This window comes from Mesorhizobium sp. M1423 (assembly GCF_040317575.1).
In the GTDB taxonomy this organism is placed as follows: Bacteria; Pseudomonadota; Alphaproteobacteria; order Rhizobiales; family Rhizobiaceae; genus Mesorhizobium.
In genome coordinates this window covers 224650-276200 of record NZ_JAMYKU010000006.1, presented here as the reverse complement: position 1 = coordinate 276200, position 51551 = coordinate 224650, and the positions used below count along the sequence as shown (strand labels likewise).

Genomic DNA, 51551 nt, shown 5'->3' with positions numbered 1-51551 from the left:
GCGAGGAGGTCGCGTCGACCTTAATCAAGACGCTTCGGTGCGAGTGGATCCACGGCTTCATCGCCGACTTCTTCAACACTATCGGTCGAATTCGGTCGTTCAGAGTGTTTGGTTTTTGACCCTAGAGCATTCAGCCCAATGGTGTTACTTGGCACCGCAGAAATGCGGCTAAACAACAGATAGAGCAGGATGCCTCGTCATTTGAACGCATCCTGGGCTGTCGCTTCATGCGTTGATAGGATCAAGATCAGCACGGCGCGAAAAAGGCGGGAATTTCCCGCCTTTTTCATGTTCCATTGTCGTCTGATCAATGCAAGCGGCCGCTGGCGTGGGCCAGCATGGTGTAGACCTTGCCGGTATCCGACGTCAGGTAGGTCTGCGCCATGATGTTGTCGCGGTCGTTGCGCGACACGTCTTTGAGCAGCTTTTCGAAATCGTCGCAGTAACGATCGACAGCAGCGCGGAACTCCGCCTCCGACTGATATTTGCGGCGGATCTCGTCGAACGTCTGCTGGCCCTTCAGCGTGTAAAGACGGCGCGTGAAGACGTCGCGCTCGCCGCGCCGGTATCGGTTCCACAGCTCGATCGAGGCATCGTGATCGATGGCTCGGGCGATATCGACGGAGAGCGAGTTCAGCGATTCCACGACATGAAGCGGCGAACGCGGAGCGGGAGCCGGGCGCGGCGCTTCGGCAGGCGCCGCCGGCTTGGCGTCGTCTTCGCGCGATGCACCGGTCAGGAGGTCGCGCACCCAGCCGCCTTGCGGCGTGCGGCCGTTGGGGTCGCGCTGGCGCAGCGCTGTGTCTGCGGGACGTTCGAGGTCGAGCGTGCCGCGCAGCGCCGTCTCGCCCGAAGGCGCCTGCGGTGCACGGCGCTGTTCCGGAGCCGGAGCCGGGCGGCGTGGCGGCTCGGCGGCGCGTGCGGCAGGCGCTTGCGGCGCCGGACGCAGGTTGCGCTGTTCCGAACTGTCGGCGCTGCGGCCAGATTTGGCAACGATTTCAGAAAGTTCCTTCAGCGCGTTGATCTGCTCGGAAACGGCACGGCGGATAGCCGTGGTTGATTCCTTTGCCTCTTCCGGCATCTCGATGACGCCTTTCTTGAGCTCGGCTCGGGTGAGGTCGAGCTCGCTCTTGATCGAGCCGGCGGTGCGCCGCATTTCCTCGGTCGCATCGGCAAAGCGCTTGGTAGCCGAATCGACCACTTCGGAAATCGCGGCACGGATCTTGTCGGCGGATTCCAGCGTCTTGCCTTCGGCGTTCTGCAGCGTCTGGCCGACCAGATTCTCGAACGAGCGCATGACCCTTTCGAGATCTTCCGACTTCTTAACAAGGCCGACGGCGAGGTCCTCCAGCGACGATTGCCTTTCGAGCGTGTGCTCGAGGTTGCTCTGGGCCGAGCTCAGCAGATCCGAGGCGCTGGACAGCAACCGGCTGTGCTCGTCGAACTTGGTGGCGATAGAGGCAACCTCGCGCAAGGTCGAGGACGACAGCTCGGTGAGCCGCGTCGTGTTCGAATCGACAAGGCGCGCCGAGCTGGCGAAAGTCTGGGCGGTCTTTTCCGTGGTCGCCGCGAAGCTTTGCGTGCTCCCAGTCAGGCGTTCGTCGACCTGGCCGAGATTGGTCGCCGCCTGCTCGATCAATTGACCGAGCTGCGAGCTGGAGGTGGTCATGCGGCCGATGAGGTCGGCAACGCTGTCGGCAAGCGTCGAGCGCGCGCCTTCGACGGCCGACAGAGTTTCGGCCGTGCGGCTGGCGAGGGCGTCGACGAGGGCGGCGTTTTGAGTGCGCAGCTTCTCTGTCGCACGTTCGGTGACCTCTTCCATGCTCTTTTGCAGCTCGGAGCCGCCCTGGGCGAAGCGCTCGACCAGAGGCCGTGCCGTCTCGTCCAGGATTTTCGATATTTCGGCCGAACGTGCCGCAAGCATCGTACTGAGCTCGCGAGTATTGGCACCGATGGTCTTTGCAGCGTCGTTGGTGCTCTGGCCGATATGCTGGCCGACCGCGGTGAAGGTTTCGGCGATCGTGTTGGCACGCGAGACTAATTGCGCCTCGGCGTTCGAGACCTGTTCGTTGAGCTTTTGGCCCATTGTCTCGGCAGTGTAGGCGAGGCGGTTCTCGACGCTGGCGACCTGCTCCTCGACGCGGGCCGCTGTGGCGGCAGCACTCGATGCCAGGCGTTCGTCGGCACCGGCAAGCAGCTGCTCGATTTCACGGGCATGGACGGCGAGTTCCTGGCCAGTCTGCCTGGCGCGTTCGGCAACCCGCTGCTCGGTGCTGGTGAAGGCACCGACAATGTTGTCGGCATGTTCGCCGATTGCGGTGCTGCTGTCGGCGATACGGGACACCAGGCGATGATCGGCCTCCTCGAAGATGCGGCCGATCTCGGACGCACGTGCCGAAAGTGCTTCGGAGCCTTCGGCAATGCGCGAAATAAGTTGCTGGTCGGCGGCATCGAAAATGCGGCCGAGATCCGACGCACGTGCCGCGAGAGCTTCGGCGGATTCGCCGATGCGCACGCCCAGCCGCTCGTCAGCTGTTTCGAAATTGCGCAAGATGTCGCCGGCACGTGCAGCCAGCGACTGGGCCGTTTCGATGGCGCGAGAGACCAGCCTGTGGTCCGCCGCGTCGAAGGTACCGGCAATCTCACTTGCTCGGGTTGCCAGCTGATCGGCCGTCTCCTGGGCGCGCGCGAGCAAGGTGTTCGACGTGTCGTCGGCGCGGGCAATCAGTGCGCTCGACGTATCCTCGGCGCGGGCGGCGAGGCGACGATCCGCCTCCTCGAAGGTGCGGGCGATGTCCTCCGCCCTGGCGAGCAGAGCGGCCGAGGTCTGCTCGGCGCGCTCGGCGATCTTGCGGTCGGCATCGCTGAATGCAGCGCCCGCCTGCTCATGCAGAGCGCTGGTGACTTCCATGACCTTCTCGCGCAGCGCCCCGGCGACGAAGACCGCGCTTCTTTCGAGCACACTGCGAACGTTGTCGACACCCGTCGACAGCGCCCGCTCCATGGTGCTGGCGCGCTCCTCGATGATGCCTGTCTGCCGGCTGAACGCCTGCTCGATCTTTTCCACGTCGGCAGCGATGGCATCGGAGATGTCGGTGCTCCTGGCGGCGATCTGGTCGATATGGCCGGACAGCGAACGGTCGACATCCTTGCGCGTGTCGGCGAGCCTGGAGAGATCGTCCTGCAATGCGCGGGTCAGCATGTCGCGGCCCTCGGTCAGCTTGCCGACATGACCGGCGACAATCTCGTCGACCTCGCTGCGGCTCAATGCAAGCCTCTCCAGATCGGCTTCCAGAGCGCGCCTGAGGATGTCGCGGCCTTCGGCAAGCTTCTCGACCTGGCCGGCAACCAGCCCATCGATGCTCGAGCGGCTTTCGGCCAGCTTGGCGAGATCGTCCTCGAGCGCCTTCGACAGGGTCGAGCGGTCCTGGACGAGCTTCTCCGCGTGGGTAGCGACAAGGCTGTTGACGTTGCCGAGATCGGCTTCTAGGGCGCGCGAAAACTGTGCGCGATTGTCGGTTAATAGCTGCGACTGGTCGGCGATGGCGCCCCTGATCGTGTTGAGATCGGCCTCCAAAGCGCGTTTGAGGATGTCGCGGCCTTCGGCCAGTTTCTCGACCTGGCCGGAAACCAGCCCGTCGATGCTCGAGCGGCTTTCGGCCAGCTTGGCGAGATCGTCTTCCAGCGCGCGCTTGAGGATGTCGCGGCCCTCGGCCAGCTTCTCGACCTGACCGGAAACCAGCCCGTCGATGCTCGACCGGCTTTCTGCCAGCCTGGCGAGATCGTCCTCGAGCGCCTTCGACAGGGCCGAACGGTCCTCGGCGAGCTTGTTCATGTGTTCGGAGACGACGCCCCGCACGGTCTCGAGATCGGTCTCCAGTGCGCGCGACAGCTGACCGCGATCCTCCGCCAGCTTCTCGGATTGACTGGCGATGACGCCCTTGACGGTGCTCAGATCGGCTTCCAGAGCGCGTTTGAGGATGTCGCGGCCCTCTGCCAGTTTTTCGACCTGGCCGGCAACCATCACATCGATGCTCGAGCGGCTTTCGGCCAACTTGGCGAGATCGTCTTCGAGCGCCTTCGACAGCGTCGAACGGTCTTCTGCGAGCTTGTTCATGTGATCGGAGACAACGCCGCGCACAGCCTCCAAGTCGCTCTCCAGTGCCCGTGACAGCTGGCCACGGTCTTCCGCCAGCTTTTCGGACTGGCCAGCGATGACGCCCTTGATCGCGTTCAGGTCCGATTCCAGCGCGCGCTTGAGGATATCGCGGCCTTCGGCAAGCTTCTCGACCTGGCCGGCAACCAGCCCGTCGATGCTCGACCGGCTTTCGGCCAGCTTGGCAAGATCGTCTTCAAGCGTCTTCGAAAGCAGGCTGCGATCATCGGCGAGCCTGCCCGAATGATCGGCGATCAGACCTCTGATGTCGGACAGGTCGTTCTCGAGCGACTGGGAAAGACCGCTGCGGTCTTGCGCCAATTTCGCCGAATGGGCCTCGATGAGGCCATTGATGCCGGCGATGTCGGATTCCAGCGCACTGGCGAGTATGGCGCGACCCTCGGCGATCTTTTCGACTTGACCGGCGACAAGGCCGTCGATGCTGGCGCGACTGTCTGCCAGCTTGCCGAGGTCGGCCTCGAGCGCGCGCGAAAGAATGCTGCGGCCTTCGGCGAGCTTTCCGACGTGCCCGGCAACCATTTCATCAATGATCGTGCGGGCTTGTACGAGTTTTCCAGAGTCTTCGTTCAAGGCCTGGGCGAGCCGGTTGCGGCCCTCTTCAAGGCTTTCTAGATGGCTGCCCAGCGAAGCGTCGATCGCTGCACGCGATTCGTTGACCTTGCGCAGATCCTCTTCAAGGGCGCGCGAGATCAGGCCGCGGCCTTCGGCAAGCTTCTGCACCTGGTTGGTCACCGCCGCATCGATTTCGGCGCGGCCCTCGGCGAACTTCGCCAGATCGGCCTGCATTGCCGCCGCCATCCGGTCGCGGCTTTCGGAAAGTTTGCGGCTGTGGTTTTCGACGGCTTCCTCGATGCCGGCGCGAGCATCCGCAAGCCGCTGGATGTCCGTATCGAACGATCGCGATACGACATGGCGCGCCGCTTCCATGCGCCCGGCGAAATCGCCGGCGCGGGCTTCGAGCATGGTCGAGGTCGATGAGATGATGTCGGCCATGTCGGCGCCGATCTGGGTCTTGCCCTGATCGATCATCGCCGACAGCGTCTCCTTGCTATCCTGGAAGGTGTGGGCGATTTCGCGCGCGCGCTCGACCAGCGTCTCGTTGATCTGGCGTGCGCGAGCCTCCAGCGCGGCGTTGAGCTTCTGCGTACCGGTGTCGAGCGCCTCGGCGCGGGTCTGGAACTCGCTGATCAGCGCCTGGCCACGTTCGGCAAGCGTCCGCTCGATGCCGTTGAGGCTGGCTTCGAATTCGGAATTGAGTGTGCGCGCGGCACCGCCGAGCAGCGACACCATGCCGGTCGTGCGGTCGTCGAGCAGGTCGGTCAGCGACCGCGTCAGGCCATCGGTGGTGTCCGTCAGCTTGGCGATGCGGGTGTCGAGCAGGCTGGCGAAGGCCTCGCCCGACGTCGACAGCCGGTCGGTGATCGATTCGAGCCGGCCTTCCACCGAATCGAAGATCGACATCGAGCTCCCGTTGATCCTGTCGATCAGCGTGTCGCCGGATTCGTTGATCGTCATCGACAGCTTGGTCGAGGCGTTGAGAATGCTGTCGCGAATGATATCGCTGGCGGCGTTGATCTCGTCCTTCAGCGTCTCGTGGGCACCGGTGATCGAGGCGCGCACACGCTCGGCATGGGTGACGACCGCTTCGCGCTCGCTGCCCAGCCCGTCGACCAGCGAGCGGATGCGGGACTCGTTCTCCGAATAGGAGCGCTCGATCTGGTTCACCTCGCTGTGAACCAGCGTTTCGAGCTCGACGGCGCGCGCAAGCGTGCGTTCGATGCCTTCGCCCATGGCCGCCACCTCGCGGCGAACCGCTTGGCCGATCATCATGACGCGATCCTGGGCAAGATTTTCCGGCTCGGCCAGACGGAAGGCCACCTCGGTCATCGACTGCGCGGCAAGGCGCATCTCCTGAGCGCGGCGAATCATCACTGCGAATGCCCAGAACAGGATGACGGGCACGATTGCCGCGACCGCCAGGCCGATCAGCTCGGGACGGGCGAAAAACTGATCGAAGGTGCGGATGTTCCAGATGCCAGGTCCGAACAACAGGTTCGCGAGGCCACCGGCGCCGGCGATCCAGGCCAGCGAAACAAAAGCCACGACCCAATAGATCGTGTTCGAGGCGCGCCGGTTGAGGGTGTGCAGGAGCGTCTTATAGTCTTTTTGACGATCGTCGTTGGCCGGCGAGAAAGCTGGCGGCTGCGAGCCATTGCGCGTTGCGACAGGACGCAACTCAGCCGGCTTGGCTTTTGGCGCGGGATTTAGGTTCTGGCTTTGATTGGCGGCGGGTGCTGCATTCTGGGCCTGGTCGGGGGCAGGCGCCTCGTTCTGGCTGCGGCCTTCGCGCGCCAGTTCGTCGGCGGCTTGCGATATCTGCGCTTCCAGATCTTCCATGGATGCCGCGATGTCGAAGTCGCCGCCGGCATCGCCGCTCAGATCGATATCAAGTGCCTTTTCGAGTTCCCTGGCTACGTCGCTGTCGAGCGTTTTTGTCGTCGTTGGTTTCTTCGCCATGCCTTCGCTACCCTGTACAAGCTGCCGCGGGACTTATGGTTGTGCTTATTGATTCTGCCTAGCGTGTCCCGCGCAGGAGGCTGAAAATGGACCTGTCGTATCGTAATGACACAGCGGGGTAAAGAAAACATGCATTCCGTCCGATACGTAAAACTTTAAATATAAGGTTAACACAGCCGTGATTCCGGCGCCGTTATCGCGACATTTTTCCGGGTCAATCATTAACCCGTTGTCCACCGGATACGCCTATTTTTTGCGGCGGTCGAAGAACGGAGTCTCAAAGTGATACGTGGCGAAAACGGCATTGCCTTCTCGATGCCCGGCGGTGACGTGTCAGGGACAGCTGGGGCGCGGCCGATCGATCTGGCGCATCTTGCGCGCCAGACGATGGGCGATCGGAGCCTCGAGCAAGAGGTGCTGGCACTGTTCGTGCAGCAGGCGCTATCGGTGCGCGACAAGATCGTCGATGCGGATGTCAGGCAGCGGCTGCTACTGGCGCACGGGCTCAAAGGCTCGGCGCGCGGGGTCGGCGCCTTCGCCATTGCCGATTGCGCCAGTGCGATCGAATGCCGGCCCGACGACGCCAGCACGCTGAAGCGCCTTGGCTCACTGATCGAAGAAGTGCGCGACTTCGTCGCCGCCATCAGCCGATAGAACTTATTCCCAAAACGCCACGCAGCGGCGCTTTCGCGCCGCAGTTGACTTGCCTGGCAGAGTGATTATGTCGGCTCAGACTCCCTTCAGGTGACAAATGACCAAGTTGACCTTCATCGCCCATGACGGCACGCATTTTGACGTGGATGCCGAAAACGGCTCGACCGTCATGGAAAATGCGATCCGCAATGCGGTGCCGGGAATAGAAGCGGAATGCGGCGGCGCCTGCGCCTGCGCGACCTGCCATGTCTATGTCGACGAAGCCTGGACGGCGGAGGTCGGCGAGCCGGAAGCCATGGAAGAAGACATGCTGGACTTCGCCTACGACGTCCAGCCGAATTCGCGGCTGTCATGCCAGATCAAGGTGCGCGACGCCCTCGATGGGCTGGTCGTGCGCGTGCCGGCCCGCCAAGGCTGAAGCCGATTTTTGCCGCTGCCGCTTGGCAGCGGACCAATGGTCATGCAGTGTCGCGCCGTTTTCCCATTAAGGCGCATGCTTCATGACCGCTATCACCAAGACGGACGTACTCATTGTCGGGGCAGGGCCTGTCGGCCTGTTTGCCGTATTCGAGCTCGGCCTCTTCGACATGAAGTGCCATCTGATCGACATACTCGACCGGCCCGGCGGGCAGTGCGCCGAACTCTACCCGGAAAAGCCGATCTACGACATTCCGGGTTGGCCCTCGATCTCGGCGCAAGGTCTGGTCGACAAGCTGCTTGAGCAGATCGCGCCGTTCAAGCCCGAATTCACCTATAACCGCATGGTTTCGAGCCTGGAAAGGCTGGAGGACGGCAGCTTCCGCGTCACTACCGACGAAAACGAGGTGTTCGAAGCCAAAATTGTGGTGATTGCCGCCGGCGGCGGCTCTTTCCAGCCGAAGCGGCCGCCGATTCCAGGCATCGAACCCTATGAAGGCAAGAGCGTGTTCTACTCGGTGCGCCGGATGGAGGACTTTCGCGGCCATGACCTCGTCATCGTCGGCGGCGGCGATTCGGCGCTCGACTGGACGCTGAACCTGCAGCCGGTGGCCAAGAGCGTGACGCTGGTGCATCGGCGGCCCGAATTCCGGGCAGCGCCCGACAGCGTCAACAAGATGTATGCCATGCAAGAGATGAAGCAGCTGGAATTCCAAGTCGGACAGGTGACGGGCCTGACCGGCAGCGACGGCCAGCTAGCCTCCGCCACGATCAAGGGGCCGGAGGGCGATGTCGAAGTGCCGTGCACGCGGATGCTGCCATTTTTCGGCCTGACGATGAAGCTCGGCCCAATCGCCGAATGGGGCCTCAATCTCCACGAAAACCTGATCCCGGTCGACACCGAAAAATTCCAGACGTCGGTGCCCGGCATCTTCGCCGTCGGCGACATCAACTGGTACCCCGGCAAGCTGAAGCTGATCCTGTCGGGCTTCCATGAGGTCGCTCTAATGGCACAGGCAGCCAAGCGCATCATCAGCCCCGGCGAGCGCATCGTGTTCCAGTATACGACTTCGTCGACCAGCCTGCAGAAGAAGCTCGGCGTGGTCGACTGAAGCTCGCCGGATTTCACCAGGCCGGTCTACTCCGCCAGGGCTGGGGCCGAAGCCTCGGCATGGCCGCGAAGCGTTTTCTCCGGCATCAGCCAGAGCGTGATGAACGACAGCAGCAAGGTCGCGGCGGCGGCAAGAAAGATCATCACGAACGGCGTGGCTGAGGCGATATGGCCGGCCGTCTGCGTGCCTTCGCTGGCCAGCGGCAGCCCGTAACCAAGGGCGACGGCACCAAGCATGGCGACGCCAAGCGCACTACCCAGCGAGCGGAGGAAGGTGAGAACGCCGGTCGCCACGCCAAGGTGCATGCGATCGACGGCGTTCTGGACTGAGACAGTGGCAACCGGAAAGGTCGTGCCTGTGCCCAGGCCTATGCAGGTCGTCAACACCTCGACAAGCAATAGCGAGGCATGCCCGGCGACCAGGCTGAGCACGCCGAGGCACAGGATCGAGAAAACAGTTCCGACCATGGCAATGCGCTTGTAGTGGAAAAAGCGTGGGATCATTCGCGCGCTGAATGTCGCACCGGCCACCGTGCCGAGCATCAGCCCAAGCAACGCGGTGCCAGATTCGCTGACTGACAGGCCGACGACCGATTGCAGGTAGACCGGCAGATAGACCGACAAGCCGACATTGGCGGCCTGCAGCAGGAACATCGACAACGTGCCGGCGAGAACGATCGGATTGCCGAGCACTTCCAGCGAGATCAGCGGTTCGGCCGCGCGCATCAGCCGCAGCGCGAACGCGCTCCAGAACACCGCTGAGCAGGCGAGCAGTCCAAGGATTTCACGCGACAGCCACGGATACTCGCTGCCGCCCCAGTTCAAGGCAAGCAGCAGCAGCGAGGTGGCCGCGACCAGAAGCAGCGCGCCGAGGCCGTCGATGCGGTGATGTTTTGCAGCGATCGGCAGCTTCTTGAGCGGATTGTTAATGATCGCCATCGCCAGCAGGCCGAGCGGAATGTTGATCCAGAAGATCAGCGACCAATGCAGATGTTCGGCGAAGGTGCCGCCGAGCAGCGGCCCGGCGATGCTGGCGACGGCCCAGGTGCCCGAAATCCAGGCGGCGTAGCGAGCCCGCTCGCGCGGCGGCACGAGGTCGCCGATCACGGTCTGCGTCAGGGCGAACAGCCCGCCGCCGCCGGCGCCCTGGATCGCCCGGCCGACAACCAGGACCAGCATGTTGGGGGCCGTGGCGCTGACCAGCGACCCGGCGAGAAAGATCAGGATTGCCGCATAGACGGTCGGCCGGCGGCCATAGATATCGGAGATCTTGCCGTAGAGCGGCGCCACTGCGGTCGCGGTCAGAAGATAGCCGGTTACGATCCACGGCAGATATTCGGCATGCCCGAGCAGACGTGCCATCGTCGGCATCGCCGGCGCGACGATGGTCTGGTCGAGCGCCGCCAGCAGCATTGACAAAAGCACGCCGCCGATGATGGCGTTTTTCTCGGTTTCGGTCAGCGGCGTGCTGGTTTCCACCATCGCTTGCTTGTCGATAGCCTGGTCCATATCCGTTCATCCATTATGCCTGCGTGCACTTCCGCGACGGGCTGGGAAGCATCTAGTACGCCGATTGGCGTTTGCCGGAGGCTGATCCCTGCGAACCTGGCATATGTCGTTCGCTATAGGCCGATTTCGACAGCGGCTCGAAAGTTTTTCGAAGCTGGCACTATGCTTCGCCAAATTGGCTTTGTTCCAAATTTGGCTTTGTCCGACGCGGAGTTCAGCCGGGAGCGAGCCGTCCATTCTCAATGCGCTCGATGCGATAGTGCAAAAGCCGCAGGATGCGGCTTTGGAAATTGACGCTTTCCACACGATCGAAGCGCATCTGGTCCTGGTCGTGCTTGGCAAGCATGGCCGCTGTAATTTTCGCGGCCTTGGCCTTGGCCAATTCGCAGGTCTTTTCAGGGTAGCTCGCCTTCAAGGCGTCTTCTAGTTCGCGGCCATGGTTCTTGGCAATCTCGACGTGGCGTTCCTCATGGCGCTTGATGTCGGCGGACAAAGTCTCCCAGAACAGCTTGACGCCTGCATCGGCTTTGCGCGGGCGGCGCCATTCGGGAAGGATAACCTTGACCTTGACGGTAACGGCAGCGTCGGCAATCCAGCACGAGCCCGGCTTTTGCGCATAACTGACGCGGGTGGTGAACGCCATCTGGGTGGCGCCGGGATGCCGCGACCCGGTGCTTTTCACCTGAGGCCCGAGTTTCGACAGCTGGGTCCCGATGTCGTCGAGCGTCCTGCCGCCGATCGGGAAATAACTATATGTCTTGACGAGAGTCGTAGCGCCGGCCGGGAATGCGGTCAGAGCGAGCATCAGGGCGCAGAGGAGGGATCGTTTCATCGTGTTGCCTCTTTGCCCACCTTGCTTTACCGCCGTCTCCGGCGCAACGGAATTGATCCCCGGTCATGACGTGGGATCGAACATGGTTGATGGGCAATGATGACAGGGCGATGGCAGCTGGCGCATGGGCGCCATCTTGACCTTGGCGGCAAGGCCATCGTCGTCGGCATCCTCAACGTCACGCCGGACAGTTTTTCCGACGGCGGGCTGTTCGATGCCCCGGAAAAAGCGGTGGACCAGGCGCGCCGTATGGTGGAGGAGGGAGCCTCCGTCATCGACATCGGCGGAGAATCGACGCGTCCCGGTGCCTCTCCGGTGTCTGCAAAGGAAGAGCAGGCCCGCATAGTGCCCATCATCGAGGCGCTCGCGACGTCTGGCGGAACGCTGATCTCGGTCGATACCTATCGCCAGGATACGGCGCGGCTTGCCGTCCAAGCCGGTGCACATATCGTCAACGACGTCTGGGGCCTGCAGCGCGAGCCGGGCATTGCCAGCGTCGCTGCCGAAACCGGCGCCGGCCTTGTCATCATGCACACGGGACGGGACCGGCAGAAACTGCCCGACGTGATTGCCGATCAGCTCTTCTTCCTCAGGAAGTCGCTGGAAATCGCGCAACGGAGCGGTGTTGCCGACGACCACATCGTGCTCGATCCGGGCTTCGGCTTCGCCAAGGAGACAGCCGCGGAAAACCTTGACCTGATGGCACGGTTTTCCGAGCTTCGTGCGCTGGGCTTTCCGCTGATGGCCGGCACATCGCGAAAGCGCTTTATCGGCACCGTCACCGGCCGCGACGCAGCGGCAAGGGGCGCCGGAACCGCCGCCACAAGCGTCATCCTGAGGCTCAAAGGCGCGCATCTTTTTCGCGTCCACGATGTCGCAATCAACGTGGATGCGTTGGCTATTGCCGATGCTATGCTGGCACGTGAGATCGGGGAAAGCTGAGCCATGTATGTCATCCGCATGAAGAACTGCGCCTTCTTCGCCCGGCACGGTGTGCTGGACGAAGAGGAGACGCTCGGCCAGCGCTTTTATGTCGATGCGGCACTCACGGTAGACCCCGGGCGGGCGCTGGTCGACGATTCTATCGAGGACACCGTCAATTACGGCATCGCCTTTGCGGTCATCGAAAAGATCATTACCGGCGAGCGGCGCTTTCTGATCGAAGCGCTGGCGCTCGAAGTGGCGAGGGCGCTGACGGCGCGGTTTCCGCAGATCAAAAAGGCCGAGATCACCGTGCGCAAGCCGAACGCCCCGGTGCCGGGTGTGCTCGATCATGTCGAGGTGACCGTTGTCTGGCCAGAATAGTAACAACAACACCGTCTATCTCAGCCTTGGCGGCAATCTCGGTGATCCGGCGAAGTCGATGGCTGCGGCACTGGGCATTCTGGATGCCGACGAGAGCACGCGCGTCGTTGCCGTTTCGTCGCTCTACCGAACGCCGCCCTGGGGCAAGCTCGATCAGCCGGATTTCCTCAATGCGGCGGCCGAGATCTCGACCGCGCTTGCGCCGCGGGCTTTGCTCGACCTTTGCCTCGACGCCGAGCGAAAACTGAAGCGGGTGCGGGAGGAGCGCTGGGGTCCGCGCCTGATCGACATCGACATTCTGGTGTTCGGTGACCGCATCATCCACGAGACCGGACTGGAGGTGCCGCATCCGCGCATGCTGGAGCGCGCCTTCGTGCTGGCACCGCTGGCAGAAATTGCACCGAAGCTTGTGGTCGACGGCAAGAGCGTGTCGGAGCGACTGGCCGCCGTCGACACGTCGGGTATTGAACGGCTGCCGTCAGGCCGGAAATGGTGGAAGACCTGACGCTGCCGCCATCGGTGGCCGAAAATCAGCCGGAAAACCCACCACCGTTGAGGAATATTTGTTCGTCCGGTGTCGTCTCCCGGCCAAGCATCCTGTTTCGGTGTGGAAAGCGGCCGAAGCGCTGGATGATGTCGCGGTGTTCTACGGCATATTTCAGATAGGACGGGGCTTTGGCGGCGGTAAGCTCCATCGATTTGAGCTGATCGGCGAGATCCTCCGAATGCTCATAGGGCAGATAAAGAAAGACGCGGAGCTCTTCGTCGAGCGCCAAGTCATGGCCGGCAGCGATCGCCTTCCCGGCAAAATGCCGCGCCAGCGGGTCCGTGGCGTACATGTGGCCAGTGCCGCGAAAGCAGTTTCGCGGAAACTGGTCGAGCAGGATCATCAGTGCCAGCGACCCTTCGGCGTGTTCGGACCAGCCGTCGCATTCGCGGCGGGCGGCGGCGAAGTGCAGATCGAGAAACCGGGTGCGGAAGTCGGCATCAAAAGCGTCGTTCTTCTCGAACCATGCGTCCTCCCCGGCGTGGCGCCAGAATCTGGTGACGGAGAGCGCGCGTTCGTCCAGTTCATCCATCATTCGCATCTTCCCAAGGATTAATCGGCCGGCTCGGATTTCTGCAGCACGCCGGCGGTTTCCTCATTGAGCGCCTGACCCGCGCGGCGTGGTGTGCTGAGCGGTGTCGGGATGGGGGTGCCAATATTGCCTTTGAGGAAGCGCCGTCCGGCGCGGATGCCTTCGGCCTGTTGAAGCTCGAAACGGGCAGCGTCGCGGCGGCGGACGTCCTCGAGTACCTCGGCGACCTCTTCCGGGTCGACGCCGAGGGCTTCCAGCGTCGAGCCGCCGAAGACAAGCGCCGATTCGAACGTCTCGCGGAGCTGATAGTCAACGCCGGCACGAATGAGCTGCAACGCGGTGCCGCGGTCGAACGCCCGTGCCAGCACTGTCAGCAAGGGAAACTCCGCCTTGATCAGTTCCGCGATGCGCACGGCGGCATCGGGCTTGTCAACGCAGATCAGCACGGCGCGTGCCCGCCCGGCTCCCGCGGCTCGCAGGATGTCCAGCCGCGTGCCGTCGCCGTAATAGACCTTGAAGCCGAAATCGGCCGCTGCTTGGATCATTTCGACCTCGTTGTCGATGATCGACACGTCGATGCCGCGCAACAAAAGCGGCTGGCTGGCGATCTGGCCGAACCGGCCAAAGCCTATGATCAGCACGCTGCCGGTCAGGCCGTTGGCGACATCGACGCCTTCAAGCGACTGCTCGTCGCGCGGCGTCAGATACCGCAGTGCAATGATCGCCAACGGCGTCAGCACCATGGAAATGATGACAATGGCGGTCAGCATCGCATTGGCTTGGCCGTCGATAATGCCCACCGCAGCCGCCGCGGAATAGAGGACGAAGGCGAATTCGCCGCCTTGCGCCATGAAGACGGCGCGCTCGAGCGTTTCCCGATGGTCGGTTTTGAGGACGCGGGCAACGATATAGATGCCGATCGCCTTCATCACCATGTAGGCGACGACATAGATGGCAATGAGCTGCCAGTTGACGACGACGACATGCAGGTCGAGCGACATGCCGACGGCGAGGAAGAACAGCCCGAGCAGAATGCCGCGGAACGGTTCGATGTCGGCCTCCAGCTGGTGGCGGAAGGTCGATTCCGACAAAAGCACGCCGGCCAGGAAGGCGCCCATGGCCATCGACAGGCCGGAAAGCTGCATGGCGAGCGCTGACCCGAGAACGACCAGAAGGGCAGCTGCGGTCATCACCTCACGGGCGCGCGCATCCGCCAGGATACGGAAGAACGGATTGAGCAGATAGCGCCCGGCAACCACCAGCCCGACGATCGCGGCAAGGCCGATGCCGACCTCCGTCAACCTATCCGACAGGCTCATATCGGCGCCGCCCGGCGCGAGGAAGGCGATCAGCGCCAGCAGCGGCACGATGGCCAGATCTTCCAAAAGCAGGACCGAGACGATGCGCTGGCCCTTGGGCGTTGCCAGGTCGCCGCGTTCTTCCAGCAATTGCATGACGATTGCCGTCGAGGTGAGTACGAAACCGGCGCCAGCGACGAAGGATTGCGCGATCGGGAAACCTCCCGCCAGGCCGACGCCGGTCAGCAGAACCGCGCAGACGCCGACCTGCAGCGCACCAAGCCCGAAAATCTCGCGGCGCAGGCCCCATAGGCGTGACGGCTGCATCTCCAGCCCGATGATGAACAGGAACATGACGACGCCGAGTTCGGCGACATGAAGAATGGCTTCCGATTCGGAAAAGACGCGCAGCCCGAATGGGCCGATCACGACGCCGGCCGCCAAATAGCCGAGGATGGAGCCAAGTCCCATGCGCCTGAAGATCGGCACCGCAACGACGCCGGCGGCAAGCAGCGCCACCACCTGGATCAGATCGCTGTTCGATGCCTCTGCCGCCATGCCTGCCCTTCCGCTCGCCTGGGAGTCAAGCGGCCAAGATAGGGGCTTCGGAGCGGATCGAACAGTGTGAATCCGGCGCATTGTGCAGGCGTTATTGCAGGCGCACTGCACAGGATAATGGGCCTCCGGGCGTTGCTTGTTTTCGCAATCCGGCGCTAAGGACGCCCGGCTTCGGCCAGTGGAGGGTGAGCGACGATCAAGTCGCGGCCCTTTTTGAGGAGATGACTGACATGAAGAAGTTCTTGCTGGTTGCCGTTGGCATCGCGGCACTTGCCGGCTCTGCCTGTTCGAAGGCACCCGAGTGCACGACCGAGATGCTGACCAAGAAGGCTCAGGACATGACTGCGGCACTTCAGGCTGCGATTACCAAGGATCCGGCCAAGGCAGCCGACCTCACAGCCAAGGTCCAGGCGGTCACAACCAAGTATCAGGGCGGCACGACAGCAGCCGAGGCCTGCAAGGCCTATGACGAGCTGATTGCAGCGATCAAGGGCTGAGCACCCATCTGCATGTCAAGGAGGGCGGCGGCGTTTGGTTGCCGCCTTTTCACGCCGAAAGCTCAGTTCGGAGTTATGGAGCCGACCTCGACTGCATCGATCCGCTTCAACTTCATGCCGATGACCGGGACCAGCTGCTGGTCGACGCGCACGGCAACGGTCACCGTCATCGAATTGTCGTCGGGGACAAGCGCCTGCATCACGCCGCGCAACTGATTGCGATTAATGGTGAAAACCACCTTGTGCGCATCGATGACATTGCCACCGATAATGTCGAGGCCGGAGCCAGCGGCCCCGCCCATGAAGCTGCCCTTGTAGCCCTGCCGGCCCTTGTGTTCGATCGTTGCCGACATCTGCTGGGTGAACATACCGACCCGGCAGCCGCCGTCGAGCGACATGCCGACCTTGCCGTCAGGCGTCGAGCCAATGAAGCTGCAGGTGAATTTCGTGCCCTTGTATTTGCCGGCAACGATTTCTCCGGGGCCGACCCATTTGCCCTCGACCGATCGAAAGAACTGCTTGTCCGGTTCCGCCGCCGAAGCCTTTCCGGCAATGCCGATGGTTGCGACAAGGGCGAGCGCCACGGGCAGCACGCTGGACAAAATAACGCTTTTCATCGACGACACCCGGCAACAAAGAGACTGGTTTGGACGCTTCCGACCATGAACAAGATTGGTTAATGCTTTGTCACCCCAAGGCGATAGTCACGTCTCGGAAGCGGATGTTTCTTTTTCTTTCTTTGCCGCAAAGGAGGTCAGCGCGGAAAGGAAATCGCCCAATCCTGGACGCCTGACGGCGTTAAAGGGCAGGGGCCTTGCCGTTTCCATCGCTGCAATGCCGATGCGCGCCGTCATCATGCCGTTGACGACGCCTTCGCCGAGCTTGGCCGAGAGCCGAGCCGCAAGGCCATGGCCGACGATCTGCTGGACGAAACTGTCGCCGACGGCGATCGACCCAGTGACCGCGAGATGGGCGAGAACGCTGCGCGCCAGGCGAAAAAAGCCAAGCGTGCCGGGGCGGCCGCCATAGAGCTCCGACAGACGGCGAATCAGCCGGCCGGCTTCGAACACGACATAAGCGACGTCGACCAGGGCGCGCGGACTGACCGCGGTCACCAGGGACACGCGCTTCGCCGCTTCGAGGATCATCATCTTGGCGCGGGCATCGAGCGGGCCGAGGATCTCGGTCTCGGCCAGCCGCACCAGATGGCCGCCATCGATGATCTCGCCGCGCAATTCGGCCAGCGAGCGCCTGCCGGCCGCGGTTTCGGGCTTGGCCGCGACAAATGCCGACAACTCGTCGACCACGGCGCGGGCGGCCTTCGGATCATCGCGGGCAATCGCATCGAGCGCCCGCTTCTGCAACTTTTCGACCTCGGCGAGGCGAGCAATCGCCACGAATTCGCGGATAAGGATGACCACAAGCGCCAGGATGGCGATCAATGCCATTCCGGCCGCCAGCCAGCCCAGCCACTCGGCGCGCTCGAACAGGTCGCGAATCAGCTGGTCGGTCCAGAGGCCAAGGGCGAGCGAAACCAGAACGCCCAGCGCGCCGAAGAACAGGCTGCCAAGCAGCGAACGTTTTCGCGGCGCAATCGCCGGCGGCGGTTCGGCAGCGACGATATCAGGCTCGTCGAAGACGTCGATCTCCGCCGGTGTGACCACGGCAAGATCCGCCTTCACGTTACGCGGCTTTCGCGCCGGCGCGGCCTCGGCCCCGGAATGGCGAGCCGTCGGATCTACCTTCGGCTGGGGCTCCGGCTCGATGCGAAAGGCCGCCGGTCTGCGGGGCGCGCTCATGCGAGATGATCTCCGATCAGGAACTGCACCGCGCGGTCGAGCCTGATATGCGGCAGCGACAGCGTCACGCCCTCGGCCGTGCGCTCGAGTTTCGGCGGGCGAAAGCGCACGAAGCGGATCGCCGGGTCGTCATCGTTCTGCTGGTGCTTCGATTCGAAACCATCGAACACCGCATCAACTTTCTCCGGCAAATCACCGGGAAATATGGCTGTTTCGGTCTTTCCGTCAAAGGTTTCGCCATTGATTTTTTCGCCACGCAATGGCGTGCCGATAATGACCGGCAAAGTCTCACGGCCCAGCTTGACCGTGCCTTCCCGAGTCGCGCGCATGGCCGCCATGGCGACGACGTCGACGTCGGCACCAGTGAAATTCGCCCGCGCCACGGCGCGGTCGGCAAGCCGCCGCACGATCGCCTGCAGCCGGTCGTGGCTTTCGTGGTGCAGATGGTCGGCCTTGGTCGCGGCCACCAATATGCGGTCGATGCGTCTTGAAAACAGGTCGGTCAGGAAGTTGCCCCGGCCGGGCCGGAAACAGGACAGGATTTCGGTGACCGCGCGTTCCAGATCGGCCATCGCACCGGGGCCGGCGTTCAATGCCTGTAAGGCGTCGATGAGCACGATCTGCCGGTCGAGGCGCGTGATGTGTTCGCGAAAGAACGGTTTGACGACATACGTCTTGTAAGCCTCGTAGCGCCGCTCCATCATCGCCTGCAGCGATCCGTAGCGGGCGCGCCCGAGGCCGAGTTTCGGCAGCGGCGCAAAGGTCAGCGCCGGCGATCCTTCAAGATCGCCGGGCATCAGGAAGCGGCCGGGCGGTAGGGTCGAAAGCGCCCGCTCGTCAAGCTTGCAGGCCTTGAGGTAGGCGGCGAAGCTCTCGGCGAGACGGCGCGCCGTCATCTCGTCGGCGTCGGCGTTGGGGTCGACGGAGGCAGAGAGCGCCTGCCATTCCCGCGAAAGATCGACACGCACCGGCAACACGGCCATCTCGAAGGCCTCACGCGAAAAATCGGCGTAAGACTTGCCGAGCAGCGGCAGGTCGAGCAGCCATTCGCCGGGATAATCGACGACGTCGACGGACAATTTGCCGGCGGAAAACATGCGGCTCCAACCGGAGGCCGATTCGTATTCGATGGTGAGCCTCAGTTCGGAAATCGCACGCGTCGAGTCCGGCCAGACACGGTCGTCGACAAGAGCCGCGATGTGATCCTCGTACTGGAAGCGTGGTACGGCGTCGTCCGGCTGCTCTTCGAGAAAGGCCCTGGCGATGCGCCCCGATTTTTGTGCCTCAAACAGCGGCAAGCGTCCGCCATGGACCAGATTGTGCACAAGGGCCGAGATGAACACCGTCTTGCCGGCGCGGGACAGCCCGGTCACGCCAAGACGCAGCGACGGAGCGAAAAGCCCGGCAGCGCGGCCTGACAACGTATCCAAGGCGATCTTCGCCTCGTCGGTGAAAGTCGTCAGCGATGATGCCAAAATCTGTTCTCGCGGGGCCGGTCAGCCACCGATATAGGCTTTGAGGCGCGGCTTTGAAATGGCCTCAGATATCGGCAGGCGTCAGGAAGGCTTCGAGATAGCCGGCGCCAGGCGCAGCCTCCGCAAGACTGCCGTTGAACCGGACCACCGCAAGTGCGGAGGTCGGGAAGCCGTGGTTCAGCATGGCCCGCGCGGTCTCGTTGCCGTCGCCTGAGAGCGCCATGGCGAGATCCTCAATCATCGGATTGTGGCCAATGACGAGCAGGGCGTCCAGCCCGCCATTCTGCCGGACGGCAGCGAGGTACGCGGCGGCATCGTCGTTGTAGAGCGCGTCAAAGAACAGCACCCGGCCCGTGTCCGTATGGCCAGCTAAGCTTTCCAGCGTCTGGCGGGCACGCCTGGCGCTTGAGCACAGGGTGAGGCCCGGTACGTATTTGCGAGAACGCATCAGCACGCCCATCGCTTCGGCATCGGCGAAGCCAGATGTATCGAGCGGGCGGTCGAAGTCGGCGACGCCGGGCAGCGCCCAGCCGGCCTTCGCATGCCTCAGCAGGTAAAGTCTGGTCACCGGATCCCCGTTGTGCCGGGCACCGAACCCGTCAATACGCCGCAGGATTTGCCATCAGAAGAGCTCCGTGCGCAATGGCAAGCGTCCTTCAAGCATAGCGAATCATGTATGAATTCGGTCGTATTCTTCGCAAAAAGGGCATCGCGGATGCCGTTTGTCCGGGACTAACAATTGCGTGAAACAGTCGTCGATTGACCTTGTGCAGTTTTCGGTCCGCGAATATATAGGCGCCAAATTTGGGGTTTGTTGGGTGAGTCGAATGAACGACATCGTTACCGCCGATTACGTACCCTCCGAAGACGAGCCGTTCATGAACGAGCGGCAGAAATCCTATTTTCGCCTGAAGCTCGTCACCTGGAAGAACGACATCTTGCGCGAAGCGCGCGAAACTCTCGAAATCCTGCAGCAGGAAAACGCCAACCATCCCGATCTCGCCGATCGGGCTTCCTCAGAAACCGACCGCGCCATCGAACTTCGCGCCCGCGATCGCCAGCGAAAACTCATCTCGAAGATCGATTCCGCCCTCCAGCGCCTTGACGAAGGCACCTACGGCTATTGCGAGGAAACAGGCGAGCCGATCGCGCTGAAGCGGCTCGACGCGCGCCCGATCGCGACCTTGTCGATCGAGGCACAGGAGCGCCATGAGCGGCGCGAGAAGGTGTACCGCGACGACTGAGTCGGCGGGAAAAACAGAGCGGCATCGGTAAAGCGTTCAAAATGGCCGGTTTTCCGGCCATTTTCATTGGCCGTTCGCTATCAGCCTATCTTTTCTGATTGGACAACTCGCCGAGGAGCTTCGTCATCTCGTCGTCGAGAGAGGGCGATGCCTTCGCCACTGGCTTGCTCGGCGTTTGGCTGAAGCGTGGCTCGTCGAGGGAAACCTCCAGCTCCTTCATCAGCGCATCGTCGATCGACTCGTGCTGTGCCGGCGGCTCGTATCTTGCCGGGGAGTCCTGTCTTGCCGGCGGCGGCGTATGCCGTGAAGCATTGGCGTTGACGGATCCATAATTTGGCAACGGTGTGACGTTCGATGCCGGTTTCGGCGCCGGTGCCGGCATTGTTGCCGGCATTGTCGCCGGCTGGCGGGCTCGGACAGGGGTTGCGGCTACGCTTGCCGCCTGCGGCGGCGCTTGCCTCACCGGCGCGGCTGTGGTCTGAGCCGATCTTGCTGCCGGCTGGTGGCTGTTATCTCCGGTCAATGCCGGGCGGCGCAGCGCCGAGAGCCTGATGTCGCGCTCGACGACGACGTCGGTCGGACCACCGATCAAGAGCAGGTGCTCGATATCGTCGCGGCGCACCAGCACCAGCCGCCGGTGACTGTCGACCGCTGTGGCATCCATGACCGCCAGCCGCGTCTTGCGGTTCCTGCCGCCGGCGACGAATGTTCCGAAGGTCAGGCTGCGGACCAGCCTGATGATGAGAAGAATGATAAGCAGAAGGACAAGTACTGCAAACGTCCACAGGATTGCCGCGGCATAACCAGGACCCGCCACGCCATCCAGCCATTGCAGCATTGGTTCCCCCAAAATCAGCTTTCGAAGAGAGGCGACACTAGACTGTTGCGGCAGGCCACCGCAAGTTGCCTTTCACGCTTCGTGAACAGCTTGAAACACCGGAAGCGGAACGGCGTCTTTTTAGCGGACATTTGCCGCCGGGCCTTTTCCCGACCCTGAGAATATGATTCAACCGACACCGGAATTCACGAGCAGGGGGAACATGGCCAAGGAAGCGCGCGGCGATTTCTATCCGGTACCTATCGTCGACCAGAACACGCGACCGGGAGCGGTCACCCGGCTCATCGTCTTCATCGTCGTCCTGACGGGGGCAGCGATCGTCTTCGGCCTTTTCCGCGAGCGACTTGGCGACCCATTCCTGCTCGGCATGCTTGGCGTGTTGGCGATGATCGGCGTCGGCTTTCTGTTCGCCACTGCGATCGGCTTCGTGCACGTCACGCCGCGCTCGACAAGCGACGAACTGTCGAAAGCTTTCGTCGATTCGATGTCGCAAGGCCTCCTGGTCACCGATACCAAAGGCCGGATCATCTACGCCAACCGGACCTATGCCGACATGACGGGTGCCGAGTCGGCCGCCGACCTCAAGACGGTCGAAGGTTTGCTTTCAGACGTTCCCGAGGCCTCGGTGACCATATACCGGCTGGCGTCAGGCCTGCGCGACGGCCAGCCGGGCGACGGCGAGTTTCGGCTCGCGCAGTCCATTCGGCCAGGCGCCGAACCGGGCGCGCGCTGGTACCGCGTCCGGGCCCGCGCGTTCAGCGTTCCAGGCCAGCGGCTGCCCATGCTTGCTTGGCAGCTTGCTGATATCTCGCGGGAACGGGCCGAGCAGGAGCGGTTCTTTCTCGACCTGCAAAAGGCCATCGATCACCTCGACCACGCGCCGGCCGGTTTCTTTTCGGCCGACCAGGAAGGCCGCGTCACCTATATCAACGCGACCCTTGCGGAGTGGCTGGGCATCGACCTGGCCAGCTTCACCCCCGGCGCCATCACGCTGCCGGAGATCGTCGCCGGAGACGGCATGGCGCTGGTCCGTTCGGTCAAGGCCGACGCGGGTACCACGCGCAATGCCGTTATCGATCTCGATCTGACGACGATGACCGGTGAGGCGCTCCCGGTGCGCTTCATGCATCGTGTTTCGGCCAGCCGAGAGGGGCTCAACGGCCCGACTCGCACCATCGTGCTCAACCGGACGCAAGGCGAGGACGCTTCGGCCGACCTTCGCGCCTCGGAAATACGCTTCACGCGGTTCTTCAACTCGACGCCGATGGCGATAGCCGGCGTCGACCACGCCGGCCGCATCCTGCGCACTAATGCGCCGTTCCTGTCGCTGTTTTCCTCGGTCGTCGACCGCGACGCGGTCGATCGGCGTGTGCGGCTGGATACGGTGATCCACGAGCGCGACCGGCCGGTTTTCGCCGCGGCGTTCGAAAAGGCACGCCAGCAACAGGCTGATATCGAGCCGATCGATACGGTGCTGCCCGGCAATGAGGAGCGCCACATACGCTTCTACGTCAATGCGGTCGCAGACGGCACCGGCGGCGAGGGCGCCGAGGAATCGGCCATCGTCTATGCCGTCGAGACCACCGAGCAAAAGGCCCTCGAGGGCCAGATGGCGCAAAGCCAGAAGATGCAGGCGGTCGGCCAGCTCGCCGGCGGCATCGCGCATGATTTCAACAATGTGCTGACCGCCATCATCATGGCTTCGGACCTGCTTTTGACCAACCACCGGCCGTCCGATCCGTCGTTCCCGGACATCATGAACATCAAGCAGAATGCCAACCGGGCGGCCTCGCTGGTGCGGCAGTTGCTGGCCTTCTCGCGCAAGCAGACGTTGCGGCCGGAAGTGCTCAACCTGACCGACGTGCTCGCCGACCTAAGAATGCTGCTTGCCCGTCTGGTCGGCAACGATATCAAGCTCAGGATCGACCATGGCCGCGACCTGTGGCCGGTCAGGGTCGATATCGGGCAGTTCGAGCAAGTGGTGGTCAATCTGGCGGTCAATGCGCGCGATGCGATGCCGGCGGGCGGCGACCTCACCGTTCGCACCCGCAACGTCAGCGCCGGGGAATGCAAGACCTTTTCCTATCGCGAACTTACTCCGGCCGACTATGTGCTGGTCGAGGTCGAGGACAGCGGCAGCGGTATCGCGCCTGATGTGCTGAAAAAGATCTTTGAGCCCTTCTTCACGACAAAGGAGGTTGGCAAGGGAACGGGCCTCGGCCTGTCCATGGTCTATGGCATCATCAAGCAGACAGGCGGCTTCATCTTCTGCGATTCCGAAGTCGGCAAGGGATCCCTGTTCCGCATCTTCCTGCCGCGGCACATTGCGGAGGCAAGGAAGGCGGGCGAGGCTGGAGAAGTGCCGGCCGCACCTGCCAAGATCGCCGACTCAGCCAAGGATCTGTCGGGCTCGGCCACGGTGCTGCTGGTCGAGGACGAGGACGCCGTACGCATGGGCGGCATGCGTGCACTAAAGTCGCGCGGCTACACCGTCCACGAGGCGTCGTCGGGCGTCGAGGCGCTTGAAGTCTACGAAGCGCTCGGCGGCAAGGTCGACATCGTGGTCTCAGACGTGGTGATGCCGGAAATGGACGGCCCGACGCTGCTTGGCGAATTGCGCAAGCGGCAGCCCGACATCAAGTTCATCTTCGTGTCCGGATATGCGGAAGACGCATTCGCCAAGAACTTGCCGGCCGACGCACATTTCGGCTTTTTGCCCAAGCCGTTTTCGCTCAAGCAATTGGCCACGATCGTCAAGGACATGCTGGAATCCTGACCCTTCCAACGCTCCGCTTGCGCAATGCCGTGAGACTGCCATGATTGCAGGCGAAACGGGCGACGGGTTTTGGAAAGCATGCCGTGACGCCACACAACGAGGCCAGCAAGGGCGACTACGCAAGCACGGTGCTGCTGCCGGGCGATCCGCAGCGCGCAGAATGGATGGCGCAGACTTTTCTGGAGGCGCCGCGCTGCGTCAACCGCCGCCGCGGCGCGCTTGGTTTTACCGGCCTGTTTCGCGGCAAGCCTATCAGCATCCAGTCCACCGGCATCGGCGTCCCGTCATTCCTGGTCTACGTGCACGAGCTGCTGGATTTCTATGGTGCGAAAACACTGATCCGCACCGGCACCTGCGGCGGGCTGACCGCCGAGCTGGCGCTGCGCAGTCTGGTGATCGCGCAATCGGTGCGCGGTGAAAGCTCAGAAAGCGTTCAGAGTTTCGGGCTCTATCGTGCCAACGCCAGCCCCGATCCGGCATTGTTGGCCCAGGCGTTGACCCGGGCAGCCGAACTCGGCATCGACCAGCGGGCCGGCCTGACCATCTGCAGCGATATTTTTTATCATCCGCAGGGGCGTGAGCGCTTTGCCGAAGCGCAGGCACAGGGCGCGCTCGCCGTGGACATGGAAACCAGCGCGCTCTACCGCATCGCGGCCGATTTTGGTGCCCGGGCACTGTCGATCCTGACCGTCGTCGACAATGTGGCAACCGGCGAGCAGACCGACTATGCCGAACGCCAGGGGCTTTTCACCAATATGACCCGGCTGGCGCTCGACGTGGCGGCGGAGAGCTAGCGGCTTTCTGCCTTCCGGTGCTAATTCTCACGAGGTTGCGCATATTTTTTTCAACGTTTGGTGCAGGTCGAGGCGGTAAAGGCACCGTCCGGCTGCTTCATGATGATGTCGAAGGAGGGGGTGGTTCCGCTTTCCAGCGTCGCTTGCGTAAGCGAGATCGAGTTGCCGCCGGCGGTGTAGCCGCCGAGCGGACCCAGCCAGGTGATCACGCCGTCTGCATCCATCTGATAATTATAACTCTGCGTCGCGGTGCCGAAGCTCACCGGACCGCTATAGACGTTTCCGTTGATGGTGATGTCGCCGAGGCTGAGGAACATGCCAAGCAGATAGACTTCGCAATGATAGGGGCCGTCCGGCAGCTTGCCGTCGCTGAAGCCAGCGCGCGCTACGGTCGTCGTCGCCAGCAGAAGCATGGTGATGAAAATGCAAGACGTTCGGAAGGCCATGGCGTCGCTCGTTTAAGGGTTCGAACTTGCCCCATTTCGCTGCGGCGCTGCAATCCTCGCCAGCGCGCAAATGATGCTGCTCAAAATTCGGGCATTGGCCTGTATATGAGTAAAACTTAGGCTGATACGGGTGATCTTTTCTCATTTCGAACCTGGCAGGCGAGGTTCATCTCCTGCGGCTAATGCATTAACCGACTGACAGAGCTGGGAAATCTCAGATCCTCCGATTTTGCTCCGGTGATTGGCACAGCCGTTGCATGGTCTGTTCCGATGCAGTTAACCAGCTTGGGAGTTTAAAAGTATGAGGGGCAGTTTCTCGACAATAACAAAAATGTTTTCGGCCGGCGTGGTCACCGCCGGCCTGCTGATGAGCATTCCCGCCAAGGCGGCCGACGACACCATCAAGGTCGGCATCCTCCATTCGCTGTCGGGAACCATGGCGATCTCGGAGACGACGCTGAAGGACGCCATGCTGATGCTCATCGAAGAGCAGAATGCCAAGGGTGGCCTGCTCGGCAAGAAGCTCGAGGCGGTGGTCGTCGATCCGGCTTCCAACTGGCCGCTGTTCGCAGAAAAAGCGCGGGAGCTGATCTCGAAGGACAAGGTCGCGGCGGTGTTCGGCTGCTGGACCTCGGTGTCGCGCAAATCGGTGCTGCCGGTGTTCAGCGAGCTCGACAACATCCTGTTCTACCCGGTCCAATATGAGGGCGAGGAGAGCGAGCGCAACGTGTTCTACACCGGTGCGGCGCCGAACCAGCAAGCCATTCCCGCGGTCGACTATCTGATGAGCGAGGATGGCGGCTCGGTGAAGCGCTGGGTGCTCGAAGGCACCGACTATGTCTATCCGCGCACCACCAACAAAATTCTTGAAGCCTATCTGAAGGCGAAGGGCGTTGCTGCCGAAGACATCATGGTCAACTATACGCCGTTCGGCTTCTCCGACTGGCAGACCGAAGTCTCGGCAATCAAGAAGTTCGGCTCGGCCGGCAAGAAGACCGCTGTCGTCTCGACCGTCAACGGCGACGCCAACGTGCCGTTCTACAAGGAACTCGGCAATCAGGGCATCAAGGCCGAGGATATTCCGGTCATGGCCTTCTCGGTTGGTGAGGAAGAGCTTGCCGGCCTCGACACCGCGCCGCTGGTCGGCCATCTCGCCGCCTGGAATTATTTCGAGAGCGTCGACACGCCCGAGAACGAGAAGTTCATCGCCGACTGGCACAAGTTCATCAAGAACGACAAGCGCACCACCAACGATCCGATGGAAGCCCACTATATCGGCTTCAACATGTGGGTGAAGGCGGTCGAGAAGGCCGGTACCACCGATCCGGACAAGGTCATCGACGCCATGGTCGGCGTCTCGGTGCCGAACCTGACCGGCGGTTATTCGACCATGATGCCGAACCATCATATCACCAAGCCGGTGCTGATCGGCGAAATCCAGGCCGACGGCCAGTTCGAAACCGTCTCGCAGACGCCGGGCCTGGTGATGGGCGACGAATGGTCCGACTACCTGCCCGACTCCAAGGACCTGATCTCCGATTGGCGCGCGCCTCTATCCTGCGGCAACTTCAACGTTGCCACCGGCAAATGCGGCGGCAAGGGAACCAACTAATCCTCCCGGTCTGTCCTCCCAGACCGCAAAGCCTCCGGGCGGGCTCCTTCTCCAGCCTGCCCGGAGGCGACATTCAACCTCCAAGAGCCACCAGAAACCGATGATCCTGATCCGCGCGATTGGCCTGATGCTGCTGCTCCTCCTGGGGGCGCTGCTGCCGTCGAACGCCAGCGAAGCAGATCTGCGCGCCGTCATCGCCAAATTCGCCACTGCCGCCAATTTTCCGGCGATCGAAGCCGTCGTGCGCGAGCTTGCGGCTTCCGGCGATCCGGCCGTCGAACGGCCGCTTGCCGCGCTTGCGGAGGGCAGCCTTTACGTCCGCAAGGCCGATTCACTGGTCTTTGTCGGCAAGGAGAGCGGCGACGGTATTGAGCTGCTCGATGCGCTCACCGGCGAAAAATCGGGCGAAGCTGCCAAGGCCGACATCACCAAGATCAAAGTCAACAACACGCTGCGCCGCGTGATCCGCGACGCGCTGGGCACACTGACGCTTGGCTCCAAGGACCCGGCCGTGCGCATTGCCGCCGCCGACACCATGTTCAAGACGCCGGACGCGGCAAACATCGAGCCGCTCGACACCGCCATCGCCAATGAGAGCGTGGCAAGCGTCAAGGCGCTGCTCGAACATGCCCGCGCCGCGTCGGTTCTCGTTTCCGACAGGCCGGAGGCCGACAAACTGGCGGCTATCGCTCTCATCGGCGCGCGCGGCGACCGCGATGCGGTGTCGCTGCTCACGTCTGTAGAGGCCAATTCCGAAGGTGCGGTGAAGGACGCGGCGACGGCTGCGATCGCCAATATCAATTCGACGCTGGCGCTGTGGGATGCCGGCCAGAATATCTGGTACGGCATATCGCTCGGATCGGTGCTGCTGCTGGCGGCGATTGGCCTGGCCATCACCTTCGGCGTCATGGGCGTCATCAACATGGCGCATGGCGAGATGGTCATGCTCGGTGCCTACACGACCTTCGTCGTGCAGGAGGTGATCCGGAATTCCTTTCCCGGTCTGTTCGACTGGTCGCTGGTCATCGCCTTGCCGCTGGCCTTCCTAGTGGCGGCGCTCGTCGGCCTTGTCATCGAGCGCGGGCTGATCCGCTTCCTCTACGGCCGGCCGCTGGAGACGCTGCTGGCGACATGGGGTGTGTCGCTGATCCTGCAGCAGGCCGTACGCACCATCTTCGGGCCGACCAACCAGGAGGTAGGCAACCCGTCATGGATGTCCGGCTCGTTCAATATCGGCCAGCTTGCCGTGACATGGAACCGGCTCTGGATCCTGGTATTCGCGCTTGGCGTGTTCGCGGTGCTGCTCTACGTGATGAAGCGCACGCCTTGGGGGCTGCAGATGCGTGCCGTCACCGCCAACCGCCGCATGGCCGCCTCGATGGGCATCAGGACGCCGTGGGTCGACGCCCTGACGTTTGCACTCGGCTCCGGCATTGCCGGCATAGCCGGTGTCGCGCTCAGCCAGATCGACAACGTCTCGCCCAATCTCGGTCGCGGCTACATCATCGACAGCTTCATGGTCGTCGTCTTCGGCGGTGTCGGCAATCTCTGGGGCACGCTGGTCGGCGCCTTCTCGCTCGGCATCGTCAACAAGTTCCTCGAACCTTATGCCGGAGCGGTGCTCGGCAAGATCGTCGTCCTGGTGCTGATCATCCTGTTCATCCAGAAACGCCCGCGCGGCTTGTTTGCGCTCAAGGGCAGGTCGGTGGAAGCATGATCACGGGACGTTTCTTTGCCGCCGGCGCCGATCGTCGCGTCGCCATCACCATCTTCGTCCTGCTGGCGGCCGCCATCGTCGTGCCGCTGCTCAACCTTGCGGTCTCGCCGACAAGTTCCTTCTACGTGCCGTCTTATATCGTGGCGCTCACCGGCAAATATCTCTGCTACGCACTGCTCGCCTTGGCGCTCGATCTCGTCTGGGGCTATTGCGGCATCCTCTCGCTCGGCCACGGCGCCTTCTTCGCGCTCGGCGGCTATGCGATGGGCATGTACCTGATGCGCCAGATCGGCTCGCGAGGCGTCTACGGCAATCCGCTGCTGCCCGACTTCATGGTGTTCCTGAACTACAAGGAATTGCCGTGGTTCTGGTATGGCTTCGACCATTTCTGGTTCGCGGCGGTCATGGTGCTTGCGGTGCCCGGCCTGCTCGCCTTCGTCTTCGGCTGGTTTGCCTTCCGCAGCCGCGTCACCGGCGTCTATCTGTCGATCATCACCCAGGCGATGACCTATGCGCTGCTGCTTGCCTTTTTCCGCAACGACATGGGTTTCGGCGGCAATAACGGCCTGACCGATTTCAAGGACATTCTGGGCTTCAACGTGCAGGCCGACATGACACGCTCGGCGCTGTTCGCGGCCAGCGCCGTCATGCTCGCGTTTGCCGTCTTCGTCACCTGGGCAATCGTCGGTTCCAAATACGGCAAGCTTTTGATGGCGGTGCGCGACGCCGAAAGCCGCACGCGCTTTCTCGGCTGGCGGGCGGAGAACGTCAAACTGTTCGCCTTCACCGTGTCGGCGGTGATGGCCGGCATCGCCGGTGCGCTTTACGTGCCGCAAGTCGGCATCATCAACCCTGGCGAGTTCGAGCCGTCCAATTCGATCGAGGTGGTGGTGTGGGCGGCCGTCGGCGGGCGCGGCACCATCGTCGGACCGATCATTGGCGCGCTTCTGGTCAATGCCGGTAAATCCTGGTTCACCGGCGTGCTGCCGGAGTTCTGGCTGTTTGCGCTGGGCGGCCTGTTTGTCGCCGTCACGCTGTTCCTGCCCAAGGGCATCATCGGCATGTGGGATTCCTGGCGCGGCAATGCCAAGGCGCTGCGGGCAGCCTCGATTGCCGAGGAAGCCGGCACCGATCCTGACACGCCGGTGCCGCCGAAAACCGATCGCTCGGCGGCGAGAAGGCCGGGCGACTGGTCGGCCTCCGGTGCCGAACCGCAGCCGGCGGAGTGATGGCCTGATGTCGAAGAGCAACACCATCCTCTATCTCGACGGCGTGTCGGTTTCCTTCGATGGTTTTCGCGCCATCAACAACCTGTCGCTGGTGCTCGACAAGGGCGAGATGCGGGCGATCATCGGCCCCAACGGCGCCGGCAAGACGACGATGATGGACATCGTCACCGGCAAGACGCGGCCCGACGCGGGCGAGGTCTTCTTCGACGGCGAGGTCGACCTGACTAAACACGACGAGGCCGAAATCGCCATGATGGGCATCGGCCGTAAATTCCAGAAGCCGACCGTCTTCGAAAGCCACACGATCGAGGACAATCTGATGCTGGCGCTGAAAGGCCCGCGCTCGATCTTCCCGGCACTGTTCCATCGTCGCTCGGCCGCGGAACCGCGGCAGATCGACGACATTCTCGGCATCATCCGGCTTGGCGACAAGCGCGACGAACTCGCCGCCAATTTGAGCCATGGCCAAAAACAATGGCTCGAGATCGGCATGCTTTTGGCGCAGGATCCGAAGCTGCTGCTGGTCGACGAACCGGTTGCCGGCATGACAGACGCCGAGACTGAGGAAACCGCGCGGCTGCTTAGAGACATCGCGCGCGACCATTCGGTCATCGTCGTCGAGCACGACATGCATTTCGTGCGCGAGCTCGGCGTCAAGGTTACCTGCCTGCACGAAGGCTCGGTACTTTCCGAGGGCTCGCTCGACTTCGTTTCGGCCGACGAGCGCGTCGTCGAAGTCTACCTGGGGAGATGAGCATGGTCTGGCGCGTTCCGTTCCATCATTTCGACCTTTCGTTTTTCAGGCGTTGGAGAAAGCGCTGACCATGCTCGAAGTCTCCAATGCCACGCTGCATTACGGCGCCGCCCAGGCGCTGCGCGGCGTCTCGCTAAAGGCCGGCGCCGGCAAGATCACCTGTGTGCTCGGCCGCAACGGCGTCGGCAAAACCAGTTTGATGAGATCGATCGTCGGCCATCACCGGCTGACGAGCGGAAGTGTTGCCTTCGAGGGGAAGGCGCTCGACCGGAGCGCGGCGTATGATCGCGCCCGGTCGGGCATCGCATTCGTGCCGCAGGGCAGGGAGATCTTTCCACTGCTTACGGTGCGGGAAAACCTCGAATCGGGATTCGCGCCGCTGAAGCGCGCCGACCGCAACATTCCCGGTCACGTCTTCGAGCTGTTTCCGGTGCTGAAGCAGATGCTCGCGCGCCGCGGCGGCGATCTGTCCGGCGGCCAGCAGCAGCAGCTTGCCATCGGCAGGGCACTGGTGATGCGGCCGAAACTGCTGGTGCTCGACGAGCCGACCGAAGGCATCCAGCCGTCGATCATCAAGGATATCGGCCGCGCCATCCGCTATCTGCGCGACCAAGCCGGCATTGCCGTGCTTTTGGTCGAACAATATCTCGATTTCTGCCGGGAATTGGCCGACGAGGTCAATATCATGGACCGCGGCCAGATCGTCCATACCGGCCCCGCCGAGGATCTCGACCGGGCGGACGTGCGGAAATTCCTGACCGTCTGAATTCTTATTGATTCTATTACTTTGCAACTCTGGCGCACCGAAGATTGCGTGCTAGATTTTGCTTGGCCTTGGTGAGTCGGCCGCTTTCCGTACCAGTTCCAAATTGGCAGATCAGGGGAAGGCGCGGGCCGCTTGCGCGCAAGCCGCTCCCTCCAGCGATCTGTTGTCGTCCAACATTTCGGGTGCTTGGGAGCCAGGGCCAGACGATGGAGCGCTATGTCGAGGACTACCAGAAACGACGGCTCACGGAGCGTGTCGACATCATAACGGCCATCAACATTCTGAAATCGCAGGGATATGAACACGACGAACTTATCGCGGAGATCACCAAGGTCTTCTATGTCGATCTCGATGCTTTCAACGAGATCGTCAGGGTTGATCGGCGTCCGGACGAGCGCGCCGCATAGGCGGTAATCTAGGAGCCGGCCAGCCGGACCGCCGACAGCGGGGCGTCAGCCTGCGACCCGCTTCATCAGCGCGATGGCGCCGAATGGAGCGCGGACCTTGCCCTCGGTGATGAAGTAGACGAACACGTCGCGTGGCTTGACCGGCGCGTCGGTCGAAGGATCGGCGCGCGGCAGCTCGGCCGGTACCTTGCCTTGCGCCCAAGTCTTGGCGCGGGCCGCCCATTCGTCGAGCGCCTTGGGCGTATAGCAATCGGGATTGTCGTCGCTGCCGGTCTGCAGGCGCGCATAGATGAAATCGCCGGTGACGTCGGCAATCGCTGGATATTTAGCATGATCAGCAAAAACGATCGCGACCTTGTGCTTGCGTGCCAAGGCGGCGAACTCGGGCACGACGAAGCTGTCATTGCGCACCTCGGCCGCGTGGCGCAGCGCAACGCCGTCCTGCTTCTCCGGCAATAGCTTGAGGAACGCCTCGAAGTCGTCCGGGTCGAATTTCTTGGTCGGCGCGAACTGCCACAGGATCGGCCCAAGCTTGTCGCCAAGTGCCGCGACGCCCGACCCGAGGAAGCGCATAATCGATTCGCCGGCTTCGCCGAGCACGCGGCGGTTGGTGACGAAGCGGTTGCCCTTCAGCGAATAGACGAAACCATCCGGCGCCTCGTTAGCCCATTTGACGAAGGTCGGTTCCTTGAAGCTCGAATAATAGGTGCCGTTGACCTCGATGGTCGGCACCTGCCGGCTGGCATAATTCAGCTGCTTGGCCTTCGACAATTTGTCCGGGTAGAAGGACGTGTCCCAGGGCTCGAAGGTCCAGCCGCCCATGCCAGCGCGGATTGTTCCTGATTGAGTCATGGTAGTCCTCCCGGTTTGCAGAAAAGGATCACGCGATGGCGGTCGTCTCGACGGCTTTCGCCATGTCGACGACCGTCCATCCTGGCCGATATGGATTGGGCCGGCGACCCGTTTCGCGAAAGCCGTAGGCCTTATACAACGAAACGTTCCGTTCCATTCTGGAATTGGTGTAGAGTCGGATTTCAGGCAAGCTCCACAGGCGCGTCTGTTGCTCGGCCCAGTCGAGCAGCCCGATGCCGAAACCCTTGCCTTGAAAGGCGGGCGCAACGGCGACGCTGAAGATCATTGTGTGGTCATCGTGCCGTTCGAGAACGATCAGGCCGGCCGGCTGTCCGTCCTGCTCCGAAAGCCAGACCTCGCCGCGTTCTATGCGCGGCGCATAGTCCTCGGTGACCGGGATCGGCGGCGCTCCGAACAGGGCAGTGTAGGGCGCGTAGGCGTCGGTGGTGAGCGAGATCACCGTAGGGAGATCATCGGCCCGAGCGGCTCTCATGATCAAAACTGGCCCGCGCCGGCAGCGGCCGCAATCACCTTGTCCATGCCGGCGGCTATCGCGGCGACAGCATTGCGGCTAGCGTCGCCCAAGCCGTGGCGTTCCGCCAGCCAGTGTGCGTCATTGTAGGAGAGCCAGACCTTGCCTTGCTCGTCCTCCCAAGCCAGCGCCTTGACCGGCAGATCGATGCCGGCAAGCTGCCGGTCCTGCATCAGTGGCGTACCGCCTTTGGGATTGCCGAAAATCAGGAGCTGGGTTGGACGCAGTGATGTTTCGACATTGCGCGCACCGGCGGCGTGGTCAATGCGGGCGAAGACCAGCAATCCTGCACGTTCCACAGTCTCGACCAAGCGATCGATGGTTTCGGCCACGCCGAAGCTGCTTTGGACCGTGATGAGACCGTTCTTTGCCATCACTCCGCCGCTTCGCGCTTGCCTCCGGGGCGCCGCTCCAGCAATTCCCTCAGGAACTGCCCGGTATAGCTGCGCTTTTCGCGAACGATGTCCTCCGGCGTGCCGGACGCCACCAGCTCGCCGCCGCCGTCACCACCTTCGGGGCCAAGATCGAGAACCCAGTCAGCGGTCTTGATCACCTCTAGATTGTGCTCGATGACGACGACCGTGTTGCCCTGGTCGACCAGCTCGTGCAGCACTTCAAGCAGCTTGGCGACATCGTGGAAATGCAGGCCGGTGGTCGGTTCGTCGAGGATGTAGAGCGTTTTGCCGGTTGCCTTGCGCGACAGTTCCTTGGCGAGCTTGATGCGCTGCGCTTCGCCGCCCGATAAAGTCGTCGCCTGCTGGCCAACATGGATGTAGCCGAGGCCGACCCGTTTCAGCGTCTCCAGCTTGTCGCGCACGCCGGGCACGGCGGCGAAGAAATCGACGCCTTCCTCGACCGTCATGTCGAGCACGTCGGCGATGGACTTGCCCTTGAACAGCACGTCGAGCGTCTCGCGGTTGTAGCGCTTGCCGTGGCAGACATCACAGGTGACATAGACGTCGGGCAGAAAATGCATCTCGATCTTGATGACGCCGTCGCCCTGGCAGGCCTCGCAGCGGCCGCCCTTGACGTTGAACGAGAAACGGCCCGGCTGGTAGCCGCGCGCCTTGGCCTCCGGCAGGCCGGCGAACCAGTCGCGGATCGGCGTGAAGGCGCCGGTATAGGTTGCAGGGTTGGAGCGCGGGGTGCGCCCGATCGGCGACTGGTCGATATCGATGACCTTGTCGAGGAATTCCAGCCCTTCGATGCGGTCGTGATCGGCAGGATGCTCACGCGAGCCCATGATGCGGCGTGACGCCGCCTTGAACAAGGTCTCGATCAGGAAGGTCGACTTGCCGCCGCCGGACACGCCGGTGACGGCGGTAAACGTGCCGAGCGGGATTTCAGCGGTGACGTTCTTCAGATTGTTGCCGCGCGCGCCGACGATCTTCAGCCGGCGGTTCTTTTTCGCCTCGCGCCGAACCGCAGGCGTCGCCACTTCGAGCTCGCCCGACAGATATTTGCCGGTGATCGAGGCGGGAGTCGCCATGATCTGCTGCGGTGTGCCCTGGGCGATGATGTGACCGCCATGGATGCCGGCGGCCGGGCCGATATCGACGACGTAGTCGGCATGCAGGATGGCATCCTCGTCGTGCTCGACGACGATGACCGTGTTGCCGATGTCGCGCAGATGCTTCAGCGTGTCGAGCAGGCGGGCATTGTCGCGCTGATGCAGGCCGATCGACGGCTCGTCGAGCACGTAGAGCACGCCGGTCAGGCCGGAGCCGATCTGCGAAGCGAGGCGGATGCGCTGGCTCTCGCCGCCCGACAGCGTGCCGGAGTTGCGCGACAGCGTCAGATAGTCGAGACCGACATCGTTGAGGAAACGCAGCCGCTCGCGGATTTCCTTGAGCACGCGCACTGCGATCTCGTTCTGCTTGTCGTTAAGCGAAGCAGGCAAATCGGTGAACCACTGGTCAGCCTTGCGGATCGACAGCTCGGTGACCTCGCCAATGTGCTTGCCGGCGATCTTGACTGCGAGCGCCTCGGGCTTCAGCCGGTAGCCGCGGCAGGCCGGGCAGGGCGTGGCCGACATGAAGCGCTCGATCTCCTCGCGCATCCAGGCGGATTCGGTTTCCTTCCAGCGGCGCTCGAGATTGGGGATGACGCCCTCGAAGGTCTTGGTCGTCTTGTAGGAGCGCAGCCCGTCATCATACTGGAAGGCGATTTCGCGCTCGCCAGTGCCGTGCAGGATGGCCTGCTTTGCCTCTTCGCTCAAATCCTTGAACTTGTCGCCGAGCTTGAAGCCATAGGCAACGCCCAGCGCTTCCAGCGTCTGCGCATAATAGGGTGAGGTCGACTTCGCCCACGGGCTGACGGCGCCAGCACGCAGCGAGACATTCTCGTCGGGCACGACCAGGCTGGCGTCAATGGCGCGCTGGCTGCCGAGCCCGTCACAGGTCGGGCAGGCGCCGAACGGATTGTTGAACGAGAACAGCCTGGGCTCGATCTCGGGAATGGTGAAGCCGGACACCGGGCAGGCGAATTTTTCCGAGAACAGCATGCGCTCATGCGTCTCGTTCTTCGACTTGTTGACCGAATCCTCGCCGGTCTGGCTGGCGTCGAGCGGCTTGTCGGCAAATTCCGCCACCGCCAGCCCGTCGGCCAGCTTCAGCGCGGTCTCGATGGAATCGGCGAGCCGCGTCGCCAGATCGCCGCGCACGACGATGCGGTCGACGACGACGTCGATGTCGTGCTTGTACTTCTTGTCCAGCGCCGGCACGTCGGCGATCTCGTAGAAGACGCCGTCGACCTTGACGCGCTGAAAACCCTTTTTCTGCAGCTCGAGCAGTTCCTTGCGGTACTCGCCTTTGCGGCCGCGCACCATCGGTGCCAGGATGAACAGCCGGGTGCCCTCTTCGACCGCAAGCACCCGGTCGACCATCTGCGAAACCGTCTGGCTCTCGATCGGCAGGCCGGTGGCCGGCGAATAGGGGATGCCGACGCGGGCGAACAAAAGCCGCATATAATCGTAGATCTCGGTGACGGTGCCGACCGTCGAGCGCGGGTTCTTCGAGGTGGTCTTCTGCTCGATGGAGATGGCCGGCGACAGGCCGTCGATCTGGTCGACGTCCGGCTTCTGCATCATCTCGAGGAATTGCCGTGCGTAGGCCGAAAGGCTCTCGACATAGCGGCGCTGGCCTTCGGCATAGATGGTGTCGAAGGCAAGCGACGACTTGCCGGACCCCGACAGGCCGGTCATGACAATCAGGCTGTCACGCGGCAGGTCGAGATCGACATTCTTCAGATTGTGTTCGCGTGCCCCGCGAATGGAGAGATATTTATGGTCGGCCATCGCCGGTCGCCGCCTCAGAATCTGGAATTCGTGGGATGGGCGGGTTTTCCCGACCACCCCCTATGTAGGTAATTTCGCCGCCTTTTCGAGAGACGCCACAACTCTCGACCAATGCGTTTAACCGCCTTTCGCGCGAACGGGCAAGCGGAAAGAACAAAGGCCGAACACGCTCCTGACAAAGGCTGCCCGTACAGCCGGCTTCACAATGCGTCTCGCGATCACATTTTTCGGTAATCGGCTATTCAAGGTTGACGTCCATGCGTCACGGGGGCAGACTCCAAACGTCAACGAAGCCGGCCGTCTTTCGATGGCCTCGCGGCCTGGGGCTAGCCTGCGAGACGCCGTGGGTTATGCGATGAGCGCTTCGACGACGACAGTCGCAACGAACAGAAGGAGAGCAGAGGCATGACTCCACCGGATAGTTCCTTGAGGCTCCACGTGTCGCTGGAGCCGCGGCAGGTATAAGTAGCCAGGTCAGGCGTTTAGCGCTACCTGCCAACGTTGACCTGCCGATCCCCACAACAATCAGAGACTGCTAGTCGGATCGTCGGCTGAATGCCGCGAAGCATCCGAAATAAAAAGCCGGCAGTACACTCCCGGCAATTTGGATTTTAGATCCAAGAGGCCCCGTCAGTTGCACAAGCAATGGCGGGGCTGTTCGTTTGAAGCGCACATTTGCGGTGCATACCAGGCGAACTTAGCGGCTGGGAGGCCTGATCCCGCCGGTGGCGACATCGATGGTGATGCTACCGGAAATCCGAACTTCGGTATCGCCGATCTTGAATGTGCCGTAGCCGCTGCTGGGAACCGCCCCGTCGGGCTCGGGCTGCAGCGCTGGCTCGGCGATGCGATAGTCGCTGGTCACACCGGGCAGGGCGCCCCTTTGCGCCGACGTCGAATTATCTTGGGCAAATGCCGTGCCCACCAGCATGTTCGTGCCCACAATGGCGGCAATGGCAAGGTATAGGCTGGGTGAACGGCTGGCGGTCATCACCTGACTATAGTGCGGCGATAGCGCCGAAGCCAGACCGGCGGCGCTGAAAGTTGCCGGCCCTTATATCGCTTCGAAGGTGCTTCACGCGGCCTGTTTGCGAGTGTCGAAAACATGGTCGACGAGGCCCCAATCCTTGGCCTCCTGCGCGGTCATGAAAAAGTCGCGGTCGAGCGTGCGTTCCACTTCTTCGTAGGTGCGGCCGCAATGCTGGGCGTAAAGATCGGTCATGCGCCGCTTGGTGCGAAGGATGCCCTCGGCATGGCGCTGGATGTCGGAGGCCTGGCCCTGGAAACCGCCGAGAGGCTGATGCAGCACGATGCTGGCGTTGGGCAATGCGATGCGCCGCCCCGGCGTGCCCGCCATCAAGAGGAACGAGGCCATCGAGGCGGCGAAGCCCATACAAACGGTGGAGACCGGGCAGCTGATGTACTGCATCGTGTCGTAGATGGCGAAACCGCTGGTCACCACGCCGCCCGGCGAGTTGATGTAGAGCGAGACCTCCTTGTCGGGATTGTCGGATTCCAGCGACAGAAGCTGGGCGCAGACCAGCGCCGAGGTGCCGTCGTCGATCGGGCCGTTGATGAAGACGATGCGCTCGCGCAGCAGCCGCGAAAATATGTCGAAGGCGCGTTCGCCGCGGCTCGACTGCTCGATCACCATCGGCACCAGATTGGCAAGGCCGCTCATCGTTTCTCTCCGTTGACTATTGTCGTTCAGGCCGCGCGCAGGAAGAGGCGCGGGATGTTGGCGGCGATCTGCTTGTGCCTGGGATTGCGCGCTTCAAACGAAAGCCGACAGCCGGCGCCTGCCATCGCGATCTCCGGCATCGCTGCCCGAGCAAAACCATCATGGACGATGCGCAGATGCGTGCCGCCGGAAACGGTGCGATCGAGCGTAAAGGTGACGATGCTGTCCACCGGGCTGTCGTCCATTGGGCTGTCCACCGGGCTGCCGGGCGGCGCCTGCGTATCGCCGGGCGCCGGCCGTTCCCGCCAGGAATAGCGCAGCAGCCGTCCGGGATCGGCGTCGAGGATTTCGCATTCGATCGGCGCCTCCGGCGCTTTAAAGGCAAAGCGGCTACCGATCTTTGGTTCAATGTCGTTCGGCATCATCCAGGCCGCGAGCAGGTCCGGCACCGTCAGCGCCCGCCACACCTTTTCCGGCGGCTCCGGCAGCTCGCACTCGAACTCGATCTTGTCTGCCGCCATTTCCGCGCGTTCTTTGCCTCGGCTGGTCATTGGTCCATGTCCTTCAAAACCGTCTTGAGCCTTTCGATGCGCTCTGGCCAGAACGCGCGGTAGCGTTCGATCCAGCCGAGCAGTGGCGCAAGCCCCTTCGGATCGGCGCGGTAATAGGCGTTGCGACCGGCCCGGCGCTCGACCACGAGGCCGGCGCCGCGCAGCACGGCGAGGTGTTGCGATACCGCCGGCTGCGATACCGGCATGCCAGTGCGCAGTTCCGACACCGTCATCTCGCCGCCGGCGAGCCGCTCATAGACGGCGCGACGCGTCGGATCGGCCAGTGCCCGAAAAATCTCTGCTTCGATCATGTCAAAAGCATAAGTCGATACTTATCGGTTTGGCAAGCCGTGTTTTTAAGACAGGCGGTGTTTTTTAAGACGGGCGAGGTTTTACAAACTCGCTGGAAGCCAGCGTCTCACCATGTCAGGGGATCCGTTGAACGTCGCCTCGAAAACTGGTGACGCGAGCACGGCATGGATATGAAGCATTTCGGAGCCGACGTTTCGGAAGCCATGTCGCCTGCGCGCGGCAACAACAAGCGACTGTCCGGCAGTCAAGACGACATGCTCTTCGTCGATCCACATCTCGGCCTTGCCAGCGATGACGGTAAGCACTTCCTCGACCGGGTGCCAATGTGTCGGGGCGCCAACCGCTGGTTCGACCCATTGTTCGAATATGCAAAGTTGAGTTGCGCCGTTGCGGGCCGAGACATGCATTCGGGTCTTTACCCCCGCCCGCCATTCTTCTTGCGGCTGATCGTCATGCGCAACCGTCTTCATGCGTTCGCCTCGATCCCATGGTCTGTGGAAATTCGACGCCAAGACACTACTTCTTACTGACAACTATTGACAGTGCAGGGCCTGTACTATAGAACGAAAAGAGAACAAAAACGTTGTGGGAAAAGGCAGCGACGGCAGGCATGGCTTATCCATAGCCTGTAAGGTGCAGCGACAGAAATCTGGTTTCGGATGAGCGCGGAGAAGTATCATGGCGGGTAGCGTCAACAAGGTCATTCTGGTGGGCAACCTCGGGGCGGACCCTGAAATCCGCCGCCTGAATTCGGGTGACCCGGTTGTCAACATCCGCATCGCGACGTCGGAAAGCTGGCGCGACAAGACGTCCGGAGAGCGCAAGGAAAAGACCGAGTGGCACAATGTCGTGATCTTCAACGATCAGATCGCCAAGGTGGCCGAGCAGTATCTGAAAAAGGGCATGAAAGTCTACGTCGAGGGCCAGTTGCAGACGCGCAAGTGGCAGGACCAGACCGGCAATGACCGCTATACGACCGAAATCGTGCTGCAGAAATTCCGCGGCGAGCTGCAGATGCTCGATGCACGGGGCGAGGGCGGCGGCCAGGTCGGCAACTATGCCGGTGGTGGTGCCAGCCGCGGGTCCGATTTCGGCCAGTCCGGCCCGGACGAAAGTTTCAATCGCGGTGGCGCCAACAAGGGCACCGGCGGTGGTTCGTCGCGCGAACTGGACGACGAAATCCCGTTCTGATTTCTCGGGGCGGACTGCCCTTGCGGCGAAAAGCGCCAGCACCTTGGCCACGAAATGGCGTCCCGAAAATCTGTCTTGGATTTTCGGGACGTTGTGCGTTTGAGCGGTGAAAGGACGGATCAGTGAAAGCAAGGGTCAAATGGGTCGAGGAGCGCACTTTCGTCGGCGAGTCCGCCAGTGGGCACAAGCTGGTGCTAGGCACTGCGTTCGGGCCGGAGGGCAAGACGCCGGGGCCGAGCCCAATGGAGCTGGTGCTGATCGGCACCGGCGGCTGTTCGGCTTATGACGTGGTCCATATCCTGGAAAAGGGGCGCGAGGCGGTCGAAGATTGCGTCGTCGAACTCGATGCCGACCGTGCAGAAGCCAATCCCAAGGTGTTCACCCGCATCCACATGCATTTCGTCGTCAAGGGCCGGGCGCTGTCGCACGACAAGGTAAAGCGCGCGATCGAGCTTTCGATCGAGAAATACTGCTCGGCCTCGGCAATGATGGCCAAGACCGCCGTGATCACCCATGACTTCGAAGTGATCGAGACGGCGAAGTAGGGCGGTCCTACGTCGCCATCAGTGCCTTGATGCCGTCGGCGACGAACTGCACGGCGAGCGCCGCCAGTATGACGCCAAGCAGCCGCGTGAGGATCGAACGGCCGGTCTGGCCGAGGATACGGTCGATGCGCTCTGACAGCACGAACACCAGGTAGGTGATGACAAGGCAGATCGCGATGATGCCGACAAGTGCTGTCTGCGCGCTAAAACCCTGAAACGAGCTTGAGAGCAGGACGGTCGCCGAAATCGCGCCGGGACCCGCAATAAGCGGGATCGCCAGCGGAAAGGCGGCGATGTTGTGGATCATGTCCCTGGTGATGGCGACATCGCCGATCTTCTCCTTGCGGTCCTGCCGGCGCTCGAACACCATTTCGAAGGCGATGAAGAACAGCAGAAAGCCGCCGGCGACGCGGAAGGCCGGCAGGGTGATGCCGAAGACTGACAGGATCGACGCGCCGGCGACTGCGAACAACGCCATCACCAGGAAGGCGATGACCGAGGCGCGCACGGAGACCTGGTTGCGCTCCTCGCGGTTCATGCCGCGGGTCACGGCGAGGAAGAGCGGCGCCAGGCCGGGCGGATCGATCGTCACCAGTATGGTGACGAAGGCGTTGAACAGGCTGTCGAAGCTCGGCATGCTGACCCTCCCCGCCGGCAATGCCGGATAACGGGATTGGTAGAGCAAAGCGGTGCCAGTGGAAACCGTGCGGATCAGGGGCTGGCGGCGCGCCGCGCCAGAAACTCGACTTCGACACGCCAGGTGGCGCCGTCGTCATACGAGCGCTCGCCCAGCCAGCGGAAGGAATCTCCGGTGATCCGGGAAAAGCTCCAGCGTACCGAAGCGCCGGTGCCGTCTGCGCCCAATTGGACGATCGTGTCGCCTTCGACGCGGCCCAGCTGGCGGCTGTAATACTGGTTGCGCGGGTCGCTCCAGAAGATGTGCCAGGCGTCGACGCCTGAGTCATAGACGCGCAACGTCGTGCCATAGAAGGTCCATTTGCCGAGCGACGGCGAGGGGCCGGCGTCGCGAGCGGGCAGGATCCATACGTCCTGGATCGCGCGGCCCTCGAGCACCCAGCCGAAATGCACTTCGCCGCGCCCGGTCAGCACCTGGCCGTCCTCGAGATGGCGCGTGGCGTCGAACGTCCAGGCGCCGACGAAGCGGCCATAAAGGTTCAGTTTCTCGGCAAGGGCCGGTACGGGCCTATCGCTGTGCAGGGCCTTGGCAAAGGAATTGGACATGGCTTCGCTCTCATCTTGTCAGGAGACCGGTAAGCATAGAGGCCGACCGGGGTTCTGCGCTTGGGAAAAATTGCTATGTTTCGGCGATGACGACGAGCGCGCATAGGCTGGCGTCGGGCCGAGGCTGGCAGGTGTTGGATGTCGTCTGCACCGCTAGTGCCGCCGACAGGCCATTCGAGGAGGAGCATCGGGATTTCTGCGTCGCCGCCGTGACCAGCGGCACGTTCCGCTATCGTGCGCGCCAGGGCACGGCGATGCTGGCGCCGGGCGCGCTCCTGCTCGGCAATCCCGGCACCTGCTACGAATGCGGGCATGAGCATGGCACCGGCGACCGCTGCCTCTCCTTCCATTTCGGACTGGCCTATATGGAGCGGATCGTCGCCGACGCGGGCGCAAAGCAGCTTGATTTCAGCATGCCGCGCCTGCCGCCTTTGTCGGCGCTGGTGCCGCTGCTCGCCGAAGCGGAGGCGGCGCGCGAGATGGCCGACACCGGCGCGTTCGAGGAACTCGCCCTGCGCATTGCCGGCGCAGCCGTGACAGCGGCTTGCGGCGATACGGATCGGGGACGGGCGCCAAGCCGCCGTGACCAGAAGCGTGTCGCCGAAGCGGTGCGCCGCATCGAAATCGATGCCGACCGGCCGATCTCGCTTGCCGAACTCGCCGACGAGACCGCCACCAGCCCTTACCATTTCCTGCGCACCTTCCGGCACGTTGCCGGCATGACGCCCTATCAGTTCCTGCTGAGAGCGCGGCTGCACAGGGCAGCCGTGCGGCTGCGGACGTCAGATCAGGCGATCTCGGCGATCGCCTTTGCGGCGGGTTTCAACGATCTATCAACCTTTAACCGCCGTTTCCGGCGGCTGATGGGCGAGACGCCGGGAACTTATCGCGCCCGCCGGCGACGCTCGTGAAAGGGTGCCACGGCCATATCGTCGCAATTGGTGTATCCTTTTGAATTTGCCGCTAAAAACGACACTGGAAAACTGCCGCGATTATTGGAGTTTCGGGCCGGCTTCCTATATAAGCACCAAGTGATTCCTGATTAGATTGTGATCCGATTTGACCGACCAAAAGACACCGCGCGGCGCCGACGGCGGCCCCACCGGCATCGAGCCGATATCCATCATCGAGGAGATGCAGCGCTCCTATCTCGATTACGCCATGAGCGTAATCGTCAGCCGTGCGCTGCCGGACGTGCGCGACGGCCTCAAGCCGGTGCATCGCCGCATCCTCTACGCCGCCTATGAGAGCGGCTATCACTGGAACCGCAAATATGTGAAATCGGCACGCCCGGTCGCCGACGTGATGGGTAAATACCATCCGCATGGCGACGCCTCGATCTATGACGCTTTGGTGCGCATGGCGCAGGATTGGTCGCTGCGCGTTCCGCTGATCGACGGGCAGGGCAATTTCGGCTCGATCGACGGCGATCCGCCGGCGGCGATGCGCTACACGGAATCGCGGCTGACCAAGGTCGCGCATGAGTTGCTGGAAGACATCGACAAGGACACCGTCGATTTCCAGGACACTTACGATGCGTCGGGCAGCGAACCGAAAGTCCTGCCGGCGCGCTTCCCGAACCTGTTGGTCAACGGCTCCGGCGGTATCGCCGTCGGCATGGCCACCAACATCCCGCCGCACAATCTGGGCGAGGTCTGCAACGGCGCCATTGCCCTCATCGACAATCCGGCGATCGACCTGCCGGCGCTGATGGAGATCATTCCTGGACCGGATTTCCCGACCGGCGGCATCGTGCTTGGCCGCTCCGGCATCTACAGCGCCTATTCGACAGGCCGCGGTTCCATCGTCATGCGCGGCCGCGTCAACGTCGAGCCACGCGGCAACGACCGTGAATCGATTGTCATCACCGAGGTTCCCTACCAGGTGAACAAGGCGTCGATGATCGAGAAGATGGCCGAGCTGGTGCGCGATAAGCGCATCGAGGGCATTTCCGACATTCGCGACGAGAGCGACCGCCAGGGTTACCGCGTCGTTATCGAACTGAAGCGCGACGCCGTCGCCGATGTCATCCTCAACCAGCTTTACCGCTTCACCCCGCTGCAGACGTCCTTCGGCGCCAATATGGTGGCGCTGAACGGCGGCAAGCCGGAATTGCTGACGCTGACCGACATGCTGAAGGCGTTCGTCGCCTTCCGTGAGGAGGTGATCAGCCGGCGCACGAAATTCCTGCTGCGCAAGGCGCGCGACCGCGCCCATGTGCTGGTCGGCCTTGCCATTGCTGTTGCCAACATCGATGAAGTCATCAAGCTGATCCGCACGGCGCCGGACCCGCAGACGGCGCGCGAGCAGTTGATGGAGCGGCGCTGGCCTTCGGGCGACGTGGAATCGCTGATTCTGTTGATCGACGATCCGCGCCATCGCATCAACGAGGACGGAACCTACAATCTCTCCGAGGAGCAGGCCCGCGCCATCCTCGAACTGCGCCTGCAGCGCCTGACCGCGCTCGGCCGCGACGAGATCGCGGACGAGCTGAATACGATCGGCGACGAGATCAAGGATTACCTGGACATCCTGTCGTCCCGCGCCCGCATTCAGCAGATCGTCAAGGACGAACTCATCGCCGTGCGCGACGAGTTCGGCACACCGCGCCGCACCGAGCTCGCCGAGGGCGGGGCCGACATGGAAGACGAGGACCTCATCCAGCGCGAGGACATGGTCGTCACCGTCAGCCATTCCGGCTACATCAAGCGCGTGCCGCTGTCGCTCTACCGGGCGCAGCGCCGCGGCGGCAAGGGCCGCTCCGGCATGTCGACCAAGGACGAGGATTTCGTCACCCGGCTGTTCGTCGCCAACACGCACACGCCGGTGCTGTTCTTCTCCTCACGCGGTATCGTCTACAAGGAAAAGGTCTGGCGCCTCCCGATCGGCAACCCGCAATCGCGCGGCAAGGCGCTGATCAACATGCTGCCGCTCGAACAGGGCGAGCGCATCACCACCATCATGCCGCTGCCGGAGGATGAGACGAGCTGGGGCGAGCTCGACGTGATGTTCGCCACCACGCGCGGCACGGTGCGTCGCAACAAGCTTTCGGACTTCGTCCAGGTCAACCGCAACGGCAAGATCGCCATGAAGCTGGACGAGGAAGGCGACGAGATCCTCGGCGTCGAAACGTGCACCGACAATGACGACGTGCTTTTGACGGCAAGTTCCGGCCAGTGCATTCGCTTTTCGGTCAGCGACGTACGCGTCTTCCAGAGCCGCAATTCGGTCGGTGTACGCGGCATAGCCATGGCCGATGGCGACCGGGTGATCTCGATGGCGGTGATCGAGCATGTCGATGCGCCGCCGGCCGAGCGGGCCGCCTACCTCAAGCGGGTGGTGGCTGAACGTCGGCTTGTCGTCGACATTGCCGCCGGTGAGGAGGAAGAAATCCAGCTTACCAATGAGGAGGTCGGCGAAGAGGCGGAGCTTTCCGACGAGCGCTACGAATTCCTCAAGGCACATGAGCAGTTCGTGCTGACGGTTACGGAATATGGCTACGGCAAGCGTTCGTCGTCCTACGATTTCCGTCTGACCGGCCGTGGCGGCAAGGGTATCCGCGCCACCGACGTGTCGAAAACGGCCGAAATCGGCCGCCTGGTGGCGACTTTCCCGGTCGGCAATGACGATCAGATCATGCTGGTTTCGGATGGCGGCACCGTCATCCGCGTCCCGGTCAACGGCATTCGTTTTGCCAGCCGCGCCACCAAGGGCGTTACGATCTTTAATACCGCAGAGGGCGAGAAGGTCGTTTCGGTGGAGCGGATTTCAGAGCCGCAAGCCGACGAAGAGATCGAAGAGAGTGTCGATGCTGAAGGTGGCGCTGCTACCGATGCCGAAGGTGGGGAGCCTGACACTACCGTCGAGTGAGTTTGCCGCGACGGCGCCAGCCCTATGGGCCGGCGTTGTCAAGAAACCCCAGCAATCTAGAAGTGGCGATAAGGCTTGCGGATGCCGAAGCCTTCGAACCGTTTGGTATTGGTCTTGGCGCGGACGCGCTGTGCTTCCTGATGCAACCCGAATACGGTAGCGATCAGCATGGCGACGGTCATTGCGGTGGCGAGCATGTAGATCAGCATGTGCGTGTTCTCCTGCGCCTAACAACGGTTAGATGGGTGTTTGGTTTCATCTTTCGAAGCTGCAACTTAGTGAACACTGCGTGAAGCCGTTGTGAGCGGCACATTCATCTGTCGTTCACGTCGGCCAAAAGGTTCATGGGGCGGGCCTGCCGATCGGATTTGCCTTTAGGGGAGAGGCTCGCTAGAAGCACCTGCCATGACCGAACGCATCGCCCTTTATGCCGGCTCTTTCGACCCGCTGACCAACGGCCATCTCGACGTGCTGAAGGCGTCGCTGGCCGTGGCGGACACCATCTATGCGGCGATCGGCATCCATCCCGGCAAGAAGCCATTGTTTTCCTTCGAGGAACGGGTCGATCTGATCGAAACGGCAACGAAGGCGGAATTCGGCAGCGACGGTGCGCGCATCAAAGTGGTCGCCTTCGACGGTCTGGTCATCGACGCGGCCAGGAAGCATGGCGCCTCGATCATGATCCGCGGCCTGCGCGACGGCACCGATCTCGACTACGAGATGCAGATGGCCGGCATGAACGAGACCATGGCGCCGGAGCTGCAGACGGTTTTCCTGCCCGCCAGCCCCTCGGTGCGCACCATTACCGCCACACTTGTGCGCCAGATAGCTTCGATGGGAGGCGACATCCGCCACTTCGTGCCGGCGGCCGTGGCCGGCGCGCTCACCGCCAAATTCGCGAAATAAATGCATGTCGCTCAAAAGTGGAGCCCGGTTTTGGGTAACGACATGCATGAACGAAGATATTCGGAGAAAGATCCCATGCAGCTGAAAAAGCTTGCCTTCTTGCTTGCTATGCTTGCCGGTCTTGTGACCGCATCGGTGTCGGCGTTTGCCGCCGATCCCGAAAACACCATGATCGTCACGCTAAAGGACGGCGACGTGACCATCGCGCTGAGGCCCGACCTTGCGCCGAAACACGTCGCGCAGATCAAAAAGCTGGTGCGCCAGGGCGCCTACGACAACGTCGCCTTCCACCGCGTCATCGACGGCTTCATGGCGCAGACCGGTGACGTCAAGTTCGGCAATATGAAGAGCGGCTTCAATGCCGACGCCGTCGGCACCGGCGGTTCCGATCTTCCCGACCTGCCGGCCGAATTCTCCAGCACCGAACACTACCAGCGCGGCGTGGTCGGCATGGCCCGCTCCAACGATCCGAATTCCGCCAATTCGCAATTCTTCATCATGTTCGCGCCGGCACCGCCGCTCGACGGCCAGTATACCATCGTCGGCAATGTCGTCGGCGGCATGGGGCTGGTGGACCACATCAAGAAGGGCGACGAGGCGCAGAACGGGACGGTGACCGATCCCGATCGCATGATCAAGGTGCGCATCGCCGCCGACGGCAAGTAAACCCAAGTTTCAAAAGGATATTCTGACATGGCCGAGATCAAGGACCGCGAGAACGCGCTTATCATGGACACGACCAAGGGCAAGGTCGTCATTGAATTGTTCCCAGACCTGGCGCCCGTCCATGTCGGCCGCATCAAGGAGCTGGCGCGCGAAGGCGCCTATGACGGCGTAGTCTTCCACCGCGTCATCGACGGCTTCATGGCGCAGACCGGCGACGTGAAATTCGGCAATTCCAATAAGCCGTCTTTCGCGCCGACCCGCGCCGGTACGGGCGGTTCCGACAAGCCCGACTTGAAGGCCGAGTTCTCCAACGCCAACCACGGCCGCGGCACCTGCTCGATGGCGCGCTCGCAGAACCCGAACTCGGCCAATTCGCAGTTCTTCATCTGCTTCGACGATGCCGCCTTCCTCAACCGCCAGTACACGGTGTGGGGCCAGGTCATCGAAGGCATGGACAATGTCGACAAGATCAAGCGCGGCGAACCGGTGCAGGATCCCGACAAGATCGTGTCGCTCAAGGTCGCGGCCGACGTGAAATGACCAGCCGGGCTGTCGCGGCCATCGCATTTGTGCTCGTCGCGGCGGCCACTCCGGCGGTGGCGACGGAATCGATCGTTTGCGGCGCCGACGGCGGCGCGGCATCGATCGACGTGTTGATGGGACACACAGCCGTCATTGCAGTGGCGCGCGTGTGGCTGGATGCCGGCGGCAAGACATGGACCACGGACGGCCAGCCGGGTTCAACGAAAGTCATCGTCGGACAGGCATTCGAGGACGACGAGCGTATGCTGATCGATCTCACTGATGAGGGCCTCAGCTCGATCGTCGCCAGATTGCGGCTGGTCAAGGCCAGCGAGCAGTCCAGTTTCGCGATGGGCGGCACATTGAGCATAGACGGTGTCGGCGCCTGGGCGGTGACCTGCCCGGAACCTTGAGGCGGGAATTTCTTGCGCGTCGACCTTTTCGACTTCGATCTGCCGGAGGAGCGCATCGCGCTTCGGCCAGCCGAACCGCGCGACAGCGCCAGGATGCTGGTGGTCAGGCCGGGCGCAGGGTTCGAGGACATGATCGTGCGCGACCTGCCGTCCCTGCTCAGGGCTGGTGATGTGCTGGTCTTCAACGACACCAAGGTCATTCCTGCGCAGCTGAAAGGCATCAGGCGGCGCGGCGAGGCAGCGGCGCAGGTCGAAGCCACGCTGCACATGCGGACGGCGCCCGACCGCTGGCTCGCCTTCATGCGGCCGGGCAAGCGCGTCGCCGCCGGTGATCGCATTCATTTCGGTCATGATGCCAATTCCTGCTTTCTCGGCCAGCTCGACGCGACCGTGATCGAGAAGGGTGAAGGTGGCGAGGTGCTGCTCGGCTTCGACCTGTCGGGTCCGTTCCTCGATGAGGCTCTGCACGCCGTCGGCCACATCCCGCTGCCGCCCTACATCGCCTCCAAGCGTGACGACGACGAGCGCGACCGCAGCGATTACCAGACCATCTATGCCAGGGAGGAGGGCGCCGTGGCCGCGCCGACGGCGGGGCTGCATTTCACGCCGGAGCTGTTTGCCGCGCTCGACGCCAATGGCATCGAGCGCCGTTTCGTCACGCTGCATGTCGGCGCCGGCACGTTTTTGCCGGTGAAGGCGGACGACACCGCCGACCACAAGATGCACGCCGAAACCGGTTCGGTCAGCCCGGAAACCGCCGAGGCGCTGAATGCGGCGAGAGCAAAAGGAGGGCGCATTATCGCTGTCGGCACGACATCGCTGCGTTTGTTGGAGAGCGCGGCTGGCAAGGACGGCAGGCTGGCCGCATGGTCAGGCCCGACCGACATCTTCATTACGCCCGGCTATCGCTTCAAGACCGCCGACATGCTGATGACCAATTTCCATCTGCCGCGTTCGACGCTGTTCATGCTGGTTTCGGCCTTCTGCGGTTTGCAGACGATGCACGCGGCCTATGCGCATGCCATTGAGAACCGCTACAGGTTCTATTCCTATGGAGACGCAAGTCTTCTGTTCAGGGAGGATAACGATGGACGATGACCTGGAAACTTTCGGCCGCGAAGCCTTGCTCGCCGAGGTCAGGAAACTGCGCGCCGGCATCCGCCAACACCGCGACGCCACCGGCCATGATCTGTGCTGGCATCACCCCGATCTCTGGTCGCTTTTACCCGAAAAGACCGAGCCGGCGATTGCCGTGCCGCCCTGGCCGAAATTCATGCGCGGCTGCATCCGCTACCGGCAGTCGCTCGACCGACAGGCTCCGGACGCGCCGGTGTTCGACAAGGAGTTCAATGGCTAGGGAACTCGATGACTAACGCATTCGCCTTCAAGGTGCTGGCGACCGACGGCAGGGCTCGGCGTGGCGCAATCACCATGCCGCGCGGGGAAATCCGCACGCCCGCCTTCATGCCGGTCGGCACCGGCGGCACGGTGAAAGCCATGTATATGGATCAGGTGCGCGGTGTCGGCTCGGACATCATCCTCGGCAATACCTACCACCTGATGCTGAGGCCCGGCGCCGAGCGCGTGGCGCGGCTCGGCGGCCTGCATGAATTCGCCCGCTGGCCGTATCCGATCCTCACCGACAGCGGCGGCTTCCAGGTGATGTCGCTGTCAAAACTGAGGAAACTGAGCGAGAACGGCGTGACCTTCCGTTCGCATATCGACGGCGGCGCCTACGAGATGTCGCCGGAGCGTTCCATCGAAATCCAGGGGCTGCTCGATTCAGACATCCAGATGCAACTCGACGAGTGCACGGCGCTGCCGGCCAAGGAAAAAGAGATCGAGCGTGCCATGGAGTTGTCGTTGCGCTGGGCCGAGCGCTGCAAGACGGCGTTCGGCGAGCAGCCCGGCAAGGCGATGTTCGGCATTGTGCAAGGCGGCGATATACCGGACCTGCGGCTGCGCTCGGCGCAGGCGCTGAAGGCGATGGAGCTGAAGGGCTACGCGGTCGGCGGGTTGGCCGTCGGCGAGCCGCAAGCGGTGATGCTGGAGATGCTCGACATCACTTGCCCGGAGTTGCCGGCTGACCGGCCGCGGTACCTGATGGGTGTCGGCACGCCGGACGACATCTTGAAGTCGGTGGCGCGCGGCATCGACATGTTCGACTGCGTGATGCCGACGCGGGCAGGGCGGCATGGCCTTGCCTACACACGGCGCGGCAAGGTCAATCTGCGCAACGCCCGCCATGCCGACGATCCGCGTCCAATCGATGAGGAAAGCGACTGCCCGGCCGCACGCGACTATTCGCGCGCCTATCTGCACCACCTGGTGCGCTCGCAAGAGGCGCTCGGGGCGATGCTCCTGACCTGGAACAATCTGTCCTACTACCAGCAACTGATGCGCGACATTCGCGAAGCGATCGGGGCTGGCAGGTTCGCCGGACAAGCTGAGATCATCACGCAGCAATGGGCAAACGGTGACCTCCCCGTCCGGTAGGCGTGCCCGCCAGGAATCCGGCTCCAGGGAGGAATCGCACCTGCCATGAACTGTTTTGAAACGTCTGCCTAATAAGCATTGCAGGACGACATCGGGCGAGGATCAAGAACCTGTTCGTTTCGGGGCAAGTTTCAGTTCCTGGCACGACGGTGCGGACGAATGGCAGCGCCGAGCCTTCGCCTTCGCCCTCCGTGGCGGTCCAGCAATGGACGGCGGGGTCGTTGCTTGCCGTTCTGGTCATCGCCGTGACCGGCTTGGTTTTGCGCTTGCTTGGCGCGCGCGGCGACCTTTGGCTGGACGAGATCTGGAGCTTTGCGCTGATTGAGCCGCTGACCTCGATCGACCAGATATTCTGGCGCGTCAATCACGACAACAATCATTTCCTCAACTCGGTCTATCTCTATCTCATCGGCCCCGACGCTTCGCCTTTGATCCAGCGAGGCCTGTCGATAGCACTAGGTGTTGCCACGACAGTTGCGGCGGCAGCGACCGCCGCACCGCACGGACGACGGGCGATGATTGCCACAAGCCTGTTGTTTGCCGTGAGCTATCCGATGGTGCACTACGGCTCGGAGGCGCGTGGCTATGCCGGCCTTGTGCTCTTCACGCTGCTTTCGGTGGTTTTTCTGGAGCGCCGGCTCGACAACAAACGGTTGTCTGGCACGG

General features: G+C 62.6%; 51 protein-coding genes (1 of these 51 running past the window's edge). 28 read left to right on the top strand and 23 right to left on the bottom strand.

What is annotated here, in order from left to right:
• Positions 1-307 precede the first annotated feature (307 nt).
• The gene (locus NKG95_RS10890; RefSeq protein WP_352642074.1) at positions 308-6694 is read right to left on the bottom strand and encodes an apolipoprotein A-IV repeat region-like domain-containing protein; all 6387 of its coding nucleotides are present in this window, start codon (positions 6692-6694) and stop codon (positions 308-310) included.
• Positions 6695-6979: 285 nt separating this feature from the next.
• Between NKG95_RS10890 and NKG95_RS10885 the strand changes: the two genes are divergently transcribed.
• From NKG95_RS10885 to NKG95_RS10875, 3 genes are all read left to right on the top strand, one after another.
• Complete coding sequence (locus tag NKG95_RS10885) at positions 6980-7348, top strand: Hpt domain-containing protein (protein ID WP_023717831.1); 369 nt, start codon at positions 6980-6982, stop codon at positions 7346-7348.
• A 97-nt stretch (positions 7349-7445) separates the two neighbouring features.
• Entirely contained in the window at positions 7446-7766 is a 321-nt protein-coding gene (locus NKG95_RS10880) for a 2Fe-2S iron-sulfur cluster-binding protein (RefSeq protein ID WP_006334837.1), read from the top strand.
• Between the two features lie 82 nt (positions 7767-7848).
• Positions 7849-8877 (top strand): NAD(P)/FAD-dependent oxidoreductase, encoded by a 1029-nt coding sequence (locus NKG95_RS10875; protein WP_023717829.1) that lies wholly within the window; start codon positions 7849-7851, stop codon positions 8875-8877.
• Between the two features lie 26 nt (positions 8878-8903).
• On the opposite strand, the gene NKG95_RS10870 is transcribed toward NKG95_RS10875, so the two are convergent.
• Together NKG95_RS10870 and NKG95_RS10865 are read right to left on the bottom strand one after the other, a co-directional pair.
• Positions 8904-10385, bottom strand: coding sequence for an MDR family MFS transporter (locus tag NKG95_RS10870; RefSeq protein WP_023717828.1), 1482 nt, complete (start codon positions 10383-10385; stop codon positions 8904-8906).
• A 214-nt stretch (positions 10386-10599) separates the two neighbouring features.
• The gene (locus tag NKG95_RS10865; RefSeq protein ID WP_023717827.1) at positions 10600-11217 is read right to left on the bottom strand and encodes a DUF922 domain-containing Zn-dependent protease; all 618 of its coding nucleotides are present in this window, start codon (positions 11215-11217) and stop codon (positions 10600-10602) included.
• Between the two features lie 96 nt (positions 11218-11313).
• Here NKG95_RS10865 and folP point away from each other — a divergent pair, with 96 nt between their 5' ends.
• From folP to folK, 3 genes are read left to right on the top strand one after another with little or no spacing between them, the layout of a single operon-like run.
• Complete coding sequence (gene folP, locus NKG95_RS10860; RefSeq protein WP_023717826.1) at positions 11314-12159, top strand: dihydropteroate synthase; 846 nt, start codon at positions 11314-11316, stop codon at positions 12157-12159.
• Between the two features lie 3 nt (positions 12160-12162).
• Positions 12163-12522 (top strand): dihydroneopterin aldolase, encoded by a 360-nt coding sequence (gene folB / locus NKG95_RS10855; RefSeq protein ID WP_023717825.1) that lies wholly within the window; start codon positions 12163-12165, stop codon positions 12520-12522.
• Positions 12506-13027: a 2-amino-4-hydroxy-6-hydroxymethyldihydropteridine diphosphokinase gene (gene folK / locus NKG95_RS10850; protein WP_023717824.1), complete on the top strand. Its 522-nt coding sequence runs from the start codon at positions 12506-12508 to the stop codon at positions 13025-13027. Before folB ends, folK begins: the two co-directional genes overlap by 17 nt.
• A gap of 25 nt (positions 13028-13052) precedes the next feature.
• Here folK and NKG95_RS10845 read toward each other — a convergent pair whose 3' ends face one another.
• A complete protein-coding gene (locus NKG95_RS10845) occupies positions 13053-13601 on the bottom strand; it encodes a DUF924 family protein (RefSeq protein WP_353040618.1) in 549 nt (182 codons plus the stop codon).
• A gap of 20 nt (positions 13602-13621) precedes the next feature.
• Positions 13622-15457, bottom strand: a complete 1836-nt coding sequence (locus NKG95_RS10840) for a monovalent cation:proton antiporter-2 (CPA2) family protein (RefSeq protein ID WP_353040612.1) — start codon at positions 15455-15457, stop codon at positions 13622-13624.
• Between the two features lie 230 nt (positions 15458-15687).
• Here NKG95_RS10840 and NKG95_RS10835 point away from each other — a divergent pair, with 230 nt between their 5' ends.
• On the top strand, positions 15688-15954 hold the full coding sequence (locus NKG95_RS10835) for a hypothetical protein (RefSeq protein WP_023717821.1): 267 nt from the start codon (positions 15688-15690) through the stop codon (positions 15952-15954).
• A 62-nt stretch (positions 15955-16016) separates the two neighbouring features.
• Here NKG95_RS10835 and NKG95_RS10830 read toward each other — a convergent pair whose 3' ends face one another.
• From NKG95_RS10830 to NKG95_RS10815, 4 genes are all read right to left on the bottom strand, one after another.
• Positions 16017-16571 (bottom strand): hypothetical protein, encoded by a 555-nt coding sequence (locus NKG95_RS10830; RefSeq protein ID WP_352482234.1) that lies wholly within the window; start codon positions 16569-16571, stop codon positions 16017-16019.
• A gap of 87 nt (positions 16572-16658) precedes the next feature.
• Entirely contained in the window at positions 16659-17753 is a 1095-nt protein-coding gene (locus NKG95_RS10825; RefSeq protein WP_353040611.1) for a YcjF family protein, read from the bottom strand.
• Complete coding sequence (locus NKG95_RS10820; protein ID WP_353040610.1) at positions 17750-19228, bottom strand: YcjX family GTP-binding protein; 1479 nt, start codon at positions 19226-19228, stop codon at positions 17750-17752. Before NKG95_RS10820 ends, NKG95_RS10825 begins: the two co-directional genes overlap by 4 nt.
• Positions 19229-19292: 64 nt before the next feature.
• Positions 19293-19796: a SixA phosphatase family protein gene (locus NKG95_RS10815; protein WP_352844136.1), complete on the bottom strand. Its 504-nt coding sequence runs from the start codon at positions 19794-19796 to the stop codon at positions 19293-19295.
• Positions 19797-20055: 259 nt separating this feature from the next.
• Between NKG95_RS10815 and dksA the strand changes: the two genes are divergently transcribed.
• A complete protein-coding gene (gene dksA, locus NKG95_RS10810) occupies positions 20056-20472 on the top strand; it encodes an RNA polymerase-binding protein DksA (RefSeq protein ID WP_023717816.1) in 417 nt (138 codons plus the stop codon).
• A gap of 85 nt (positions 20473-20557) precedes the next feature.
• Here dksA and NKG95_RS10805 read toward each other — a convergent pair whose 3' ends face one another.
• The gene (locus tag NKG95_RS10805; RefSeq protein WP_353040609.1) at positions 20558-21310 is read right to left on the bottom strand and encodes a hypothetical protein; all 753 of its coding nucleotides are present in this window, start codon (positions 21308-21310) and stop codon (positions 20558-20560) included.
• Between the two features lie 202 nt (positions 21311-21512).
• Between NKG95_RS10805 and cckA the strand changes: the two genes are divergently transcribed.
• Both cckA and NKG95_RS10795 read left to right on the top strand, forming a co-directional pair.
• Positions 21513-24086, top strand: coding sequence for a cell cycle histidine kinase CckA (gene cckA / locus NKG95_RS10800; RefSeq protein ID WP_353040608.1), 2574 nt, complete (start codon positions 21513-21515; stop codon positions 24084-24086).
• Between the two features lie 83 nt (positions 24087-24169).
• Complete coding sequence (locus NKG95_RS10795) at positions 24170-24880, top strand: purine-nucleoside phosphorylase (protein WP_023717814.1); 711 nt, start codon at positions 24170-24172, stop codon at positions 24878-24880.
• Between the two features lie 50 nt (positions 24881-24930).
• Here the strand turns inward: NKG95_RS10795 and NKG95_RS10790 are convergent, their stop codons facing one another.
• The gene (locus NKG95_RS10790; protein ID WP_352908355.1) at positions 24931-25326 is read right to left on the bottom strand and encodes a hypothetical protein; all 396 of its coding nucleotides are present in this window, start codon (positions 25324-25326) and stop codon (positions 24931-24933) included.
• A gap of 301 nt (positions 25327-25627) precedes the next feature.
• On the opposite strand from NKG95_RS10790, the gene urtA reads away from it, so the two are divergent.
• The 6 genes from urtA to NKG95_RS10760 all read left to right on the top strand — a co-directional run bounded on the left by urtA (position 25628) and on the right by NKG95_RS10760 (position 31811).
• The gene (urtA, locus tag NKG95_RS10785) at positions 25628-26938 is read left to right on the top strand and encodes an urea ABC transporter substrate-binding protein (RefSeq protein WP_353040607.1); all 1311 of its coding nucleotides are present in this window, start codon (positions 25628-25630) and stop codon (positions 26936-26938) included.
• A gap of 100 nt (positions 26939-27038) precedes the next feature.
• Positions 27039-28655, top strand: a complete 1617-nt coding sequence (gene urtB, locus NKG95_RS10780) for an urea ABC transporter permease subunit UrtB (RefSeq protein ID WP_352494573.1) — start codon at positions 27039-27041, stop codon at positions 28653-28655.
• Positions 28652-29884, top strand: a complete 1233-nt coding sequence (gene urtC, locus NKG95_RS10775; RefSeq protein ID WP_352494574.1) for an urea ABC transporter permease subunit UrtC — start codon at positions 28652-28654, stop codon at positions 29882-29884. Before urtB ends, urtC begins: the two co-directional genes overlap by 4 nt.
• Before the next feature lie 7 nt (positions 29885-29891).
• Complete coding sequence (gene urtD, locus NKG95_RS10770; protein ID WP_353040606.1) at positions 29892-30638, top strand: urea ABC transporter ATP-binding protein UrtD; 747 nt, start codon at positions 29892-29894, stop codon at positions 30636-30638.
• A gap of 70 nt (positions 30639-30708) precedes the next feature.
• The gene (gene urtE, locus NKG95_RS10765; protein ID WP_126041867.1) at positions 30709-31404 is read left to right on the top strand and encodes an urea ABC transporter ATP-binding subunit UrtE; all 696 of its coding nucleotides are present in this window, start codon (positions 30709-30711) and stop codon (positions 31402-31404) included.
• Positions 31405-31610: 206 nt separating this feature from the next.
• Entirely contained in the window at positions 31611-31811 is a 201-nt protein-coding gene (locus NKG95_RS10760; protein WP_023717807.1) for a hypothetical protein, read from the top strand.
• A gap of 45 nt (positions 31812-31856) precedes the next feature.
• On the opposite strand, the gene NKG95_RS10755 is transcribed toward NKG95_RS10760, so the two are convergent.
• The 9 genes from NKG95_RS10755 to NKG95_RS10715 form a co-directional block, all read right to left on the bottom strand.
• Positions 31857-32663 (bottom strand): DUF72 domain-containing protein, encoded by an 807-nt coding sequence (locus tag NKG95_RS10755; protein ID WP_353040605.1) that lies wholly within the window; start codon positions 32661-32663, stop codon positions 31857-31859.
• 28 nt (positions 32664-32691) lie between these two features.
• A complete protein-coding gene (locus tag NKG95_RS10750) occupies positions 32692-33162 on the bottom strand; it encodes a GNAT family N-acetyltransferase (RefSeq protein ID WP_352482247.1) in 471 nt (156 codons plus the stop codon).
• Positions 33159-33569: a DUF302 domain-containing protein gene (locus tag NKG95_RS10745; protein ID WP_023717804.1), complete on the bottom strand. Its 411-nt coding sequence runs from the start codon at positions 33567-33569 to the stop codon at positions 33159-33161. The genes NKG95_RS10750 and NKG95_RS10745 overlap by 4 nt, the downstream gene beginning before the upstream one ends.
• Positions 33569-36490 (bottom strand): excinuclease ABC subunit UvrA, encoded by a 2922-nt coding sequence (gene uvrA / locus NKG95_RS10740; RefSeq protein WP_352515887.1) that lies wholly within the window; start codon positions 36488-36490, stop codon positions 33569-33571. The genes NKG95_RS10745 and uvrA overlap by 1 nt, the downstream gene beginning before the upstream one ends.
• Before the next feature lie 697 nt (positions 36491-37187).
• Complete coding sequence (locus NKG95_RS10735) at positions 37188-37481, bottom strand: hypothetical protein (RefSeq protein ID WP_352789227.1); 294 nt, start codon at positions 37479-37481, stop codon at positions 37188-37190.
• A gap of 84 nt (positions 37482-37565) precedes the next feature.
• Positions 37566-38171, bottom strand: coding sequence for an ATP-dependent Clp protease proteolytic subunit (locus NKG95_RS10730; protein ID WP_352482251.1), 606 nt, complete (start codon positions 38169-38171; stop codon positions 37566-37568).
• Between the two features lie 26 nt (positions 38172-38197).
• Positions 38198-38722: an SRPBCC family protein gene (locus NKG95_RS10725; RefSeq protein ID WP_023717800.1), complete on the bottom strand. Its 525-nt coding sequence runs from the start codon at positions 38720-38722 to the stop codon at positions 38198-38200.
• Positions 38719-39033 (bottom strand): ArsR/SmtB family transcription factor, encoded by a 315-nt coding sequence (locus NKG95_RS10720; RefSeq protein WP_023717799.1) that lies wholly within the window; start codon positions 39031-39033, stop codon positions 38719-38721. Before NKG95_RS10720 ends, NKG95_RS10725 begins: the two co-directional genes overlap by 4 nt.
• An 81-nt stretch (positions 39034-39114) precedes the next feature.
• Complete coding sequence (locus NKG95_RS10715) at positions 39115-39441, bottom strand: cupin domain-containing protein (RefSeq protein ID WP_352844823.1); 327 nt, start codon at positions 39439-39441, stop codon at positions 39115-39117.
• Between the two features lie 271 nt (positions 39442-39712).
• Between NKG95_RS10715 and NKG95_RS10710 the strand changes: the two genes are divergently transcribed.
• Both NKG95_RS10710 and NKG95_RS10705 read left to right on the top strand, forming a co-directional pair.
• Positions 39713-40225, top strand: a complete 513-nt coding sequence (locus tag NKG95_RS10710) for a single-stranded DNA-binding protein (protein WP_352855370.1) — start codon at positions 39713-39715, stop codon at positions 40223-40225.
• Between the two features lie 122 nt (positions 40226-40347).
• Positions 40348-40770, top strand: a complete 423-nt coding sequence (locus NKG95_RS10705; RefSeq protein WP_353040604.1) for an OsmC family protein — start codon at positions 40348-40350, stop codon at positions 40768-40770.
• A 7-nt stretch (positions 40771-40777) separates the two neighbouring features.
• Here NKG95_RS10705 and NKG95_RS10700 read toward each other — a convergent pair whose 3' ends face one another.
• Entirely contained in the window at positions 40778-41407 is a 630-nt protein-coding gene (locus tag NKG95_RS10700; protein ID WP_023717795.1) for a MarC family protein, read from the bottom strand.
• Positions 41408-41481: 74 nt separating this feature from the next.
• Positions 41482-42012: a hypothetical protein gene (locus NKG95_RS10695; RefSeq protein ID WP_023717794.1), complete on the bottom strand. Its 531-nt coding sequence runs from the start codon at positions 42010-42012 to the stop codon at positions 41482-41484.
• Between the two features lie 86 nt (positions 42013-42098).
• On the opposite strand from NKG95_RS10695, the gene NKG95_RS10690 reads away from it, so the two are divergent.
• Positions 42099-42923, top strand: coding sequence for a helix-turn-helix transcriptional regulator (locus NKG95_RS10690; protein ID WP_352789237.1), 825 nt, complete (start codon positions 42099-42101; stop codon positions 42921-42923).
• A gap of 148 nt (positions 42924-43071) precedes the next feature.
• Positions 43072-45882: a DNA gyrase subunit A gene (gyrA, locus tag NKG95_RS10685; protein ID WP_023717792.1), complete on the top strand. Its 2811-nt coding sequence runs from the start codon at positions 43072-43074 to the stop codon at positions 45880-45882.
• A gap of 56 nt (positions 45883-45938) precedes the next feature.
• On the opposite strand, the gene NKG95_RS10680 is transcribed toward gyrA, so the two are convergent.
• Positions 45939-46091 (bottom strand): hypothetical protein, encoded by a 153-nt coding sequence (locus NKG95_RS10680; protein ID WP_353040603.1) that lies wholly within the window; start codon positions 46089-46091, stop codon positions 45939-45941.
• 196 nt (positions 46092-46287) lie between these two features.
• Here NKG95_RS10680 and coaD point away from each other — a divergent pair, with 196 nt between their 5' ends.
• From coaD to NKG95_RS10640, 8 genes are all read left to right on the top strand, one after another.
• A complete protein-coding gene (gene coaD, locus NKG95_RS10675) occupies positions 46288-46788 on the top strand; it encodes a pantetheine-phosphate adenylyltransferase (protein WP_023717790.1) in 501 nt (166 codons plus the stop codon).
• A 75-nt stretch (positions 46789-46863) separates the two neighbouring features.
• Positions 46864-47454: a peptidylprolyl isomerase gene (locus NKG95_RS10670; protein WP_502913939.1), complete on the top strand. Its 591-nt coding sequence runs from the start codon at positions 46864-46866 to the stop codon at positions 47452-47454.
• 27 nt (positions 47455-47481) lie between these two features.
• Complete coding sequence (locus NKG95_RS10665) at positions 47482-47994, top strand: peptidylprolyl isomerase (protein WP_353040602.1); 513 nt, start codon at positions 47482-47484, stop codon at positions 47992-47994.
• Complete coding sequence (locus NKG95_RS10660; RefSeq protein WP_352587095.1) at positions 47991-48389, top strand: hypothetical protein; 399 nt, start codon at positions 47991-47993, stop codon at positions 48387-48389. Before NKG95_RS10665 ends, NKG95_RS10660 begins: the two co-directional genes overlap by 4 nt.
• A gap of 12 nt (positions 48390-48401) precedes the next feature.
• Entirely contained in the window at positions 48402-49487 is a 1086-nt protein-coding gene (gene queA / locus NKG95_RS10655) for a tRNA preQ1(34) S-adenosylmethionine ribosyltransferase-isomerase QueA (protein WP_353040601.1), read from the top strand.
• A complete protein-coding gene (locus tag NKG95_RS10650) occupies positions 49477-49746 on the top strand; it encodes a hypothetical protein (protein WP_353040600.1) in 270 nt (89 codons plus the stop codon). The genes queA and NKG95_RS10650 overlap by 11 nt, the downstream gene beginning before the upstream one ends.
• An 8-nt stretch (positions 49747-49754) precedes the next feature.
• Entirely contained in the window at positions 49755-50885 is a 1131-nt protein-coding gene (gene tgt, locus NKG95_RS10645) for a tRNA guanosine(34) transglycosylase Tgt (RefSeq protein ID WP_353040599.1), read from the top strand.
• A 221-nt stretch (positions 50886-51106) separates the two neighbouring features.
• Positions 51107-51551, top strand: the 5' portion of a protein-coding gene (locus NKG95_RS10640) for a glycosyltransferase family protein (RefSeq protein ID WP_353040598.1). Its footprint extends 935 nt past the window's final position; the window shows 445 of its 1380 coding nt (coding positions 1-445); its start codon is at positions 51107-51109; its stop codon lies beyond the right edge, outside the window.

Excerpts from the sequence above, each read along its gene's own strand:
- NKG95_RS10825 (WP_353040611.1), bottom strand. The coding sequence starts at position 17,753 with ATGAGCGCGCCCCGCAGACCGGCGGCCTTTCGCATCGAGCCGGAGCCC.
- NKG95_RS10700 (WP_023717795.1), bottom strand. The coding sequence starts at position 41,407 with ATGCCGAGCTTCGACAGCCTGTTCAACGCCTTCGTCACCATACTGGTG.
- NKG95_RS10840 (WP_353040612.1), bottom strand. The coding sequence starts at position 15,457 with ATGGCGGCAGAGGCATCGAACAGCGATCTGATCCAGGTGGTGGCGCTG.
- dksA (WP_023717816.1), top strand. The coding sequence starts at position 20,056 with ATGAACGACATCGTTACCGCCGATTACGTACCCTCCGAAGACGAGCCG.
- NKG95_RS10670 (WP_502913939.1), top strand. The coding sequence starts at position 46,864 with ATGCAGCTGAAAAAGCTTGCCTTCTTGCTTGCTATGCTTGCCGGTCTT.
- NKG95_RS10650 (WP_353040600.1), top strand. The coding sequence starts at position 49,477 with ATGGACGATGACCTGGAAACTTTCGGCCGCGAAGCCTTGCTCGCCGAG.
- cckA (WP_353040608.1), top strand. The coding sequence starts at position 21,513 with ATGGCCAAGGAAGCGCGCGGCGATTTCTATCCGGTACCTATCGTCGAC.
- NKG95_RS10875 (WP_023717829.1), top strand. The coding sequence starts at position 7,849 with ATGACCGCTATCACCAAGACGGACGTACTCATTGTCGGGGCAGGGCCT.
- NKG95_RS10680 (WP_353040603.1), bottom strand. The coding sequence starts at position 46,091 with ATGCTGATCTACATGCTCGCCACCGCAATGACCGTCGCCATGCTGATC.
- NKG95_RS10870 (WP_023717828.1), bottom strand. The coding sequence starts at position 10,385 with ATGGACCAGGCTATCGACAAGCAAGCGATGGTGGAAACCAGCACGCCG.
- NKG95_RS10865 (WP_023717827.1), bottom strand. The coding sequence starts at position 11,217 with ATGAAACGATCCCTCCTCTGCGCCCTGATGCTCGCTCTGACCGCATTC.
- folB (WP_023717825.1), top strand. The coding sequence starts at position 12,163 with ATGTATGTCATCCGCATGAAGAACTGCGCCTTCTTCGCCCGGCACGGT.
- NKG95_RS10760 (WP_023717807.1), top strand. The coding sequence starts at position 31,611 with ATGGAGCGCTATGTCGAGGACTACCAGAAACGACGGCTCACGGAGCGT.
- tgt (WP_353040599.1), top strand. The coding sequence starts at position 49,755 with ATGACTAACGCATTCGCCTTCAAGGTGCTGGCGACCGACGGCAGGGCT.
- folP (WP_023717826.1), top strand. The coding sequence starts at position 11,314 with ATGATGACAGGGCGATGGCAGCTGGCGCATGGGCGCCATCTTGACCTT.
- NKG95_RS10835 (WP_023717821.1), top strand. The coding sequence starts at position 15,688 with ATGAAGAAGTTCTTGCTGGTTGCCGTTGGCATCGCGGCACTTGCCGGC.
- NKG95_RS10725 (WP_023717800.1), bottom strand. The coding sequence starts at position 38,722 with ATGACCAGCCGAGGCAAAGAACGCGCGGAAATGGCGGCAGACAAGATC.
- urtB (WP_352494573.1), top strand. The coding sequence starts at position 27,039 with ATGATCCTGATCCGCGCGATTGGCCTGATGCTGCTGCTCCTCCTGGGG.
- NKG95_RS10830 (WP_352482234.1), bottom strand. The coding sequence starts at position 16,571 with ATGAAAAGCGTTATTTTGTCCAGCGTGCTGCCCGTGGCGCTCGCCCTT.
- NKG95_RS10880 (WP_006334837.1), top strand. The coding sequence starts at position 7,446 with ATGACCAAGTTGACCTTCATCGCCCATGACGGCACGCATTTTGACGTG.
- urtD (WP_353040606.1), top strand. The coding sequence starts at position 29,892 with ATGTCGAAGAGCAACACCATCCTCTATCTCGACGGCGTGTCGGTTTCC.
- NKG95_RS10720 (WP_023717799.1), bottom strand. The coding sequence starts at position 39,033 with ATGATCGAAGCAGAGATTTTTCGGGCACTGGCCGATCCGACGCGTCGC.
- NKG95_RS10695 (WP_023717794.1), bottom strand. The coding sequence starts at position 42,012 with ATGTCCAATTCCTTTGCCAAGGCCCTGCACAGCGATAGGCCCGTACCG.
- NKG95_RS10660 (WP_352587095.1), top strand. The coding sequence starts at position 47,991 with ATGACCAGCCGGGCTGTCGCGGCCATCGCATTTGTGCTCGTCGCGGCG.
- urtA (WP_353040607.1), top strand. The coding sequence starts at position 25,628 with ATGAGGGGCAGTTTCTCGACAATAACAAAAATGTTTTCGGCCGGCGTG.
- NKG95_RS10790 (WP_352908355.1), bottom strand. The coding sequence starts at position 25,326 with ATGGCCTTCCGAACGTCTTGCATTTTCATCACCATGCTTCTGCTGGCG.
- NKG95_RS10805 (WP_353040609.1), bottom strand. The coding sequence starts at position 21,310 with ATGCTGCAATGGCTGGATGGCGTGGCGGGTCCTGGTTATGCCGCGGCA.
- uvrA (WP_352515887.1), bottom strand. The coding sequence starts at position 36,490 with ATGGCCGACCATAAATATCTCTCCATTCGCGGGGCACGCGAACACAAT.
- NKG95_RS10665 (WP_353040602.1), top strand. The coding sequence starts at position 47,482 with ATGGCCGAGATCAAGGACCGCGAGAACGCGCTTATCATGGACACGACC.
- NKG95_RS10890 (WP_352642074.1), bottom strand. The coding sequence starts at position 6,694 with ATGGCGAAGAAACCAACGACGACAAAAACGCTCGACAGCGACGTAGCC.
- NKG95_RS10715 (WP_352844823.1), bottom strand. The coding sequence starts at position 39,441 with ATGCATGTCTCGGCCCGCAACGGCGCAACTCAACTTTGCATATTCGAA.
- NKG95_RS10735 (WP_352789227.1), bottom strand. The coding sequence starts at position 37,481 with ATGACCGCCAGCCGTTCACCCAGCCTATACCTTGCCATTGCCGCCATT.
- coaD (WP_023717790.1), top strand. The coding sequence starts at position 46,288 with ATGACCGAACGCATCGCCCTTTATGCCGGCTCTTTCGACCCGCTGACC.
- urtC (WP_352494574.1), top strand. The coding sequence starts at position 28,652 with ATGATCACGGGACGTTTCTTTGCCGCCGGCGCCGATCGTCGCGTCGCC.
- NKG95_RS10755 (WP_353040605.1), bottom strand. The coding sequence starts at position 32,663 with ATGACTCAATCAGGAACAATCCGCGCTGGCATGGGCGGCTGGACCTTC.
- NKG95_RS10845 (WP_353040618.1), bottom strand. The coding sequence starts at position 13,601 with ATGGATGAACTGGACGAACGCGCGCTCTCCGTCACCAGATTCTGGCGC.
- NKG95_RS10690 (WP_352789237.1), top strand. The coding sequence starts at position 42,099 with ATGACGACGAGCGCGCATAGGCTGGCGTCGGGCCGAGGCTGGCAGGTG.
- NKG95_RS10730 (WP_352482251.1), bottom strand. The coding sequence starts at position 38,171 with ATGAGCGGCCTTGCCAATCTGGTGCCGATGGTGATCGAGCAGTCGAGC.
- NKG95_RS10745 (WP_023717804.1), bottom strand. The coding sequence starts at position 33,569 with ATGGCAAAGAACGGTCTCATCACGGTCCAAAGCAGCTTCGGCGTGGCC.
- NKG95_RS10710 (WP_352855370.1), top strand. The coding sequence starts at position 39,713 with ATGGCGGGTAGCGTCAACAAGGTCATTCTGGTGGGCAACCTCGGGGCG.
- urtE (WP_126041867.1), top strand. The coding sequence starts at position 30,709 with ATGCTCGAAGTCTCCAATGCCACGCTGCATTACGGCGCCGCCCAGGCG.